Source organism: Pedococcus cremeus (assembly GCF_900111375.1).
Lineage (GTDB): Bacteria > Actinomycetota > Actinomycetes > Actinomycetales > Dermatophilaceae > Pedococcus_A > Pedococcus_A cremeus.
Genome location: NZ_FOHB01000008.1, coordinates 225,180 through 271,695, shown reverse-complemented (window position 1 = coordinate 271,695; position 46,516 = coordinate 225,180). Strand labels below are relative to the sequence as shown.

49 protein-coding genes, 1 tRNA gene and 1 riboswitch (1 of these 51 running past the window's edge) are annotated in these 46,516 nt (G+C 70.1%); of the genes, 23 read left to right on the top strand and 27 right to left on the bottom strand.

All coding sequences use genetic code 11. The features are described from left to right. Nucleotides 1–190, top strand: a 190-nt coding sequence (locus tag BMW78_RS20900; protein WP_177180445.1) for a hypothetical protein, incomplete at its 5' end; no start/stop codon positions are given. Between the two features lie 70 nt (nucleotides 191–260). Here BMW78_RS20900 and BMW78_RS16455 read toward each other — a convergent pair. Further along, nucleotides 261–1,499 carry an MFS transporter gene (locus BMW78_RS16455; RefSeq protein WP_245735915.1) on the bottom strand — a complete coding sequence of 413 codons (1,239 nt, stop codon included), beginning with the start codon at nucleotides 1,497–1,499 and terminating at the stop codon, nucleotides 261–263. Nucleotides 1,500–1,581: 82 nt separating this feature from the next. On the opposite strand from BMW78_RS16455, the gene BMW78_RS16450 reads away from it, so the two are divergent. Beyond that, nucleotides 1,582–2,460 (top strand): LysR family transcriptional regulator, encoded by an 879-nt coding sequence (locus BMW78_RS16450; RefSeq protein ID WP_091761993.1) that lies wholly within the window; start codon nucleotides 1,582–1,584, stop codon nucleotides 2,458–2,460. 23 nt (nucleotides 2,461–2,483) lie between these two features. On the opposite strand, the gene BMW78_RS16445 is transcribed toward BMW78_RS16450, so the two are convergent. The 3 genes from BMW78_RS16445 to BMW78_RS16435 form a co-directional block, all read right to left on the bottom strand. Further along, complete coding sequence (locus BMW78_RS16445; RefSeq protein WP_091761923.1) at nucleotides 2,484–2,678, bottom strand: hypothetical protein; 195 nt, start codon at nucleotides 2,676–2,678, stop codon at nucleotides 2,484–2,486. A 37-nt stretch (nucleotides 2,679–2,715) separates the two neighbouring features. Beyond that, nucleotides 2,716–2,910, bottom strand: a complete 195-nt coding sequence (locus BMW78_RS16440) for a hypothetical protein (protein ID WP_091761921.1) — start codon at nucleotides 2,908–2,910, stop codon at nucleotides 2,716–2,718. A 131-nt stretch (nucleotides 2,911–3,041) separates the two neighbouring features. Next, complete coding sequence (locus tag BMW78_RS16435; protein ID WP_143056308.1) at nucleotides 3,042–3,422, bottom strand: hypothetical protein; 381 nt, start codon at nucleotides 3,420–3,422, stop codon at nucleotides 3,042–3,044. A gap of 283 nt (nucleotides 3,423–3,705) precedes the next feature. On the opposite strand from BMW78_RS16435, the gene BMW78_RS16430 reads away from it, so the two are divergent. Continuing rightward, nucleotides 3,706–4,908 carry a globin domain-containing protein gene (locus BMW78_RS16430; protein WP_091761917.1) on the top strand — a complete coding sequence of 401 codons (1,203 nt, stop codon included), beginning with the start codon at nucleotides 3,706–3,708 and terminating at the stop codon, nucleotides 4,906–4,908. Between the two features lie 23 nt (nucleotides 4,909–4,931). Here the strand turns inward: BMW78_RS16430 and BMW78_RS16425 are convergent, their stop codons facing one another. The 3 genes from BMW78_RS16425 to BMW78_RS16415 all read right to left on the bottom strand — a co-directional run bounded on the left by BMW78_RS16425 (nucleotide 4,932) and on the right by BMW78_RS16415 (nucleotide 7,082). Further along, nucleotides 4,932–5,693, bottom strand: a complete 762-nt coding sequence (locus BMW78_RS16425) for a hypothetical protein (RefSeq protein ID WP_091761915.1) — start codon at nucleotides 5,691–5,693, stop codon at nucleotides 4,932–4,934. Nucleotides 5,694–5,767: 74 nt separating this feature from the next. After that, entirely contained in the window at nucleotides 5,768–6,340 is a 573-nt protein-coding gene (locus BMW78_RS16420; protein ID WP_245735914.1) for a M23 family metallopeptidase, read from the bottom strand. Nucleotides 6,341–6,533: 193 nt separating this feature from the next. Then, nucleotides 6,534–7,082, bottom strand: coding sequence for a DUF1990 domain-containing protein (locus BMW78_RS16415; protein WP_091761911.1), 549 nt, complete (start codon nucleotides 7,080–7,082; stop codon nucleotides 6,534–6,536). A 125-nt stretch (nucleotides 7,083–7,207) separates the two neighbouring features. On the opposite strand from BMW78_RS16415, the gene BMW78_RS16410 reads away from it, so the two are divergent. Beyond that, entirely contained in the window at nucleotides 7,208–8,278 is a 1,071-nt protein-coding gene (locus tag BMW78_RS16410; RefSeq protein WP_091761909.1) for a sodium:calcium antiporter, read from the top strand. 327 nt (nucleotides 8,279–8,605) lie between these two features. On the opposite strand, the gene BMW78_RS16405 is transcribed toward BMW78_RS16410, so the two are convergent. After that, nucleotides 8,606–9,175 (bottom strand): dienelactone hydrolase family protein, encoded by a 570-nt coding sequence (locus tag BMW78_RS16405; protein ID WP_091761907.1) that lies wholly within the window; start codon nucleotides 9,173–9,175, stop codon nucleotides 8,606–8,608. 65 nt (nucleotides 9,176–9,240) lie between these two features. Between BMW78_RS16405 and BMW78_RS16400 the strand changes: the two genes are divergently transcribed. The 5 genes from BMW78_RS16400 to BMW78_RS16380 all read left to right on the top strand — a co-directional run bounded on the left by BMW78_RS16400 (nucleotide 9,241) and on the right by BMW78_RS16380 (nucleotide 14,242). After that, a complete protein-coding gene (locus tag BMW78_RS16400) occupies nucleotides 9,241–9,804 on the top strand; it encodes an ArsR/SmtB family transcription factor (RefSeq protein ID WP_091761905.1) in 564 nt (187 codons plus the stop codon). Between the two features lie 439 nt (nucleotides 9,805–10,243). Further along, a complete protein-coding gene (locus BMW78_RS16395) occupies nucleotides 10,244–11,008 on the top strand; it encodes a CHRD domain-containing protein (RefSeq protein WP_091761903.1) in 765 nt (254 codons plus the stop codon). Beyond that, the gene (locus tag BMW78_RS20895; protein WP_091761901.1) at nucleotides 11,008–11,709 is read left to right on the top strand and encodes a class F sortase; all 702 of its coding nucleotides are present in this window, start codon (nucleotides 11,008–11,010) and stop codon (nucleotides 11,707–11,709) included. Before BMW78_RS16395 ends, BMW78_RS20895 begins: the two co-directional genes overlap by 1 nt. An 801-nt stretch (nucleotides 11,710–12,510) precedes the next feature. Further along, complete coding sequence (locus BMW78_RS16385) at nucleotides 12,511–13,482, top strand: plastocyanin/azurin family copper-binding protein (RefSeq protein ID WP_218144389.1); 972 nt, start codon at nucleotides 12,511–12,513, stop codon at nucleotides 13,480–13,482. Between the two features lie 454 nt (nucleotides 13,483–13,936). Continuing rightward, complete coding sequence (locus tag BMW78_RS16380; protein WP_091761897.1) at nucleotides 13,937–14,242, top strand: hypothetical protein; 306 nt, start codon at nucleotides 13,937–13,939, stop codon at nucleotides 14,240–14,242. A 158-nt stretch (nucleotides 14,243–14,400) separates the two neighbouring features. On the opposite strand, the gene BMW78_RS16375 is transcribed toward BMW78_RS16380, so the two are convergent. From BMW78_RS16375 to BMW78_RS16360, 3 genes are all read right to left on the bottom strand, one after another. Then, nucleotides 14,401–15,198 carry a class I SAM-dependent methyltransferase gene (locus BMW78_RS16375; protein WP_218144388.1) on the bottom strand — a complete coding sequence of 266 codons (798 nt, stop codon included), beginning with the start codon at nucleotides 15,196–15,198 and terminating at the stop codon, nucleotides 14,401–14,403. Nucleotides 15,199–15,376: 178 nt separating this feature from the next. Next, nucleotides 15,377–16,066: a hypothetical protein gene (locus BMW78_RS16370; RefSeq protein ID WP_091761895.1), complete on the bottom strand. Its 690-nt coding sequence runs from the start codon at nucleotides 16,064–16,066 to the stop codon at nucleotides 15,377–15,379. A gap of 404 nt (nucleotides 16,067–16,470) precedes the next feature. Further along, a tRNA-Gln gene (locus BMW78_RS16360) sits at nucleotides 16,471–16,549 on the bottom strand. Between the two features lie 139 nt (nucleotides 16,550–16,688). On the opposite strand from BMW78_RS16360, the gene BMW78_RS16355 reads away from it, so the two are divergent. Next, complete coding sequence (locus BMW78_RS16355; RefSeq protein WP_177180447.1) at nucleotides 16,689–17,291, top strand: TetR/AcrR family transcriptional regulator; 603 nt, start codon at nucleotides 16,689–16,691, stop codon at nucleotides 17,289–17,291. Nucleotides 17,292–17,453: 162 nt separating this feature from the next. On the opposite strand, the gene BMW78_RS16350 is transcribed toward BMW78_RS16355, so the two are convergent. Together BMW78_RS16350 and BMW78_RS16345 are read right to left on the bottom strand one after the other, a co-directional pair. Then, on the bottom strand, nucleotides 17,454–18,050 hold the full coding sequence (locus BMW78_RS16350) for a hypothetical protein (RefSeq protein ID WP_091761891.1): 597 nt from the start codon (nucleotides 18,048–18,050) through the stop codon (nucleotides 17,454–17,456). 204 nt (nucleotides 18,051–18,254) lie between these two features. After that, entirely contained in the window at nucleotides 18,255–19,064 is an 810-nt protein-coding gene (locus tag BMW78_RS16345) for a methyltransferase domain-containing protein (protein WP_091761889.1), read from the bottom strand. 60 nt (nucleotides 19,065–19,124) lie between these two features. On the opposite strand from BMW78_RS16345, the gene BMW78_RS16340 reads away from it, so the two are divergent. Beyond that, a complete protein-coding gene (locus BMW78_RS16340; RefSeq protein ID WP_177180442.1) occupies nucleotides 19,125–19,622 on the top strand; it encodes a MarR family winged helix-turn-helix transcriptional regulator in 498 nt (165 codons plus the stop codon). 124 nt (nucleotides 19,623–19,746) lie between these two features. Here BMW78_RS16340 and BMW78_RS16335 read toward each other — a convergent pair whose 3' ends face one another. Together BMW78_RS16335 and BMW78_RS16330 are read right to left on the bottom strand one after the other, a co-directional pair. Continuing rightward, on the bottom strand, nucleotides 19,747–20,793 hold the full coding sequence (locus BMW78_RS16335) for a cell wall-binding repeat-containing protein (RefSeq protein ID WP_177180441.1): 1,047 nt from the start codon (nucleotides 20,791–20,793) through the stop codon (nucleotides 19,747–19,749). Nucleotides 20,794–21,168: 375 nt separating this feature from the next. Next, on the bottom strand, nucleotides 21,169–22,284 hold the full coding sequence (locus tag BMW78_RS16330; RefSeq protein ID WP_177180440.1) for a cell wall-binding repeat-containing protein: 1,116 nt from the start codon (nucleotides 22,282–22,284) through the stop codon (nucleotides 21,169–21,171). 337 nt (nucleotides 22,285–22,621) lie between these two features. Here BMW78_RS16330 and BMW78_RS16325 point away from each other — a divergent pair, with 337 nt between their 5' ends. Beyond that, nucleotides 22,622–23,053 (top strand): pyridoxamine 5'-phosphate oxidase family protein, encoded by a 432-nt coding sequence (locus BMW78_RS16325; protein WP_091761881.1) that lies wholly within the window; start codon nucleotides 22,622–22,624, stop codon nucleotides 23,051–23,053. 33 nt (nucleotides 23,054–23,086) lie between these two features. Here the strand turns inward: BMW78_RS16325 and BMW78_RS16320 are convergent, their stop codons facing one another. The 6 genes from BMW78_RS16320 to metG all read right to left on the bottom strand — a co-directional run bounded on the left by BMW78_RS16320 (nucleotide 23,087) and on the right by metG (nucleotide 30,991). After that, nucleotides 23,087–24,919 carry an ABC-F family ATP-binding cassette domain-containing protein gene (locus BMW78_RS16320; protein WP_143056306.1) on the bottom strand — a complete coding sequence of 611 codons (1,833 nt, stop codon included), beginning with the start codon at nucleotides 24,917–24,919 and terminating at the stop codon, nucleotides 23,087–23,089. Between the two features lie 13 nt (nucleotides 24,920–24,932). Then, entirely contained in the window at nucleotides 24,933–25,868 is a 936-nt protein-coding gene (locus BMW78_RS16315) for a 4-(cytidine 5'-diphospho)-2-C-methyl-D-erythritol kinase (RefSeq protein ID WP_091761878.1), read from the bottom strand. Nucleotides 25,869–25,877: 9 nt separating this feature from the next. Beyond that, nucleotides 25,878–26,738 (bottom strand): 16S rRNA (adenine(1518)-N(6)/adenine(1519)-N(6))-dimethyltransferase RsmA, encoded by an 861-nt coding sequence (gene rsmA / locus BMW78_RS16310; RefSeq protein WP_091761876.1) that lies wholly within the window; start codon nucleotides 26,736–26,738, stop codon nucleotides 25,878–25,880. 126 nt (nucleotides 26,739–26,864) lie between these two features. After that, nucleotides 26,865–27,956 carry a resuscitation-promoting factor gene (locus BMW78_RS16305; protein ID WP_425439065.1) on the bottom strand — a complete coding sequence of 364 codons (1,092 nt, stop codon included), beginning with the start codon at nucleotides 27,954–27,956 and terminating at the stop codon, nucleotides 26,865–26,867. A gap of 352 nt (nucleotides 27,957–28,308) precedes the next feature. Further along, nucleotides 28,309–29,184 (bottom strand): TatD family hydrolase, encoded by an 876-nt coding sequence (locus BMW78_RS16300; RefSeq protein ID WP_091761872.1) that lies wholly within the window; start codon nucleotides 29,182–29,184, stop codon nucleotides 28,309–28,311. Further along, nucleotides 29,171–30,991 (bottom strand): methionine--tRNA ligase, encoded by a 1,821-nt coding sequence (metG, locus tag BMW78_RS16295; protein ID WP_091761870.1) that lies wholly within the window; start codon nucleotides 30,989–30,991, stop codon nucleotides 29,171–29,173. Before metG ends, BMW78_RS16300 begins: the two co-directional genes overlap by 14 nt. 100 nt (nucleotides 30,992–31,091) lie before the next feature. Here metG and BMW78_RS16290 point away from each other — a divergent pair, with 100 nt between their 5' ends. From BMW78_RS16290 to BMW78_RS16275, 4 genes are all read left to right on the top strand, one after another. Further along, nucleotides 31,092–32,261: an RtcB family protein gene (locus BMW78_RS16290; RefSeq protein ID WP_091761988.1), complete on the top strand. Its 1,170-nt coding sequence runs from the start codon at nucleotides 31,092–31,094 to the stop codon at nucleotides 32,259–32,261. Nucleotides 32,262–32,401: 140 nt separating this feature from the next. Continuing rightward, nucleotides 32,402–33,421, top strand: coding sequence for a cell wall-binding repeat-containing protein (locus tag BMW78_RS16285; protein WP_091761869.1), 1,020 nt, complete (start codon nucleotides 32,402–32,404; stop codon nucleotides 33,419–33,421). A 46-nt stretch (nucleotides 33,422–33,467) separates the two neighbouring features. Continuing rightward, nucleotides 33,468–34,061, top strand: a complete 594-nt coding sequence (locus tag BMW78_RS16280) for a DUF4126 domain-containing protein (protein ID WP_091761867.1) — start codon at nucleotides 33,468–33,470, stop codon at nucleotides 34,059–34,061. A 19-nt stretch (nucleotides 34,062–34,080) separates the two neighbouring features. Continuing rightward, the gene (locus BMW78_RS16275) at nucleotides 34,081–34,893 is read left to right on the top strand and encodes a CPBP family intramembrane glutamic endopeptidase (RefSeq protein WP_091761865.1); all 813 of its coding nucleotides are present in this window, start codon (nucleotides 34,081–34,083) and stop codon (nucleotides 34,891–34,893) included. On the opposite strand, the gene rsmI is transcribed toward BMW78_RS16275, so the two are convergent. Next, nucleotides 34,890–35,732 carry a 16S rRNA (cytidine(1402)-2'-O)-methyltransferase gene (gene rsmI / locus BMW78_RS16270; RefSeq protein ID WP_091761863.1) on the bottom strand — a complete coding sequence of 281 codons (843 nt, stop codon included), beginning with the start codon at nucleotides 35,730–35,732 and terminating at the stop codon, nucleotides 34,890–34,892. The genes BMW78_RS16275 and rsmI overlap by 4 nt on opposite strands. 44 nt (nucleotides 35,733–35,776) lie before the next feature. On the opposite strand from rsmI, the gene BMW78_RS16265 reads away from it, so the two are divergent. Further along, nucleotides 35,777–37,339 carry a dolichyl-phosphate-mannose--protein mannosyltransferase gene (locus BMW78_RS16265; RefSeq protein WP_091761986.1) on the top strand — a complete coding sequence of 521 codons (1,563 nt, stop codon included), beginning with the start codon at nucleotides 35,777–35,779 and terminating at the stop codon, nucleotides 37,337–37,339. Nucleotides 37,340–37,392: 53 nt separating this feature from the next. After that, complete coding sequence (locus BMW78_RS16260) at nucleotides 37,393–38,064, top strand: UdgX family uracil-DNA binding protein (RefSeq protein WP_091761862.1); 672 nt, start codon at nucleotides 37,393–37,395, stop codon at nucleotides 38,062–38,064. Between the two features lie 520 nt (nucleotides 38,065–38,584). On the opposite strand, the gene BMW78_RS20890 is transcribed toward BMW78_RS16260, so the two are convergent. After that, entirely contained in the window at nucleotides 38,585–39,241 is a 657-nt protein-coding gene (locus tag BMW78_RS20890) for a hypothetical protein (protein WP_218144387.1), read from the bottom strand. Nucleotides 39,242–39,299: 58 nt separating this feature from the next. Here BMW78_RS20890 and BMW78_RS16250 point away from each other — a divergent pair, with 58 nt between their 5' ends. From BMW78_RS16250 to BMW78_RS16230, 5 genes are all read left to right on the top strand, one after another. Further along, entirely contained in the window at nucleotides 39,300–39,503 is a 204-nt protein-coding gene (locus BMW78_RS16250; RefSeq protein ID WP_091761858.1) for an LPXTG cell wall anchor domain-containing protein, read from the top strand. A 173-nt stretch (nucleotides 39,504–39,676) separates the two neighbouring features. Beyond that, nucleotides 39,677–40,993, top strand: coding sequence for an APC family permease (locus BMW78_RS16245; protein WP_091761856.1), 1,317 nt, complete (start codon nucleotides 39,677–39,679; stop codon nucleotides 40,991–40,993). Nucleotides 40,994–41,112: 119 nt separating this feature from the next. Continuing rightward, a complete protein-coding gene (locus tag BMW78_RS20885; protein WP_091761854.1) occupies nucleotides 41,113–41,286 on the top strand; it encodes a hypothetical protein in 174 nt (57 codons plus the stop codon). Between the two features lie 69 nt (nucleotides 41,287–41,355). Beyond that, nucleotides 41,356–42,696, top strand: a complete 1,341-nt coding sequence (locus tag BMW78_RS16235) for an MFS transporter (RefSeq protein ID WP_091761852.1) — start codon at nucleotides 41,356–41,358, stop codon at nucleotides 42,694–42,696. Between the two features lie 23 nt (nucleotides 42,697–42,719). After that, nucleotides 42,720–42,971: a hypothetical protein gene (locus BMW78_RS16230; RefSeq protein WP_091761850.1), complete on the top strand. Its 252-nt coding sequence runs from the start codon at nucleotides 42,720–42,722 to the stop codon at nucleotides 42,969–42,971. Between the two features lie 24 nt (nucleotides 42,972–42,995). On the opposite strand, the gene BMW78_RS16225 is transcribed toward BMW78_RS16230, so the two are convergent. From BMW78_RS16225 to BMW78_RS16210, 4 genes are all read right to left on the bottom strand, one after another. Then, entirely contained in the window at nucleotides 42,996–43,373 is a 378-nt protein-coding gene (locus BMW78_RS16225) for a VOC family protein (protein WP_091761848.1), read from the bottom strand. Nucleotides 43,374–43,434: 61 nt separating this feature from the next. Beyond that, nucleotides 43,435–43,929: a hypothetical protein gene (locus tag BMW78_RS16220; protein WP_143056305.1), complete on the bottom strand. Its 495-nt coding sequence runs from the start codon at nucleotides 43,927–43,929 to the stop codon at nucleotides 43,435–43,437. 135 nt (nucleotides 43,930–44,064) lie between these two features. Continuing rightward, entirely contained in the window at nucleotides 44,065–45,186 is a 1,122-nt protein-coding gene (locus tag BMW78_RS16215; protein ID WP_177180438.1) for an alkaline phosphatase family protein, read from the bottom strand. Nucleotides 45,187–45,353: 167 nt separating this feature from the next. Next, nucleotides 45,354–45,431, bottom strand: a riboswitch (Fluoride riboswitch). A gap of 355 nt (nucleotides 45,432–45,786) precedes the next feature. Continuing rightward, nucleotides 45,787–46,516 carry the 3' portion of a DUF4118 domain-containing protein gene (locus BMW78_RS16210; RefSeq protein WP_091761842.1) on the bottom strand. The gene runs 65 nt beyond the window's last position, so the window shows 730 of its 795 coding nt (coding positions 66–795); its start codon lies beyond the right edge, outside the window — the gene reads right to left on this strand; the stop codon is at nucleotides 45,787–45,789.

Here is a 46,516-nt window from a genome sequence, read left to right as displayed (position 1 = left end):
CGTCTTCGGCACCAAGAGCGGCAGCCCGGTGCGGGTCGAGGTCAGCAAGGACCTCAAGACCATCGAGGTCCGCACCGGCGGCCCGGGCGGCATGCACGGCGGCGACCAGGGCACGCAGCAGCAGGCCCCGTCGACGGGGTCCTCGAGCGACTCCACCGCGTCCACCACGTCTGACACGTCCACCATCTGACGCCCGTCTCCCGGACGGCATACCTCGGCGGGGCCCGCACCAGGAGGTGCGGGCCCCGCGGGCACGCTGGTCACCCCACCAGCGCGGGAGTCCGGCGCAGCAGCAGGGTGAGGCCGCCGGCGACCCCGAGCAGCGCCGCCGACAGGGCCACGACCCCATCCCAGCCCGACCACGACCACGCCTGTCCCGCAACGCTGCCGAACACCGACGAGCCGACGTAGTAGGCGAAGAGGTAGAAGGAGGCGGCCTGCGCGGTGGCGACACCGCCCGCGTGCGCGCGGGCCGGCACCCAGCCGCTCGCGACCCCATGGACGACGAAGAAGCCCGCCGTCAGCAGCCCGATTCCGGCCACCATCCAGGGCAGCGACGAGGGAAGGGTCAGCGCCACCCCGGCGACCGCGAGGAGGCAGCCGAGCGGCGCGACCGCACGCCGGCCGATGCGGTCGGCGACCCGGCCGCCCACCGTCGAACCGATGGAGCCCAGGGGGTAGACGAGGAACACCAGGCTCGCGGCACCCAGGCCGAGGTGGAACGGAGCAGCGGCCAGCCGAAACCCCAGGCCGTTGAACACCGCGATGAAAGCGCCCATGGCACAGGCGCCGATGGCGTACAGCGCGAGCAGTGCGGGGTCACCGAGCGCGCGACGGGCCATGGGCACCAGGGCTCGCGGGCCGACCGCCGTCGGTTGGAAGTGGCGGGACTCGGGAAGCGCGACCCGCACGACGAGGGCGCACAGGAGGCCGAGCAGCGCGGCAGCCCCGAGGGCCCACCGCCAGCCGGCCACCTCCCCCACGGCGCCGGTGGCGAGCCGTCCGGTCATGCCGCCCAGCGCGGTGCCGCCGACGTAGAGACCGGCGGCGCGCGCGTGCGTCGACGGGTGCAGCTCCTCCCGCAGGTATGCCGTGGCGACGGCCGGGAGCCCGGCCAGGACCACGCCCTGCAACAGCCGCAGGAGCAACAGGACGTGCCACGTGGGCGCGAGGGCGCACGCGGCGGCCACCACGGTGGCGGCGCCCAGCGACAGGTGGATCAGGCGGGTGCGACCGACCCGCTCGGACAGCGGGCCGGCCACCAGCAGCGCGATCCCGAGCCCGACCGTGGTGACCGAGAGCGACAAGGTGCTCGTCGCGGACGAGACACCGAACTGGTCCGCCAGCTCCGGGAGCAGCGCCTGAGTGCTGTAGAGCAGCGCGAACGTGGCGACCCCGGCGGCGAACAACGAGGCCACGACACGACGGAAGTCGGCGGTGCCGGCGCGGTACCCCAGTGCGGTGTCGTCGACGGACGTGGTTGCAGGGCTGGCGGTCACAGAGCCACTGTCCGCTGGACGTTGCCATACGTCCAATGACGCCAATGCGTTTTCTTCATACGCAATGCGTATGCTGCTGGGTGTGTTGATCAGGGACCTCGAGTGGGTTCTCGCCCTGGCTGCGCAACTGCATGTGACGGACACCGCGGCCGCGCTCGGCATCAGCCAACCGACGCTGTCCCGCGCGCTGGCGCGCGTGGAGGACGAGCTGGGCACCCGGCTGTTCGAACGGGTGCCGACCGGAGTCGAGCTGAACCCGAACGGCGAGCTGGTCGTCGAGGCGGCCCGGGACGTGACCGAGCGGTGGGAGCGGATGCGCGCCGAGCTGGCCGGACGGCTCGACCCGGACACCGGTGTCGTCCGGCTCGCCTTCCTGGACTCCATGGCCACGTCACTGGTGCCGCGACTGCTGCGCGCCTTCCACGAGCACGCGCCGGCAGTGCGGGTCGTGCTCCGGCAGGAGCCCGCGCACGAGATCCGGCGCGACCTGGTGTCCGGCGCAGCCGAGCTGGCCATCACCTCGCCGCTCGGCGACTCCGACCACGGCTGGGTGCCGCTGCAGCAGGAGCGTCTCGTCCTCGCCGTACCGCCGACTCACCGGCTGCGAAGCCGCAAGCGGATCGCGCTGAGGGAGCTGGCCGACGAGGAGCTCATCACCACCCCGGTCGGGTTCGGCTACCGCTCCCTGGTCGAGGGCCTGCTCACCGACGCCGGGGTCTCCCCGACCATCTCGTTCGAGAGCGCCGACCTGGCCACCATCGAGGGCCTGGTCGCGGCAGGGCTGGGCGTGGCGCTGGTGCCGGAGCAGTTCGCCGGGCAGACCGGCAGCATCGGCATCCCGCTCACCTCGGCCGCGGCACGGCGCACCATCGGCCTGACGTGGCGCAGCGACCGGCCGCTCGCCCCGGCAGCGGCCCGCTTCGTCGACTTCGTCCGGGCCACGCCGGACCTGCCGTCCTGACCGGGTTCAGTCCCTGACGGGTCTCAGTGCCAGGACCCGCCGTTGCCCCACCCGGCCCCGGGGCGCATCTTCACCTTGCCGGGCTCGACGTCCTCGGACCAGTCCTCGTCCTCACGGCCATGGCGCCGCCGTCGCAAGACCGATCGCACGACCAGCGCCAACACGCCTACTGCGGCCACCCCCACGACAGCCACCTCGGTGGCGAAGACCGGATCCATCAACACTCCCTCTGACGATGCCTGACTGACGGGTTGTTCAGTGGGACGAGCCGCGCCCCAGCCCACCGCCGGCACGAAGCCTCAGGTGGTCGCGGGGCGGGTGCGCGTCCCAGTTGCCGTTGCGGCCGCGCCGCCCCATGAGGAGCACGACCAGCAACCCGACCAGGCTGCCCACGATGGCCAGGAGGAGGCCCGCCACCATCAGCACCCCCATGACGGTGTAGCCACTCATCTGTGCACCTCCGTCCCCCCGACGACGCAGTGCCGCCGTCCCCAGTTTCGCAGACGGGGAGCACCTCTGGCAGACAACCGCAGACATGACTTCCCGGACGTTCGGGGCACCATCTGCCGGGAGGTCCTCGGTCATCCGTTGTGGGCCGGGTTCTCCTCCTCGCTGCCCTGGCGCGACGCAGAGAGCCGACGCTCCACGCCCCACAGCAGGAGAACAGCACCGCTGGCCAACAGCGTCCACAGGATGGCCAGACCGGTGTACGCGCCACGATGATCGGGTCCACCACTGACGGCCAGCACCCACAGCGCCACTGCGGCGACCACCAGCGCAGCCGCGAACCCGAACGAGTACACCCGGAGCCCACTTCCGCCGCCGGTCCCCGTCCGCCGGACGTGCTCTGCATAGGCGTGCCCACCCAGCGCCAGCAATGCCAGTGCGACAGCCGCCCAGCCTTCCGGCCGACCGCTGAAGCCTGCGACGACGCCGCCCAGCGCCACCAGGGACAGCACCACTCTCGTCACCGTACGCACCCTGCCCCCCGAGGTTCGCGACCCTCAACGCCTGCAAGCCGTCAGATTGCCGACGGATGCGGTGGCCATGGTGCCGCCCACCGCCGGCCGGCGCGACAGGGAGGGCGACGCCCTGCCGTGGGGAGCACCGAGATCGGGTGGGGGAGCCCGGCGACGATCCGTGAACGCTGGGTCGGTCGCGCGGCATACCCAATTATTTTTCACGGATATACCCGTGCTAATTTGCGGACGCCCGTCACCCAGTCGATGTGGAAAGAGCCGTCGCATGCTGTCCCCACAGTCAGAAACCATCGTCCGCGCCACCGCCCCCGTCGTGGCCGAGCACGCCGTGCAGATCACGTCCCGTTTCTACCCCTCCATGTTCGAGGCGCACCCCGAGCTCCTCAGCCTGTTCAACATGGGCAACCAGGCGAACGGCGACCAGCGCCGGGCCCTGGCCTCGGCGGTCGTCGCCTACGCAACGCACCTGATCGATCCGCAGGGCCGTGACTTCCGGCCGGTGATGGAGCGGATCGCCCACAAGCACGTGTCGCTGGGGATCCATCGCGGCCAGTACCCGATCGTGGGTCACCACCTGATGGGCGCCGTCGCCGAGGTGGTGGGCGAGGCGGTCACGCCCGAGGTGGCTGCGGCGTGGGAGGAGGTCTACTGGCTGTTCGCCACCGAGCTCATCGCCGAGGAGGCAAGGCTCTACAAGCAGGCGGGCGTCGACCCGCTGCTGGCCTGGCGCGACTACGAGGTCGTCGACCGCGTCGACGAGGCGCTCGACACGGTCACCCTCCTCCTCGCGCCGACCGACGAGCGCCCGGTGCCGTCCCACCAGCCGGGGCAGTACGTCTCCGTGGCCGTCACTCTTCCCGACGGGACCCGCCAGCCCCGTCAGTACACCGTCTCGACCGGCTACCGCCCCAACACCCTCCAGATCACCGTGCGGCGGGTGCGCGGCGTCGGCGGAGCTCCCGATGGCGCGGTGTCGTCCCACCTCCACGACCGGGTCGCGGTCGGGGACCTGCTCGAGGTGGGTCCGCCCGCAGGCGACATGGTCCTGGAGGAGCGCGCTGCGCCTCTGCTCCTCATCAGCGCCGGTGTCGGCATCACCCCCGTGGCGGCGATCCTCGACGACCTCGCCGCGCGCGGCACCTCCCGTCCGGTGACGGTGGTGCACGCCGACCGCTCGGCAGCCAGCCACCCGCTCTTCGAGTCCACCAGCACCTCGCTGCAGTCCCTCGGCGACGCGGTCGTGCACACCTGGTACGAGGACGTCGACGCCATCGGCCGCCTGCGTGGAGCGCGCAGCGGGTTCATGGACCTCGACGAGGTGCCCCTCACCACCGACGCCGACGTGTTCATGTGCGGCCCCCTGCCCTTCATGCGCAAGGTTCGTGCTGGACTCGTGCGTCGTGGCGTGCCCGCGAGCCAGATCCGCTACGAGGTCTTCGGACCCGACCTGCTGGCTGCGGCCGGCTGAGCCACCCGCCCGGCCCGGCCTCGTCAGCCGGTGGTCGCCAGCAGGGCGCGAACCGCGTCGACGATGGCCGGGTCGGTGTCGTAGTGCTGCGTGAGCCAGCCGAGGGTCGCCTGGGCGGCCGCGCGGTTGTGGTCGTAGCCCGCCACCAGGGCATCGATGGGCACGTCGCCGAATGAGGCCTCGACGCGACGGGTGGCCTCGAAGGGGTCCGGCTGCACCCACCGCCGGTTGGTGTCCAGGCGCAGCAGGGCCAGCACGCGGTCGACCGCGTAGACCTGGATGAACCGGAAGGCCGTCAGGCGCTCGCCGCGCAGCTCGCGGTGCAGTCCGACGAACAGGTTCGTCAGGGCCTCGTTCACGTGGAAGTCGACCGTGTCGATCGCCGTGGACCCCGACGGTGCCGGATGCTCTTCGAGCCCGAGCGGTATGCCGCGGCGTTGCCACACCACGCGGGCGCCGGTGAAGGCCAAGCGGCCGAGCTCCTGCGGGGTGAAGACGGCGTACTCGAGGAACAGCCCGTCGGCGAGGAGCGCCTTGCGACCGTTGGGGTCGTTGACGAAGCTGTAGGCGATGCTTCCACCGAGACCGGAGAGCCAGCGCAGGTCGTCGAGGTAGCGCTGCTTGGCCGAGCGGTCGGAGACCACCAGCCAGAAGTCGATGTCGGAGTGGTCGTCGAAGCGGTTGTGCTCCACGCCGGCCGAGCCGAGGCCGAGCACGGCCAGAACGGCGTCGTCGTCAGCAAGGGCTCGGGCCAGGTCGTCGAGTCGGGTCAGGGTCGGATGCATGCGGGTCACCTCGTCGGGTCTGGTCGACGTTTCAGCCCGCACAGCGTCTCTGCCGAGGTCGCGACAGCGGCATGCTAGCCAGCGGCCGCGCCGGCGTCGACGATCTCCGACTCGTCCGGCATCCAGGTCTGCTCATCGGATGCTCGGGGAGGCCCGGACCGCGGGCGCCGGAACACCATCGGGAGGCCCCGTGCCCGCGGCCAGTCCGTGGAATCGGTGACCTGGACGTGCACGTGCGGCTGGGTGCTGTTCCCGGAGTTGCCGCACTCGCCGAGCCGTTCGCCGACCACGACCGTGTCGCCCGGTGCCACACGGACCGTTCCCCGGCGCAGGTGCGCGAGCAGCACGAACGGTCCGCGGCCATGCTGCGCGATCACGACGTGGTTGCCGGCGATCGCTGCGGCACCAGCGCGGGCCCGCTTCGCCTGGCCGAGCATGTAGGGCACGAGGGCGAGCTGAGATCTGCGCGCCTCATGGTCGGGCTCGCCGTCATGGGTCTCCACCACCGTCCCCGAGACTGGCGCGAGGATCGGTGCGCCGAAGCTCCGGAAGCCCTCGGGGGGCTCGACCGAGAAGGCGGTCCGCCACGTCCGCGGAGCCGGGAGTCCGTCGCGGTCGACCGCGACGAAGTCGATCGCGTAGGTCACCCCGAACGCGTGTGTCCCGTGGCTCGGGACCCGACGGGCAGGGCTCCGACGTGCCAACCACAAGCCGTGGAACGGCAGGTCGAGCACCACGGGCTGCTGGGCCGCCACACCCCTCCCCCGGGCCGATCGACAGCGACAGCAAGCACCGTACCTCGCCACACCTCCCGCCGGCTCCGCAGCGGACGGGGTCGGCTCACCTCGCGAGCTGGTCGGCGGCTGCGAGGTACCGCTTGGTCATTGCCATCTGAACCCACCGCGCGAATGGGCCGCCCGCTCGAGCCAACAGGGTCGCCGGGCGGGAGAAGGCCGTGATGGTGAGCTCGACGTGGCCGTCGGAATGCCGGTGCAGGAGAAAGACTTCCTCGCCCGTCTCCGGGTGGCCCGGGAGCGTGCCGTACGCGAAGCCCCGGCGGTCGGGCTCGTCGACGACGTAGACCACCCGACAGGGAATGCGAACCGCCAGTGCCCCGAGACCGAGGCGCATGTCCACGACGGTGTCCGGCTGAGCGGAGCCGGAGGCTGCCACCCCCAAACCCGCTCGCCGGTGGACCCGCCACGTCATGAGGTCCTCCACAGCGGACTCGAAGTCGCGCCGTCGCAAGATCCGGGAGAGGTGCACGCAGGCGTAGCCGGGAGGTGACGCGGACGCTGTGGCGCCCACAGCGGCATACGTCAGAGGCGCAGCCTGCAACTCTTCGAGTCGCGACGCTGACAGCGGCTGGACATCCGTGCGGTGCTTCATGGCTGGCAGACCACGATGCCACGACTCGCCGACTGCGGGTCGCATCCGACGCGCCATTTACTTGCATGAGTGCAACTATTTCTGGGTAGCACAAAGCCTCTCGACCTCTTCGCTACGGAGCCGCCTTGTCTTCCTGGTCCTTCCCCATCCTGCTGCTCGTCTTCGCGGCCGCTGCCGGTGCCATCTGGGTGGCCGGCATCCAGCTCTCGAACCACACCGACGTGCTCTCCACGCGGTTGCACCTCGGCTCCGCCCTCGGGGGGCTCATCCTGCTGGCTCTCGCGACGAACCTGCCCGAGATCGCCATCGTCACCAGCGCCTCGCTGGCGGGGAACGTCGGTGTGGCGGTGGGCAACATCCTGGGCGGCATCGCCATCCAGACCGTGGTCCTGGTCGTGCTCGACGTCTTCGGGATTCGAGGCCGGCGTCCGCTGACCTACCAGGCTGCGTCGCTGGTCCTCGTCCTGGAGGCCGTTCTCGTGGTCGCCGTGCTCGCGGTGGTCATTGCCGGCTCTCAGCTGCCCTCGAACCTGGTCAGGTTCAGGCTCGCCCCCGCCGCAGTGCTCATCACGATCGTTTGGGTCGTCGGGCTGCTGCTCCTGCAGCGGGCCTCCAGGTCGCTGCCGTGGACCGACTCGGGCGAGGCGCCGGACAACCAGCCGAAGCCCCGAGGACACTCCCAGCAGAAGGCGGAGCAGGACGCCTCCGCCAAGGGCACCAGCACCGCCAGGTCGGCAGCCATCTTTGGAGCCGCCGCGGTCGTCACCCTTGCGGCGGGCGTCGTGCTCGAGCGCAGCGGCGACGCCATGGCAGGGCACATCGGCCTCTCCGGGGTCTTGTTCGGGGCCACCTTCCTCGCCGCGGCCACGTCCCTGCCCGAGGTCTCCACAGGACTCACCTCGGTCAAGAACGAGGACTACCAGCTCGCGGTCAGCGACATCTTCGGCGGCAACGCCTTCCTCCCCGTCCTGTTCCTGCTCGCCACCCTGCTGTCCGGCAAGGCGGTCCTGCCTCAGGCGCAGGCCACCGACATCTACCTCACCGCCCTCGGCATGCTGCTCACTCTCGTCTACGCCACCGGCCTGGTGTTCCGTCCCCGTCGGCGAATCGCAGGCATGGGAGTGGACTCCCTCGTCGTGCTCGTCCTCTATCTCCTCGGACTTGCCGGGCTCTTCGCGGTCGCCACCAGCACCTGACCTCAGGAACTCCGGGACCTCGCGCAAGCCGAGGTTCGGCCGTGCCGGTGCGCGCCTCGCCAGGCCGCTCCCCTCAGACACTGAGTGCCCAGCCCTTCCCGTCAGAGGCGCTGGGCTAGAGCCTCACGCCCACGTCCAGCGCACCCTGACGCGCCGGTCGGCGTTGACGTCACGAATGTGTTGTGCAGCGCGCCACAGGGTGCGGTAGGACTCGCGCCTCTCCTCGGGCTTCATCACGCGAGCGCTGGGCCGCCATGGCAAGACCGTCACGTCGAGAAAAGCGGTCTCACTCACCTGCGGCCGCCCTTTCCCTGAGGTTTGTGGCGGTCAGACGGAGGCGAGGAACGCCCGCACCCGTTCCATGAGCAGTGCGGACGCCTCCGGGTCATAGGCGTCGAGCGAGGAGTCGGCGAAGAGGTGCTGGTCGCCGGGATAGACGAACAGCTCGGCCGCCGCCGTGGAACTGGCGAGCTCGCGTGCGGCCGGCAGGTCCTCGTCGAAGAACTCGTCGCCCTCCTTGCCGTGGATCTGCACCGGCACCCCCTCCGGCCACGCCTCACCGAACTCCGCGACCGGGATGCAGGAGTACATGAGCAGTGCCCCGCGGGCGCCGGGCCGGGTCTGCGCGAGCCGCTGGGCGATCGTCACGCCGAAGGAGAACCCGGCGTAGACCAGCCCTGGGCCGAGCTCATCGGCCGCGGCGACGCCGCGCTCCCGGATGGCCTCGAGCCCCGTGTCACGCGCGAACCCGAAACCCTCCTCGATGCTGCCGAATGTGCGGCCGTCGAACAGGTCCGGTGTGTGCACGGTGTGCCCGGCCTGCCGCAGGTCGTCGGCGAAGGCCCGTACCCCGTCGGTCAGGCCCTGGATGTGGTGATACAGCAGCACCTCGGCCATGTCAGCGACTTCCCTCTCATTGATCCATCTTCTTCGAATGATCGACGATGCTAGTCTGTTCTGCCATGGGCGACAACCCCCCGGACTACGAGCTGGCCGATCGGATGGCGCTCACCCGGCCGGACCAGGTGAAGGCCATCGGCCACCCACTCCGCACAACGATCCTGCAGCTCCTCCACGAGCGGGCCGCCACCGTCACCGAGCTCGCTGCTGCGCTCGAGCGGCCCAAGAGCACCGTCGCGCACCACGTGGACGTGCTCACCCGGAACGGCCTGCTCCAGGTGGTGCGCACCCGGAAGGTGCGGGCGATCGAGGAACGCTTCTACGGCCGCACCGCACGCATGTTCTACGTGGCAGCGGAACCGTCACCCGCTGGCGAACAGATGCCCCGGGACTTCAACGACTTCGAGGTCGCTGCACGCGAGTCCGCGACGGCGTTCGAGCAGGGACAGCTCTGGGGCTTCATCCGGCATGCGCGCATCTCGGAAGACCAGGCTGCTCAGTTCTGGGACCGGATGGCCGAACTGGTTGACGAGTTCGACCGGATGCCGAGGTCCGGCGACACCGTGTACGGGTTCGCGATCGGCATCTACCCCACCGACCACCCCACCCTGCCGACAGCCGAGTGACACACCCACTCGCTCATCGTTGCAGCCGTCGACACGCATCCACACCTGCGGGTTTGGCTCCCCGGGTAGGAACCGAACCTACGTCGCTTGTCCTGGTTCAAAGCTCGTTCCGGGGTAGTTCGGCTCACACGGTTGGGCAGGTTTCGTGCTCAGGAGTCGGTTCCGTCTTCCGTCGAAGTCCACGCTGTCAGACCCCCTGGTTGGCATCTGTCAGCAACCCACCCGATTGGGCCGCACGAACGGCACGCGTGTCCCGCTCATGAAGTGCGCCTGCGGCTATCAGCACAGCTTCTTGACGTCATGGTTCCTGCTTGGTGCTCGAAAGCCGCAAATGTTGGCGGTTGACCCAATCCGGACGCCGGGTGGAAACGAATCCCGTTGCGTTAGTGGCACATCCGAACGGCGGCCGCGAAGGGCCGCTCACACCAAGGAGTCACGCATGCGCACCACCTCCAAGATGGCCGGCATCGCCCTCGGCGCAGCAGCACTTGTCCCGTTCATGGGAGCGGGCATCGCTCAGGCCGCGGACGGCGGCACCATGGCCACCCTGCGACCGGTCGCGCTCAACGGCGTGCAGGCCAACGGCACTGCCATGGTCACCGTGCACGGCAACCGAGTCGACGTCACGATGGCCGCCGCCGGCCTGCTACCGGACAACCCGCACGCCGCACACATCCACTTCGGCGCCGAGGCGCGACACGAGTGCCCCCGCGCCGGTGACGACGCCAACGGTGACAACCACCTCAACACCAGTGAGGGCGGCCCGGCGTACGGTGACATCGTCGTCTCCCTGACCAAGACCGGTGACACCTCGCCGAAGAGCGGGCTGGCGATCGACCGCTTCGACACCGCCCCCGGCGGGAAGATCAACTACGAACGAGGCTCGATCAACGTCTCGGACGCGGTTGCCCAGGCCATTGTCGACGGCAAGTCCGTCGTGGTCGTCCACGGCGTGGACTACAACAAGAACGGCAAGTACGACGGCAGCACCAAGAGCGATCTCGACCCCAAGCTGCCCACCGAGGCCACCGACCCGGCCCTCTGCGGAGTGCTCGCAGCCGCTCCCGCCGGTGGCATGGACACCGGCGCCGGTGGGACGTCCGGCTCGCAGGACAACCAGCTGATGTTGCTCGGGGGCGGCCTGCTGCTCGCGGCCGTCGGCACCGGCACGGTTGCTGCTCGCAAGGTTCGTAACCGCGCCTAATGCGCTCCCTTCCCAGCAGTGGTGACCACCGTGGCCGTCTGGTCATGGTGGTCACTGCGCTGCTGACCCTCGCCGGCTGCGCCCTGATCCTGAGAGCATTCACAACGCCGGGAGCGCCTCCGCAGCCAAACGCCGCCGCCGCGACCTCCGCGCCTCCCCGCGCGTCGGATACCGCGCCCGCTCCTTCAACGCCCACCAGGCCCAAGCCCATGGCCCCGAAACGGGAGGGCTCGTTCGGCCCGATCCTGCAACCGAGCCCGCCCGTGACCCTGGTCATCCCCTCAATAGGGGTGCGAACCAGCGGCATCGTGGACCTGCACCTCGACCCCCACGGCAAGCTCGAGGCACCGACTGACTTCGATCGTGCCGGGTGGTACGCGGACGGTCCTACGCCCGGGGAGTTCGGGCCCGCCGTCATCGGGGCCCACGTGGACAGCAAATCTGGACCGGCTGTCTTCTACCGGCTCGGCTCCCTGCAGAAGGGAGCAGCAGTGGACGTGACCCGCAAGGACGGCAACACAGCCCGTTTCGTGGTCGACCGAGTGGCCCGCTACTCCAAACAGGACTTCCCGACGGCCACGGTCTACGGCGACACCAAAGGTCGCGCCGAACTTCGACTCATAACCTGCGGCGGGGCATTCGACACCGCTTCAGGCCATTACGTCGACAACATCGTGGCGTACGCCCACCTCACTAGCTGAGACCGCGTCAACAACACGGAGGGACGCCAGGCTGCACTTGGGCCCGACGCGAGCTGAGGGCTTGACCGACTCGCGGGGCTGCCGGATGCTGCCGTGTCGGGTCGGTGGCTCGATGGTGACCCTCTTTGGAACTCTGGCGGGCGGCGTCGAAGGCCGGCGGTGGCGATGTCACCGGAGCTGAAACGCACGGATCTGCCGACGAGCGGACGCGTTCCATCCACTCAGCGGTAGCCGCCCATGGGGGTCGTCCCCCGCAAGCTCGGCGCGGCGGTGGGCTCGGGCGGTTCCCCTGACGCCGGGGCCCGCTCCAGATCGCCGTCTGCTGGCCGCTGGTGATGCCCAAGCCGTCAGGGACGGTCCCCATGGGGAGTCCTCTAGGAGGCCCTCGACGACCTGTCGACTCCACAGCTCGTCCCACGGCGCCTGGCGACGACGATTCCTGCTACCCCAGTCGCGGTGAGCGGAACGGTGCCAACCGCGCAGACAGCAGCGTGCCCGCACGACCCGCCCGCCTCGTGGGTGTGCGGGCCCGCGGCTGGACCCCGTCTCGGCCTGTTCGCTGTCCGTGGCCGAGGACCAGACGATGCGCCACGCCACCGCAGGGGGGCGCCATCCCCCGATCAGGGGCTTGACCCGTGCATTCGCAGGGCGACGGCTCGAACGGGTACTGCGCCATCGGTAGGAGGCACACCTTGGGTGGGCCGCTCACGCTTGATGTTGGACTGCGCGCGCTGCGGGGCTCCACGAGCATTCCAAGGCGGCCGCGACCGCGACCGTCAGTCCCCATTTCTAGGAGCACTTATGCCTGGGAAGTCACTTCTGCGGCGGCTGATCCTGGCCGTCATCTCGGTCACTGCCCTCATCCTCCCGGTCGCCGTCGGTTCAAGTGCCTCGGCGAGCACATCCGAGCACGCCACCTGGCACAGACACCACACCTGGCACGTGCGCGTCGGTGCTGAGACGCCCGACATGGCCGTCACGGCGATGGCGTTCCTGCCCAAGAACATCTGGGTCGACGTCGGCGACACCGTCCATTGGACGTCCAACAGCGCCGAGCCGCACACCGTCACCTTCCTGAAGCCAGGAACGTCCCTGCCTGCGTTCGACCCCTCCAACACGACGCAGACACAGCGCCAGGGTCCCTCGAGCTACAACGGCACCGCCTACACCAACTCGGGGATCATGGCCACACAGCCGATCTTCACGTTCACCAACCCCGCAACCTCGTACCGCCTCAGGTTCACGGCCGCGGGCGACTTCACGTACTACTGCCTGGTGCACGGCGTCATGATGAAGGGCCGGGTGCACGTCCGCCCGGCCGGCACCCCATACCCGTACACCCAGCGGGACTACGACCGGGTGGGCAACCACCATGCCCAGGCCCTGCTCCACAACGGACTGATCGCCTGGCGCCAGGCCCTGCACGCCCAAGCCACCGGCCACTCCGTCCGAGTCGGGATCGAGGGCGAGGGGTTCGCAGTGATGCGGTTCATCCGTTCCCACGTCGTGGTTCACCGCGGCCACACGGTGCGGTTCTTCGTGGCTGGACCCGGTGCACCCCACACCGTGACCTTCGGCCAGGAGCCTCCCATCCCCGCTGTCCTCGGGCCATCAGGCGACCCCACCCACTACGCCGGTGGGAATCTGAACAGCGGTGTCCTGCAGCCGGGCAAGCCGTTCGACGTCACCTTCACCAAGACCGGCAGGTTCCACTACATCTGCGCCATCCATGACGGCATGGGCATGGTGGGCGACGTCACCGTCGTCCGCTAACAGCTGCGCTGTCCTGACGCACCAAACGACGAAGGCCCGGACCTGGCGGTTCGGGCCTTCGTCCTAACAGGGCTTCTGCAGCTGGGGTCACGAGCCCGGATCTCAAACGTCCGGATCTGCCGCCGTCCGGTCGTGCCGTGACAGCGCGGAGTCCGGCGATGGCGCATCAAGTCCCCTGCCCTCACTTAGCCTTCCGGGGTGTCCACCCGTGCCGCAGATGGTCGCGTTGTCGTGAGTGCCGATCGCCGGTACTGGTGGGCTCCCACCCCGCGTTCGTTGGCGCTGGGAGCCGTCATTGGCGTCATCGTCGGCATTCTGGGCGCCTTCGACACTAGGGACTGGTCTCTCCTCTTCGCGCCACTGGCAGTGTCGGCCGTTGTGGGCCTGCCTATTGGGCTTCTCCACTCCGCCTCGTGGCTGGTCTGGCCGTGTCGCGTGCAGTTCGCTGTCGAGGATGGTCAGTTCGTTGCCCGACGGGGGTCGTGTCGTCAAGCGGTTCGATATCGAACAGGTCACCCGCATCCAGATAGGCGAGGCCGACGTCGGTCTGACTTGGGCGTCCGTCCTGTTCCAGGGCTGGTTTGGCTACGACGCGGTGCTGCCCCGCTCGGACATCACGATCAGGGCTCGAACCCCATGGGACGCTCAAGCGGGCGACCACAGCCTCCCCACCATTCTGGTCTGGGGAGAGAACAACTGGCGCACGGCGAACGATGCACTTGGCGCAGCCATCCCACACGCTGCCCAGCACAATCCCTGAGCCCAAGGCCGTGCCAGCACGCCGAGAGCGCGGCTCAAAGGGTGCGGAAGATCGACTGCTGAACGCACCGTCATGCCGCGATGCGCGCGGTCTTGCTGACGAGCGCGCGACGGTGGTGGTGACACCGCCCCCCTGTGCGTCAGGAACGCATCCGGTGCCTACTCCTTCGTCGCCACCACCACGTACCCCTCAGCCTCCGGGTCGAACGTGCTCTTCTCGACCCGTAGTCCCACGCTGTGCAACTCAGATTCGAGTTCGCCGTATTGATACGGCCAGCACGACAACAGTTCAGAGCGGACCAAGACCGACCCATCCCCCTCGACTTGCACGACAGCGATCTCAATGCGGTGTTCCTGCTCCCACTGCGGCGCGATTTCCCAGCGATAGATGACGAGGCCATCGCGGCCATTCCGGCGGACCATTCGGTCACTGATGTCCAGCCGGGAGCCTCTGGACCTCACGAGTTCCCAATTGCGGGAGGTGAGTACCAACCGCCCTCCACGGCGCAGAAGTCGTGACATCGACTCCAGCGCAGCAACCCTGCCTCTCGCCCCCTCGGCATGGTGCAGCGAGTTGCCGACGCAGAACACCATGTCGAAGGAGGCGTCCCCGAAATGGTCGGTCAACTCCTCCCAGTCGGCTCGCACCGTCAAGAACGATGCACCGGTTTCCTCAGCCAACCTCTCAGTCCGACGAACCATCGCTGCACTGGCGTCGGTCGCAACAACCTGCATGCCGAGACCGGCGAGGCCAACCGCCAGTTGCCCTGTACCGCATGAGCAATCGAGCACTTGAGCGTTCGACGGAAGGAGACAGGTGACGTCAGCGAACGCCGCGGCGAACTCGGCGGGCGTCAACTTCGCGTCCGAGATAAGCCACTCATACACCTCGGCAAGCACGTCATAGCCCGTCACGACGACTACCTCCGTCAACTCGGCAAACCTCAGGTGGCGCACCAGTACATCAGTGGGGCAGGTCAGTCACCACAGGATTCCCGTGGAGTAACCGCTCGCTCATGCCGCGACCCGCGCGGTCCTGCCGATGAGCGCGCAACTCGTTCGACACACGTTCAGTCTCATTCCGACCCGAACTCTGTGGCCAACGGGGCGACGGCGAACCCGATGATGGCGACGGCTACCCGACTCCGCGACCGTCTGGCCCGCCAGGAGTCGACCGGCGGAACTCAGTCGCAAGTAGGCGCAACGCCATTCGACGGATGAGCAAGCTGAAGGGGCCGATGACCAGCCAGTAGCGCCTGAACCGGCGGCGGCTGGTGTCGTCGGTGATGGCGACTCGTGTTTCCATCGTCAGGATCGAGGAGCCGTTCCCGTAGGGATCGACCCTGAGGCTGGTGGCGATCTTGGCGAATCCAGGCTCATCGAAGCTCCTGAACTGCTCTGGCGTGGTCGGTACGTGGGTGGAGACCGCGACCCCCTTCCATGGGCGGCCCACCTGGCCAAGAACCAGCTCCACACCCGGGGTCTCGCCGAGCGAGATCCATCCCAGATCAACCATGTCTCTGAACCGGAACGTACGCCGGGATGCTTCGACCGTGGTAGGCGGGCCGCTCCCCCTTATGGTGCGTGCCACACGCTGAGGCAGTCCCCGGATCCCGATCAGGGTCCGTATCAACGGGGTCTGAAAGAGATCCAGCTCACTGGCGACCAGGTAGCACTGGGCAGGCGCCGCCCGGAAGACGTCGGCGTGCACGACCCCGACGTCGTAGGTTGGCAGAAACTGCTCGATGAGCAGTTGAGAGTCAGCCGCCTTGCCGGCTGCACCGGAGGAGTCCTCTTCAGGTGGTTGGGCCGGTGGCGCACTCATCAGGGGTCCTCCTCGACGTCCACTCCGGTCCCCATTCTCGCCTCGACTCAGGGAGGAGGCGAGAGGCGTTAGGTATTCCCGCGGGGGAGCCACGTCACCAGCCACTCCCGCAAAGCTCGCTTCTGCCGCGATCAGCGCGGCCGTGCCGCGAGGAGTGCGGCCCTCGAGCGCACCGGTGAGAGAAGCTGGGCCTCGTCAGGTGTCCGCGCGAAGGCAACTCGCGCTCACCCTGCGGGTCTACGCCCACGTGCTCCGCGACCAGGCGGTCGAGGTGGCCCAGATCTTCGCCGCCGTGGTCGACCAGCCCTTCGACTCCGACCAGCTGGTATTGGCAAACCCGTTGGAAAACCGGCCGGACGAGAAACCGAGTCCAGACGGCCCAAGCCCCTGACCTGCGGGTTTTGCTCCCCGGGTAGGAATCGAACCTACGTCGCTTGTCCTGATTCAAAGTCAGGCGGGCCCTGCCAGCAGACCAACCGGGGAACGTCCTGCGACCAGGACTGCCGCAAGGGTAGCCAACCGCCGCCCCAGCCATGGAATGCCGGTCCTGGGCGAGCGCCGGGGCATGATGGGCCGCGTGACTGAGCGCGAGAGGGAGGCCAAGGCGGCCGTGCGGGCCCGCATGACGGGCAAGCAGAGGCGTGAACAGCTGATCGAGGTCGGCCGCAGGCTGTTCGCGGACAAGGGCTTCGAGGGCACCACCGTCGAGGAGATCGCCTCGACGGCGAACGTCTCCAAGCCTGTGGTCTACGAGCACTTCGGCGGCAAGGAGGGCCTGTATGCCGTCGTGGTGGACCGCGAGATCGCGGCCCTCCTCGAGGGGATCACCGGCGCCCTCGCGGCCGACCAGAGCAGTCGCACCACCCTGGAGCGAGCAGCCCTGGCCCTGCTCGACTACATCGAGAGCTCCAAGGACGGGTTCCGCATCCTGGTGCGTGACAGCCCCACCGGCCAGTCGACCGGCTCGTTCGCGAGCCTCATCTCGGACGTGGCCAGCCAGGTCGAGCACATCCTCGCCGCGGAGTTCAAGAGCCGGAAGCTCGACCCCAAGGCCGCTCCGCTGTATGCGCAGATGCTGGTCGGCATGGTGGCGCTCACCGGCCAGTGGTGGCTCGACTCGCCCAAGATGAAGAAGGCCGACGTGGCCGCCCACCTCGTCAACCTCGCGTGGAACGGCTTGGCCAACCTGGAGAAGAAGCCCACGCTGCGCTCCGGTCGCGCCTGACCCGAGGCGCCAGCGAGATCTGAATCACCGCCCGCCCCGCCCGCACCCGCCGCCCGCCGCGCCCGCAACGGGACGCGGCCACACGGCATACGGATCGGGCACCGGCACGTGAAGCGGCCCCGGGAGGATCTCCCGGGGCCGCTTCCGTGGCGGTTGGTGTTGTCAGGCGGTTGCGGGGTTGGCCTGCACCCGAGGCTGGCTGGCCGGCGACTCCTCGCGGACCCGAGCGGCGTGCCGCAGGCCCATGATGCTGAGGGCGAAGAGCAGGCCCGCTCCGACGAAGGCACCGATGGCGGCGAAGCCGGCGATGCGGCCGATGGTGTCGAACGCGTAGCCGTAGAGAAGGAGGCCGCGCAGGGTGTTGCCCATGAAGAGGGTCTGGCGCAGTTCGCCCATCTTGGCAACCTCAGCCTTGTCGGCGGCCGGGTCCTTGGCCATCTGCATGAACTCGCCACTGACCTGGGAGTAGGTCTTGCCACCGCTCTGGGCGTTCATGTGAGCCAGGATGTAGTGGTCGGCGTAAGCCTTGGCCTGCTGGCCGTTCTCGAGGGGCTGGCCGGCGTAGGGCGCGAGGTACTTCTCCTGGCCCTTGGGGAAGGCTGCCGCCACCGGCATCGTGATGTTCTGGGCTGAGAACTGCTGCTTGACGTTGTCGGCGACGAAGTTGCTGGCCCAGGTCAGCAGGCCGCCGGCGACGAGGAGGACGACCGCCACGATGAGGCCGGTCCAGGAAACGAGCTTGTCCATGGTCTTGCGCATTGCTCTGTCCTTCGCTCCGCCGGGATCCCCGGCTGTGGTTGAAACTGCGATCTCTTGATGCATATGCAGTTTCTCGGTCAGCGCGATGCCGGATTCAGGGCCGAACGTCCCGGCTGGGGCGGACCACGGTCCTCAGTTCCATGGGACGTTCAGCGAAGGGAGGATTCCTTCGGACGATCTCAGGGAGGCGAACGCCGTTGCTGCTCAGTCGTCTTCACGCTTGTGCGCCACCGCGAAGACGCGGCGGAAGGGCAGCAGGACCCCGAAGGGCCTGCGGGGGTATGCCGCGCGGAGACGGGCGTCGTACTCCGCGAGGAACGCCTCGCGCTCAGCGTCGTCGGTGAGGGCGTCGAGCACCGGCCGCAGGCCCGTGCCACGGACCCACTCCAGCACCGGGCTCTCCTGCAGCCCCTCCGGGTCGAGGATGTGCTGGTAGGTGGTCTCCCATGCGTCGACGTCGCAGCCGAGGGCACTGAGGTCCTCCACGTAGTCGGCCGGCTCCGCCACGCCCACCCGGGCGAGGCCGGGCCGGAGCCGGTCCGCCGCGGCGTGCTGCTCGGCCACGTCTCGCATGAGCTGGTGCGAGGGCGCGGCGAAGTTCGACGGCACCTGCATCGCGAACCAGCCGCCGGGCTCCAGCGCGGAGACCCAGGCAGGGAGGAGCTCGCGGTGACCGGGCACCCACTGCAGCGTCGCGTTGGTCACGACCACCGAAGGCCGGTCCCCCAGGGTGGCGATGTCCCAGGTGGCGAGGTCGGCCTGCACCCACTCCACCTGCCCGTCCGGGTCACCGGCACGGGCCGACTCCAACATCTGCGGCGAGGAGTCGACGCCGACGACCCGAGCCCCGGGCCAGCGCTCGACCAGCGTCATCGTCAGCGGACCGTTGCCACAGCCGAGGTCGACGACGAGGGCGGGATCCCCCGCCCCCACGCGCGACAGGAGGTCGCGGAACGGGCGACCACGATGGTCGGCGAAGCGGGCGTACTGCTCGGGGTCCCACCTGGTGCTCACAGCAGCTCCTCTCGCACTATCTTGACATCAAGATACTTGACGGCGAGTACGATGCCAACCATGAGCACGCCTCCCGACGACGTCGACCGGATCGTCGAGGCCTGGAAGCGCGAGCGCCCCGACCTCGACGTCGCGCCCCTGCACGTGCTCTCGCGCATCTCGCGCCTGGCCCGCCGGCTGGACCTCGACCGCGCCCAGGCGTTCGCCCGTCACTCCCTGGAGAGCTGGGAGTTCGACGTGCTGTCCGCGCTGCGGCGCGCCGGTGACCCGTACCGGCTCTCGCCGGGACAGCTCGTGCAGGAGACCCTGGTCACCAGCGGCACGATGACCAACCGGGTCGACCGCCTCGAGCGACGCGGCCTCGTCGAGCGCAGCCCCGACCCCCACGACCGGCGCGGGGTGATCGTCGAGCTCACCGAGAGCGGCAAACGGACGGTGGACGCCGCGATGGCGGACCTGCTCGAGCGGGAGCGCCAGCTGCTCGCCGAGCTGCCCGCGCGCCAGCGCACCGAGCTGGCCAACCTCCTGCGCAGGCTGCTCTCCCCCTTCGAGAGCTGACCACCGGCGCACCGAACAGCTTTGCCGCACAGACGAACACCGTCGCCCCCGGGCGAACCCGGAGGCGACGGGCCGTGCTGGGCACTCACTCCCTCTCAGGGGCGGGGCCGTGCGGCATCAGCGATCAGAGCAGGAACAAGTTCGCGATCTGAGCGCTGACGTTGCGGGACACGGAGCCCGGTCCACCGACGACCACGACGTCGGTGCCGCCGTCAGCGAACTTGAACAGGTAGTTCGCCACAACCTTCGGCAGTGACGCGTTGGCCGTCAGCAGGAGTGGACCGTCGTGGTTGGCGATCCAGGCACCAGCGGTGACACCGTCGGCGTAGGTCTCGCCGCTGGCGACGGCGATCTTCTCCACCGGGTGCTTGAACTTGTTGGCCAGCATGACAGCGGTGGCGTAGCGGTCGGCACCGGTGTTGGTGTCGGCGATGTCCTCGATCGACGACTTCGCAGCCTTCTCGGCAGCGCCACCCACGGTGTGGATCTCGATGCCGTTGGCGAACCACGGGATCGTCTTCCACTCCTTCTTGAGGAACTTGTAGGTGGAGGCGTTCATCTTCGTGCCGGCGGTCAGCAGGACGACACCGTCGTTGTCGGCGGCGGCCGCTCCCGCACCCATGGCGTCCGGGAACGCGAGGCCGGTGGCCAGGTAGACGTTGACGGTCTTCTTGAACGTCCAGCCCTCGGCGCGGTACCGCATGGCCAGGTCGTTGGCGACTCGCTTGGCGATGCCGACCGCGGTCTCGTAGCGGTCGATGCCACGCTGGCGGTCAACCGTGAGGCCCATGCCCTCGAGCTGCGCCCGAGCGGCTTCGGTGAAGACACCCGTGCCACCCAGCAGGATCACGTGGTGGAAGTGACGCTGGGCAATCGCGTCGAGAACTCGGCTGTCGATCGAGCTGCCCGGCTTCGACACCAGCAGCGGCGCGTCCTTGACGTCGGCCAGCGGAGCGGAGGCCAGGGCGTCGGCGAAGTTGTCGCTGCGGGCGATGATGACGGTGTCGCTCCAGTGCTTGGTGGTGGCGTTCATCAGCTTGATCGCCGTGGCAATGCGGTCCGTGCCGGCGACCCGGTACAGGTGCTTGTTGCCGTCGTTGGACGCAACGTGCGTCCAAGCGGAGTCGGCGTCGTCCTGGTAGGGCGTGGAGGGTGCTGCGAAGGCACTCATACCGACTGTGAGGCTTCCAGCGAGCGCCACCGCTGTAGCCAGAGTGGTGCGACGCACGGATGTACTCATGACTGAACTCCTGTCCTGACTTTCCCCAGCCCCCTGAGAACCCCGCGAGATCGCTGACGCCCCCTGCGTCATCCCCCTCTCGGCAACGGGGGCCGACTCCACGTAACCACCGCAGCCGTGTAGCACCATGGGCCCAAAGTCCCTTCTACAGAACGGGTTCCACACCCTTCGGACACTTGACACGGCAACGATCTCCGGCCCGGAGGAGACATGCGAACTGCCCCCGAGCCGAGGCCCGGGGGCAGTTCGCCGTGGTGATTCAGGACCAGTCTCCCCCCGAAGGGCGGGTCGGACCTGCCGCCGGCGTCAGAGCAGGAACAGGTTCGCGATCTGAGCGCTGACGTTGCGGGACACGGAGCCCGTGCCACCGACGACCACGACGTCGGTGTTCCCATCCGCGAACTTGAACAGGTAGTTGCTCACGACAGTGGGCAGCGACGCGTTCGCGGTCAGCAGGAGCGGACCGTCGTGGTTGGCGATCCAGGCACCCGCCACAACACCGTCAGCGTGGTTCTCACCGCTGGCGACTGCGATCTTCTTGATGGGGTGCGTGTACTTGCCGGCCAGGAGGACGGCGGTGGAGTAGCGGTCGGCACCGGTGTTGGTGTCGGCGATGTCCTCGATCGAGGACTTCGCAGCCTTCTCGGCCGCGCCACCCACGGTGTGGATCTCGATGCCGTTGGCCCACTCCGGAAGGGTCTTCCACTCCCTCTTGAGGAAGTTGTAGGTCGAGGCGTTCATCTTGGTGCCCGCGGTGAGGAGGACGACGCCGTCGTTGTCCGCAGCAGCCGGACCGGCGGCCAGCGCGTCGGGGAAGTCCAGACCGGTGGCCAGGTAGACGTTCACCGTCTTCTTCCAGGTGAAGCCCTCTGCCTGAGCGCGCATGGCGAGCTCATGGGCGGTCCGCTTGGCGATGCCCACTGCCGTCTCGTAGCGGTCGATGCCGCGCTGGCGCTCGACGCTGAGCCCCATGCCCTCGAGCTGGGCCCGAGCCGCCTCCGTGAACACGCCCGTGCCACCGAGGAGGATCACGTTGTCGAAGTGACGACGCGAGATGGCGTCAAGGACCCGGCTGTCGATCGAGCTGCCGGGCTTCGACACCAGCACCGGCGCGTCGAGCACGTCCGCGAGGGGCGCAGCCGCGAGGGCGTCGGGGAAGATGTCGCTGCGGGCGATGATGACCGAGTGGCCCCAACGCTTGGAGGTGGCGTTCATCAGCTTGATGGCCGTGACGACACGGTCCGTGCCGGCGACCCGGAAGAGGTTCTTGTTGCCGTCGTTCGTGGCGACCCAGGTCATCGGGTCCGGGTCGTCCTGGTTCGGGGACGACGGTGCCGCCGTCGCAGCAGCCGCACCGAATGCGAGGCCGACTGCGAGGGTTGCAGCGGCTGCCATTGAGCCGCGGCGGGTGTGCTTACCCATGGTTCCTGCTCCTGTCGTGGTCAGATTGCCTTTCAGTACCCCCCCTGGGCCCCCTGGTACTGGCGGAGGAGTGGGCAGGACGAGTGAAGCGCCGCGCCAGAAGCCGGAACACCGGCAGAAGGACGATCCCTTTTGCGTCGTTGCTCCTGTTTCCCGCCCAGAGCGTCCTACGACGTAGGTGTTAGTCACGGCGGGCCTAGCGGAGGCCCTCCGAGCCGTCAAGACGCAGATCTGCGCACAGCCAGGACCGGGAACGTCCTGAGTCCTTGGACCCATCCGGCATCGACCTCTCCCGTCCTACGTTTGGCGCACCAGGAAGAGCGGCCGAGGAGGGCTCATGGACAACAACCACGACGTCGTGACGGAGCTGCCCGAGCTCGACTGCTGGGAGCTCCTGCGCCAGGAGGAGTTCGGCCGCTTGGCTTTTCACCTCGTGAACGAGGTGCACATCGTGCCGATCAACTACGTCGTCCACCGAGGCCGGCTCGTCTTCCGCACCGCGGAGGGCAGCAAGCTGCTGGGAATCACGATGAACCAGGACGTCGCGTTCGAGATCGACCGCTACGACGACGAACGGGCAATGAGCGTAGTCGTGAGGGGCACGGCGCGTGAGCTGCAGGGTGAGGAGGCGGACGACGCCGAACATCTGCAGCTCCGTCCCTGGGTACCCACGGCCAAGTTCAGCATCGTCGAGATCAAGCCCGTCGAGGTGACCGGCCGGCTCTTCCGGTTGGACCTCCCGTGGAAGCACATGCGGCCCACCGGCTGACGACACCCGCCGTCGGCGTCGTGGCGGGTTGGGTCAGCCCACGACGTCGGCGGCGGCCAGCCACTGCATCTCGAGCGCCTCGCGCTCGTCGACGACCTCGCGCAGCTGGCCGTTCAGCTCCAGCACCTTGGCGTGGTCAGTGGCCGCCTCCACCATCGCGGAGTGCAGCCGCTCCTCGCGCTCGGCGAGCCGGGCGAGCTGCTTCTCCACGCGGGCCATCTCCTTGCGGGCATCCCTGAGCTCGGCAGGCGAGGGCCCTGCCGACGCCGAGGCGCTGGTCCCGACGGACCCGCCCGACGCCGCGGCCACCGCTGCTCGGCCGGTCTCCGCCGCCGTCGCCTCCTGGGCGTGCCGCAGCTCGAGGTACTGCTCGACGCCGCCTGGCAGGTCGCTCACCCTGCCATCACCCATGAGGGCGACCTGGCGGTCGCAGATCCGCTCGAGCAGGTAGCGGTCGTGCGACACGACGAGCAACGTGCCGGCCCAGCCGTCGAGCACGTCCTCGAGCGAGGTCAGGGTCTCGATGTCGAGGTCGTTGGTCGGCTCGTCGAGGAGCAGGACGTTCGGTTCCGACATCAGCAGCCGTGTCAGCTGGAGCCGCCGACGCTCGCCACCGGAGAGGTCGCTCACCCGCGTCTGCTGGCGGCCACCGGTGAAGCCGAGCCGCTGCGCGAGCTGGGAGGCGCTGATCTCCTTCTTGCCCAACCGGATGTACTTGCGCACGTCCTCGACCGCCTCGATGACGCGCCACGCGGCATACCGGTCTAGCTCGCGCACCTCCTGCGAGAGGTAGGCGAGCTGCACGGTCGCCCCGACCTTCCGCTTGCCGGAGCTGAGTGGCACCTCGCCGGCGATGGCGCGCAGCAGGGTCGACTTCCCGGAACCGTTGACGCCGACGATGCCGACCCGCTCCCCCGGCGCCAGGCGCCACGTGATCCGGTCGAGCAGGGTGCGCCCGCCGAGCTCGACGCTCGCGTCGAGCAGGTCGACGACGTCCTTGCCGAGCCGGGTGCTCGCGAACCGCAGCAGCTCGACGTCGTCGCGCGCCGGCGGCTCGTCGGCGATGAGCGAGTTGGCAGCATCGATGCGGAACTTCGGCTTGCTGGTGCGGGCCGGCGCGCCACGGCGCAGCCAGGCGAGCTCCTTGCGGAGCAGGTTGTCGCGGCGCTCCGCGGTCACCGCGGCCATCCGCTCGCGCTCCGCCTTGGCCAACACGTATGCCGCGTAGCCGCCCTCGTAGTCGTGGACCCCGCCGCCCGTGACCTCCCACGTCATGGTCGCCACCGCGTCGAGGAACCAGCGGTCGTGGGTGATCGCGACGAGCGCGTTGTCCGGACGGGCACGGTGGGTGACGAGGTGTTCGGCGAGCCACGCGACGCCCTCGACGTCGAGGTGGTTCGTGGGCTCGTCGAGCAGGAGGACGTCGGGACCCGCGACGAGCAGCCGGGCCAGCGCCAGCCGGCGTCGCTCACCGCCGGACATCGGCCCGACCACGGCCTCCAGCCCTCCGACCGCCTGGGCCTCCACCCCGCCGAGCAGGCCGGTCATGACGTCCCGAACCCGGGCGTCGCCGGCCCAGACGTGCTCGGGCAGGTCGCCCAGCACCGCCTGGCGCACCGTCGCCGACGGGTCGAGGTCGTCGGTCTGGGCGAGCATGCCGAGCTTCGCGTCACCCGCCCGCGTCACCCGGCCCGAGTCGATGGCCTGGAGGCCGGCGAGCACACGCATCAAGGTGGACTTGCCGCCACCGTTGCGCCCGACCACGCCGATGCGGGCCCCGCCGTTGACGCCGAGGGAGACGTCGTCGAGGACCTGGTTGGTGCCGAGGGCGAGCGAGGCACGCTCGACCGAGATGAGGTTCGCCATCAGGAGGGGCCCATCAGGAAGGTCGTGGTCCAGCGACGAGGTGCGCGCCGTGGGCGGGACCGGTCGCGCGCCGAACGTCCTGCACGGCTCCCGACGCGGTCAGCGAGACGGCGAGGTCGAGGGCGGCCTCGGTGTCCTCCACGAGGAAGGCGACCGTGGGACCGGAGCCGGAGACCACGCCGCCGAGCGCGCCGTACTCCATGCCGGCGTCGAGGATGTCGCCGAGCTCGGGCATGAGCCGGATGGAGGCGGGCTGCAGGTCGTTGGTCAGCGCACGCCCCAGTGCACGTGCGTCACCGGAGCGCAGGGCGGTCATCATCGCCGGGGTCGGCGTCGGCTCCGGCACCTCGCGTCCCTCTCGCAGCCGGTCGCACTCGGCGTAGACCGCCGGGGTCGACAGCCCGCCGTCGCTGAGGGCGAAGACCCAGTGGTAGGTGCCGCGGGCGAGCACCGGCGCGAGCACCTCACCGCGACCGGACCCCATCGCGGTGCCCCCGGCCAGCAGGAACGGGACGTCGCTGCCGAGGTCGGCCGCGATCTCCTCCAGCTCCTCGCGGGTCATGGCCAGGCCCCACAGGTGGTCACAGGCCACGAGGGCGGCTGCGGCGTCGGCGGATCCGCCGGCCATGCCACCCGAGACCGGGATGTCCTTGCGGATGCGGATGTGCACCGGCTCGTCGACGCCACCGGCCCGCGCCAGCAGCTGCGCGGCCCGGGCCGCGAGGTTGCTGCCGTCGGTGGGCACTCCCTCCGCGCGCGGTCCGCACACCTCCAGGCCCCACTCGTCGGCGAACGACACGGTGACCTCGTCGAAGAGGCTGACGGCGTGGTACACGGTCGAGAGGTTGTGGTAGCCGTCCTCCCGCACGGGGCCGACCAGCAGCTCGAGGTTGACCTTCGCCGGCACGCGTACCGTCGCCGACGAGGACGGCACGGTCGCAGACGTCATGCGCACACCCTAGGCCAGCCGGGCCGCCGCTATCGAAGCGAAGGCGTCGATGCCGAGCTGCTCACCCCGCGTCCGGGGATCGACACCCGCTGCGCGCAGCACCTCCTCGGCCCGGACGGCGGAGCCGGCCCAGCCGGCCAGCGCGGCCCGAAGAGTCTTGCGGCGCTGGGCGAACGCCGCGTCGATGCACGCGAACACGTCCGCGCGCGGCGCCGTCGTGGCCGGCGGCTCGCGGCGCGTCATCGCGACGAGCCCGGAGTCGACGTTGGGCACGGGCCAGAACACGCTGCGGGAGACGGTGCCCGCCAGCCGCACGTCGGCATACCAGGCGGCCTTGACGCTCGGGACGCCGTAGGCCTTCGAACCGGGCCCCGCCGCGAGCCGCTCGGCCACCTCGAGCTGCACCATGACCATCACCCGCTCGAGCGTCGGAAACGCCTCGAGGAAGCTCAGCACGACCGGCACGGAGACGTTGTAGGGCAGGTTGGCCACCAGCGCCGTCGGCTGCGGGCCGGGCAGCGAGCGCACCGTCAGGGCGTCGGCGTGCACGAGGGTGAGCCGATCGGCGTACTCCGGTGCCAGGCGCTCGACCGTGCCCGGCAGCGCCTGCGCCAGAGCGGGATCCACCTCGACCGCGGTCACGTGTCCCGCCTCCGGCAGCAGGGCGAGGGTCAGCGAGCCCAGGCCCGGTCCGATCTCGACCACGCTGTCGGCCTGGCTGACGCCGGCCAGGCGCACGATCCGCTTGACGGTGTTGGCGTCGACGACGAAGTTCTGGCCCCACTGCTTGGTGGGCCGCAGGCCGAGTCCGGCGGCGAGCTCACGGATCTGGGCCGCCCCCAGGTAGCCGCTGCTCTGCTGCTCGGTCATGGAGGCGAGCCTAGGGGACGCGCGCAGCGCACCCGACCGGGGCAGCGCCGCGGATGGCGAGGACGCCAGGACACAGCAGCGCCCCGGACCACGAGGGTCCGGGGCGCTGCTGTCGGTGAGAGCGCGTCAGGCGGCGTGCGCACAGCCCCAGGGGCTGAGGCCACGCTCGGCGTAGACGCGGTTGGCAACCGTGATCTGCTCGGCGCGCGAGGCGAGGTCCGGGCGGGAGGCGAAGTCGCCACCACCGGCACCGAGCCAGGTGCGCAGGTCGAACTGCAGGCCGCCGTAGTAGCCGTTGCCGGTGTTGATCGACCAATTGCCGGTCGACTCGCACTGGGCGATGCGGTCCCACATGTCGGCGCGGGCCAGGTTGATGGCGCCGCCGGAGCCGCTGCTCGAACCGCCGCTGGTGGGCGCCGGGGCCGGCTTGGCCTTGGTGCCGATGGCGATGACGCGGGCGACCGGCTGCTCGGTCACGACCGACTTCAGGGCCTTCTTGGTCTCGGTCTTGCCGTCGACCGTCACGAGGCGGTAGGTCACCACGCGGGTGCCCTCCTGGCCTGCCTTGAGGGTCTTGGTCTGGCCCTTGTAGAGCGTGGAGGCGCTCTTGCGGACGGTGCCGAAGCCGATGGCCTGGGTGGCGTTGACGTTCTTGGTGCTCACGCGCTGCACGGCGATCTTCAGGCCGTCGCGGATGGGCGCGGCCAGGCCCGGGCTGACCCGGTCGTCGCCGTCGACCTTGACGCGCAGCTCGTTCAGCGCGTCCTTGACGGTCGTGCCGGTGGAGGCGGTCGCCAGGTTCTTGCCGTCGACCCGCACCGACACCGACTTCGGCGTCGACACGGTGAGTGCCAGGCCCTGACGACCGAGGGTCTGCGAGCGGGACGCGGACAGCTTGGCCGAGTCGGCGCGGATGCCGAGCTCCTGCAGGGCCGAGGCCACCGTGGTGGCGGTGGTCCAGTACTCGCGGGTCTTGCCATCGACGGTCACGGTCAGCTTGCGGCCGTAGCGGACGACGATCTTCTGGCCGTCCTGGACGGGGCTGTTCAGCGACGGCACGACGACGTCGTGCTCACCGACGCGGATGTCCTGCTTGGCGAGGACGTCCTTGACGGTGCCGCCGAAGGCGTGCACCGAGGAGGTGTTGCCGTCGACGGAGAGGTTGACGGACTTGTCGAAGTGGGAGACGCCCACGGCGCCGACGGCGAGGGTCGTCACCACGGCGCCTTGTGCGACGCGCCTGATAGAACGAGAGATCACGATGCTCCAGTGGTCGAACTTCCCGGGCATCGGTACAGGGCGGTCACGCGGGGGGACAGCGCACGCCCTGCGAGTGATACAGGGGCACCGTCAAACGTCTGGAAGGGGATGCCGCCCGGCCGTCCTTGGCCGTTCCAGCACCCCTGGTGCGTGCCGCCGGGGGACATACGAACCCGGCCAACAGTCACCCACCATGAACGGGATTCGGCCAGAGGTCAAATTTTGGTAACGGCAGAGTCAATAGCCTGCGGGAACTACAGGCGTGCCATTAATGGACCGGGACGCCGTGGCCCGGGCCGGTCCCGATGGGTCACCAGGGTCCGTAGACCCGCTCCGAGTTGGCACTCAGGGCCTCGCACAGGATGGGCACCGCGACGCCCATGACGCCGGCCATGACCCTCACCGTCAGGGGCACCAGGTAGGGCGCGTTCGTCGCACCGCGCCAGGGCGCCGGCGTGAGGTACGGCGCGTCCGTCTCGACCAGCACCTGCTCGAGCGGGGTGACCGCCAGCGCGTCGCGCAGCGACCGTGCGTTCTTGAACGTCACGGTGCCCGCGAAGGACAGGAAGTAGCCGCGCTCGACGCACTGGCGGGCGATGCCGACGTCACCGCTGAAGCAGTGCATCACCGTGCGCTCAGGGGCCCCTTCCTCGGCCAGGATGCGCAGCACGTCGTCGTGCGCGTCGCGGTCGTGGATCTGCAGCGCCTTGCCCAGCCGCTTGGCGACGTCGATGTGCCAGCGGAACGAGTCCTGTTGCACCCCAACGCCATCCGGACCCGTGCGGAAGTAGTCGAGGCCCGTCTCGCCGATGACGCGGATGCGCGGGTGGGCGGCCAGCTCCTCGATCTCCCGGTATGCCGCGTCGAGGCTCCCGGCCTCGGCGAGACGAGGTGCCTCGTTGGGGTGCAGGGCCACCCCGCCGAGAACCTCCGGGTGCTTGTCGACGACCTCGGCCGTGAAGCGCGCGCCCGGCAGGTCGCAGCCGATCTGCACGAGCCGGTCGACCCCGACCGCCGCCGCCTTCGCGACGGTGTCGGCGACGTCGGCCGGCTCCTCGCCGTCGCGAGCGATGTCGAGGTGGGTGTGGTTGTCGACCACGGGGATGGGCAGGGGGTCGGGCGCCGTCGGCACCCGTCCGTGGCCCGACCGGCCACCCGGCCGGGGACCCGCCTCAGGCGTCGCCATCGGCCTCGTCTTCGGCGTCGCCCTGCAGGCGCTTCAGCTCCTCCTCGACGACGGACTCGTCGAGCTTCTGGAACACCGGTGTGGGCTTGCTCACAGGGGCCCCCACGCGCACGGGACGGGACTCCCACGCCGGGGTCGCGGAGTACTCCCCGGTGATGACGGGGTAGGGGTGGCCGTCGTCGAGGTCGGTGACCTCGTCGACCCGCGGCATGGGCATGAACTCACCCTCCCCACCGAACGTCGCGTGCACCGCGTTGGAGGAGTGCGGCAGGAACGGGCTGAGGATCGTGTTGAGGTCGACCACGGCCTGCGCCGTGACGTGCAGGATGGTGCCGAGCCGCTCGCGCTCGTCCTCGCCCTTGAGCTTGAACGGCGCCTGGTCGGTGACGTACTTGTTGACCTCACCCACGACGCGCATCGCCTCGCTGATCGCCTGGCGCAGGCGGTGCCGCTCGATGAGACCGCCAACGGTCTCGAAGCCCTCACGCACCTTCGCGAGCAGCGCCTCGTCGTCGGCGGTCAGCTCCGCCGCCGGGGGGATCTCACCGAAGCTCTTGGCGATCATCGAGGCGGTGCGGTTGACCAGGTTGCCCCAGCCGGCGACCAGCTCGCTGTTGGTGCGCGTGACGAACTCGCGCCACGAGAAGTCGGCGTCCTGGTTCTCCGGGCCGGCCGCGCACAGGAAGTAGCGGAGTGCGTCCGGCTGGTAGCGGCTGAGCACGTCACGCACGTAGATGACGTGGCCCCGGGAGGAGGAGAACTGCTTGCTCTCCATGGTGAGGTACTCGCTCGAGACGACCTCGGTCGGCAGGTTCAGCACCCCGTACCCACCGGGCTCTCCCCCGTGAGCCCCCTTACCGGCATACCCGAGCAGCTCGGCCGGCCAGATCTGGGAGTGGAAGGTGATGTTGTCCTTGCCCATGAAGTAGTGCGACACGGCCTCGGGGTCGTTCCACCACTCGCGCCAGCGCTCGGCGTCGCCGACCCGGCGCGCCCACTCGATGGACGCCGAGAGGTAGCCGACGACGGCGTCGAACCACACGTAGAGACGCTTGGTCGGCTGGTCGCGCCAGCCGTCGAGCGGCACCGGGATGCCCCAGTCGATGTCACGGGTCATGGCCCGCGGCTTGATGTCGTCGAGGATGTTGAGCGAGAACTTGATGACGTTGGGCCGCCACGTGCCGGACGCCTCGCGCTCCTCGAGCCACTCGCGCAGCGAGTCGGCGAGCGCCGGCAGGTCGAGGAAGAAGTGCTGGGTCTCGATGAACTCCGGCGTCTCGCCGTTGATCTTCGAGCGCGGGTCGATGAGCTCGGTGGGGTCGAGCTGGTTGCCGCAGTTGTCGCACTGGTCGCCGCGGGCCTCGGGGTAGCCGCAGATCGGGCAGGTGCCCTCGATGTAGCGGTCGGGCAGCGTGCGGCCGGTCGACGGCGAGACCGCACCCTTGGTGGTGCGCTCGATCATGTAGCCGTTCTTCCAGACCTGGGTGAACAGCTCCTGGGCCACGGCGTAGTGGTTCGCCGTCGTGGTGCGGGTGAACAGGTCGTAGGAGCAGCCGAGGTCGGCGAGCTCCTGGGCGATCACCCGGTTGTTCTTGTCGGCCAGGTCTCGGGCGGTGGTCCCCTCCTTGTCGGCCTGCACCAGGATCGGGGTGCCGTGCTCGTCGGTGCCGCTGACCATGAGCACGTCGTGGCCCGCCATGCGCATGTACCGGCTGAACACGTCGGAGGGGACGGCGAACCCGGCCACGTGGCCGAGGTGCCGCGGCCCGTTGGCGTACGGCCAGGCGACAGCGGAGAGGACCTTCATGGGACGCAATCCTAGGGGTGACCGGCAAACCGTCTCCGGGCGCGTGGCGCCGGTCCGGTGGGGTGGCCCAGCAGCCCGCGGGGAGGCCACGATGGAGGCCATGGAGCGGATCAGCCCCCGGCTCGTCAGCTGGGCGTCCGTCGTCGACGCCCAGGCGCTGGAGCAGGCGCGTCGCACCGCCGAGCTGCCGTTCGTCCACCCCCACGTCGCGCTCATGGCCGATGCCCATCCCGGGCTCGGTGCCACCGTGGGGTCGGTCATCCCGACCGAGAGGGCGATCATTCCGGCAGCCGTCGGCGTCGACATCGGCTGCGGCATGATCGCCGTGCTGACCCAGTTCCACGCCGACGACCTCGTGGGCAGGCCGCTCCCACGGCTGCGGGGCGCGATCGAGCGGGCCATCCCGCTCTCCGCCGGTGTGGCCAACCGGCGGGTGGTGGAGACGGCGCAGCCGCGGGTCGCGCTGCTGGAGAAGGAGGCCGAGGCGATCGGGCTCGACCCGCACCGCTACTCCGACCGCTGGCGCGAGCAGCTCGGCTCGCTCGGCTCGGGCAACCACTTCATCGAGGTCAGCCTCGACGAGCAGGACCGGGTCTGGGCCTTCCTGCACTCCGGCTCGCGCGGGGTCGGCAACAAGATCGCCCAGCACCACATCGACATCGCCCGGCGCGTCATGAAGCGCGACCACGTCGACCTGCCCGACCGCGACCTCGCCTACCTGACCGAGGGCACCGCCGAGTTCGACGCCTACCTGCAGGACCTGCACTGGGCCCAGCACTACGCCCTGCTCAACCGCGAGGAGATGATGGACCGCGTCATCCGCCAGCTCGGCGAGTTCCTGCGGGAGCCGGTGGTGGAGGCCGAGCGGGTCAACTGCCACCACAACTTCACCCAGCGCGAGACCCACGGCGGCCGGTCGGTCTGGGTCTCCCGCAAGGGCGCCATCGAGGCGCGTGCGGGACAGCTCGGGCTCATCCCCGGCTCGATGGGCACGCGCTCCTACGTCGTCGAAGGGCTCGGCAACGAGCTCTCGCTGAACTCGGCGCCGCACGGCGCCGGCCGCAGGTTCTCCCGGCACGCGGCCCGGCGGCGGTTCACCCGGCAGCAGCTGCGCGAGGCGATGGAGGGCATCGAGTACCGCGACACCGACGCGTTCCTCGACGAGCACCCGCAGGCCTACAAGGACATCGACGAGGTGATGGCCGACTCGGCCGACCTGGTGCGGGTCCGGCACACGCTGCGCCAGGTGGTCAACGTGAAGGGCGACTGAGGTCGCCCCGACCCGAGCAAGGCACTCACGGCCGTCGTCCGAACGGCTGTTTTACGCCGGTTGCTCCCGGTTCACCGCGTCGGGCCGGGTACCGTCCGACCGATGCGCGGCGGAGGGCTGCGCCTGCTCGGAGGACCGCCATGCGCCGACCCGCCCTGACCGCCCTTGCGCTCGTCGCCCTGCTGGCGCCCGCAGCCGTGGCCGACGCAGCGACGTGGTCGCCCGGCTACAGCCGGTTCGCGGGAGCCGACCGCTACGCGACGGCCGTGGAGGCCTCCAAGCTCCCGAACTACGACGGGGTGGTCTTCGTGGCCTCCGGGACGAACTTCCCCGACGCCCTCGCCGCCGGACCGGCCGCCGCTGCGACGCACGGCCCTGTCCTGCTGGTGCCCCACACCGGGACCCTGCCCACCGTGGTGTCTCAACGGCTCAAGGAGCTCGCCCCTGACGTGATCGTGGTCATGGGCGGCACGGGGGCCATCGACTCCGGGGTGGAGCGGCAGCTCCGGGCGTATGCGCCACTGGTCGACCGTGTCGACGGCGCCAACCGCTACGACACCGCGGCCCAGGCGGCGGACTTCACCGTCGAGGTGAACGACGCAGGTGAGCCGACGTACCCGTTCACCGTCGCGCTCGCCAGCGGCAGCACCTTCGCCGACGCCCTCGCGGGTGGGGCGGGCGCCGCCTGGCAGAAGGCGCCGCTGCTCCTCACCTCCCCCACGAGGCTGCCCGCCGAGACGGCTTCGGTCCTGACGGAGTTCCAGCCCCGCTACCTGAAGATCCTCGGCGGCACCGCGGCGGTCTCCGCGGAGGTCGAGCAGCAGGTCCGCGCGTTGCTGCCGAACACCGAGGTGAAGCGGCTGGCCGGCAAGGACCGGTACACCACGGCGGTGGCGATCTCCAGGGAGATGGTGCTCAACGGAACGCCGGGCAACGCCGTCGGCATCGTGCTGGTCAACGGCAGCAACTTCCCCGACGCACTCGCGGCCGCGCCCCTCGCGGCCCAGCACGGCGCGCCAATCCTGCTCTCCCAGCGCGAGTGCGCACCGAAGGCGACCGTCGCGGAGGTGCAGCTGCAACGGCCGGACACCCTCTGGGCGGTCGGCGGCACCGGCGTGCTCTCCGACGCCGCCCTGCACCTCAAGGCCTGCGCGTCCTGAGCCCTCCTGCGATCATCGGGGCAGCACTGGCCAGAGGAGGTCGTCGATGATCGCTGCACTGACCGGGATGGGGCTGTCCGCCGCGGCGGGCCTCAACGCCTACATCCCGTTTCTCATCGTGGCCCTCGTGGCGAGGTTCACCGACGTGCTCACCCTGCCGGCGACCTACGCGTGGGTCGAGAGCTGGTGGGCCATCGGCATCGGTGCTGTGCTCCTGCTCAGCGAGGTGGTGCTCGACAAGATCCCCGCCGTCGACTCGGTCAACGACGCGGTGCAGACGTTCATCCGCCCGGCGATGGGTGGCCTCGTCTTCGCGGCCACCTCGGCCGCCGAGCAGGTCGACAGCTCGGCGTGGATGGCGGACCACCCGTGGGTCGGCATCGCGCTCGGCGTGCTGGTGTCCGGGCTGGTGCACACCGGGAAGGTCGCCGCCCGGCCGGTGGTCAACCTGGGCACGGCCGGCCTCGGCGCCCCCGTGGTGTCGACGGCGGAGGACGGCGCGTCGGTCGGGCTCAGCCTCGCCGCCCTGTTCGCCCCCGTCCTGTGCCTGGTCGCGCTGGTGCTGCTCGCGTGGGTGCTCATCGCGGGCGCCCTGAAGGTGCGGCGCTGGCGCCGGCGCCGCGGCCGCCTCCCGGCGTGAGCGGCATACGCTGGCACCCATGAGCTCGAGGGAGGCCGCCACCGCCGACGAGGCGGGGGCCGTGGGCACCGTCGGCACGGAGCGGCTGACCCGCCGGCAGCTGCTGACCGAGACGTGGCTCGTGCTCGGGGTCAGCCTGGGGGCCTCGGCGATCTGGTCGGCGCTCAGCCTCGTGCGCAAGCTCACCGCCCGGGTCGCCCTCAACCAGCAGACCACCGCCATGAACTCGTCGGTGACCCCCGACCGGCCCTGGCTCGACCTCACCTACCAGCTCGTCGGCATCGTGCTGGCCCTCGTGCCGGTGTTCCTCGCCCTGCACCTGCTCCGCCGCTCACGGCCGGAAGCCCACCACGAGATCGGCGCCGACCTGCGTCGCCCCGGGCAGGACCTCCTGCGCGGGGTGCTGCTGGCCGCCGCGGTCGGCATCCCGGGGCTGGCGCTCTACGCGGGCGCCCGGGCGCTGGGCCTCAACACCAACGTCGCCGCCGCCAACCTCGCCGCCCAGTGGTGGACCGTGCCGGTGCTCGTGCTCGCCGCCGCCCAGAACGCGGTGCTCGAGGAGGTCGTCATGGTCGGCTACCTCTTCACGCGCTGGCGGCAGGCCGGCTGGTCGGTGCCGCTGGTCATCGGGCTGTCGGCGCTCATCCGCGGCAGCTACCACCTCTACCAGGGCTTCGGCGGCTTCGTCGGCAACATCGCCATGGGCCTGCTGTTCGGCTGGGTCTACACGCGCACCAGACGCGTCGGGCCGCTGGTCGTCGCGCACACCCTGCTCGACGTGGTCGCCTTCGTCGGCTACGCGCTGCTGCGCGACCACCTCTCCTGGCTCTAGGCCTGTCGCGCCGCCAAAGCCGCGTCGTAGAGCGCCTTCTTCGACAGGCCGGTCTGCGCGGCCACGTCGGCACACACGTCCTTGAGGCGCTCGCCTGCGGCGACCCTCTCCTGTATGCCGGGCAGCACCTCCTCCACGGACGTCGCCCGGGCGGTGGCCCCGCCGACCACGACGGTGATCTCGCCCCTGACGCCCTCGGCCGCCCAGTCCGCGAGCTCGGCGAGGCCGCCGCGGCGCACCTCCTCGTAGGTCTTGGTCAGCTCACGGCACACCGCGGCCGGGCGCTGCGGGCCGAAGGCGTCGGCCATGGCGCGGAGTGCCGCCTCGATGCGGTGCGGCGCCTCGAAGAAGACCATCGTGCGGCGCTCGTCGGCCAGCGTCGCCAGCGTGCGCGACCGCTCACCGCCCTTGCGCGGCAGGAACCCCTCGAAGCAGAACCGGTCGACCGGGAGCCCCGACACCGCGAGCGCCATGAGCACCGCGCTCGGGCCCGGCACACAGGTGACGACGACGTCGGCCTCGACCGCGGCGGTGACCAGGCGGTAGCCCGGGTCCGACACCGACGGCATACCCGCGTCGGTCACCACGACGACGCGCTCCCCCGCCCGAAGGCGGTCGACCAGCTCGGGGGTGCGGCTCGCCTCGTTGTGCTCGTGGTAGCTCAGCACGGCCCCGCGGGGCGTGACGCCGAGGTCGGCGCACAGCCGCTTGAGGCGGCGGGTGTCCTCGGCGGCCACGACGTCGGCGGTCGCGAGCTCCTGCCCCAGACGGGGCGCCGCGTCGCGGGGGTCGCCGATCGGAGTTGCGGCGAGAACGAGGACACCGGTGCTGGCGGTCACCGGCTGATCCTCTCAGGCCACCCGGCCCCTCTACGATGGCGGCCATGACGCGCACCGAGCAGCTGCGATCCCGCCTGCTCGGCTTCCGGCCCACCGACCGGTTCTGGGGCTGGTTCGGCCCACTGGTCGTCGCGCTGGTCGGTGGGGTGATGCGGTTCTGGGCGCTGGACCGTCCGCATCAGCTGGTCTTCGACGAGACCTACTACGTCAAGCAGGGCGTCTCGCTGCTGCGCTACGGCGTGGAGATGCGGGTGCCCGACAGCCTCAAGAAGCCCGACGAGCTGTTCACGCACGGCACCCCTGACGTCTTCGGCAGCGAGGGCGACCTGGTGGTCCACCCACCGGTGGGCAAGTGGGTCATCGGCGTGGGCGAGTGGCTCTTCGGGCAGACGTCGTCGTGGGGCTGGCGCTTCTCGGTGGCACTGCTCGGCACGCTGTCGATCCTCATGATCGGCCGCGCCGCGCGACGCATGTTCGGCTCCACGCTGCTGGGCACCGTCGCAGCCTTCCTGCTCGCGTTCGAGGGCCACCATTTCGTGCACTCGCGCACCGGGCTGCTCGACATCATCGTCATGTTCTTCGCGCTGGCAGGGTTCTGCGCGCTGCTCATCGACCGCGACCGCTCGCGCGCGATGCTCGCCGAGCGGGTCGCGGCCCGGGCCCCCACCGGTGACTCCTCACGGCTCGGCTGGGGCCCCTGGCTCGGCCTGCGCCCCTGGCGCTGGGTAGCGGGGCTCAGCCTCGGCCTGGCGGCCGGCACGAAGTGGTCGGGCCTGTTCTTCCTCATCGCCTTCGGGGTGATGACGGTGTGGTGGGACATCGGCGCCCGACGGGCCGTCGGGGTGCGCCACTGGTTCCGGGCTGCCGTTGTCAAGGACGGGCTGTTCGCGGCGCTGGCGATGGTGGGCACCGCCGTCGCCACCTACCTCGTGTCATGGGCGGGGTGGTTCCGTTCCACGGCCGGCTACGACCGGCAGTGGGCGACGCAGCACCCCGACTGGGGCTGGAGCTGGGTGCCGGCACCGCTGCGGTCGCTGTGGAAGTACCACCAGGAGGTCTACGCCTTCCACGTCGGGCTGACCTCGGACCACCCGTACAAGACCAACCCGTGGTCGTGGCTGGTGCAGGGGCGGCCGACCTCGTTCTTCTACGAGGGGCCCAAGCGCGGGCAGGACGGCTGCACGGTCGAGCAGTGCTCCAAGGCGATCACCTCGATCGGCACCGTCTCGATCTGGTGGCTGGGCACCATCGCGGTGTTCGTCCTCCTCTACTACTGGCTGGTGCGGCGCGACTGGCGCGCCGGCGCGGTGGTCGCCGGCCTCATCGGCGGCTACCTGCCCTGGTTCAACTACCAGCACCGCACCATCTACTCGTTCTACGAGATCGCCTTCGAGCCGTGGGTGGTGCTGGGGGTGGTGTTCGTGCTGGGGCTGTGGCTCGGGCCGCGGACCGCGTCGCTGCGACGACGGCAGTGGGGACTGGCTGCCGTTGGCGGCTTCTGCCTGCTGACCCTGGCCCTGTTCGCCTTCTTCTGGCCCATCTACACCGCCCAGGTCATCCCCCAGCCCGACTGGTCGAACCGGATGTGGTTCCCCAGCTGGATCTGAGCTGGACCGGCGTCTGACTGGCCGCTCGGGGCGCACCGGTCCAGAGTGAGGACATGCCCAGCGCGGGTTCGACGAAGGACCGGGCGGACTACCCGGGCGGGGGCCCCTGGGTGCCCGAACGCCTCTCGCTGTCGGCCATCCGCACCAGCGCCCAGGCGTGCGAGGGCTGCGACCTCTTCCGCGACGCGACCCAGGCCGTGGTCGGGGACGGCCCGCGGGACGCCCGGCTCATGGTCATCGGCGAGCAGCCCGGCGACAAGGAGGACCTCGCCGGCGAGCCGTTCGTCGGACCCGCTGGGCGGCTGCTCGACCGGGCGCTCGAGGACGCCGGCATCGCGGCCACCACGGTCTTTCGCACCAACGCGGTCAAGCACTTCCGGTTCTCGGGCACGCGCGGCAAGCAGCGCATCCACCAGTCCCCGAGCCGGTGGCAGGTCACCGCCTGTGGGCCGTGGCTGCTCGCCGAGCTCGAGGTCGTGAGGCCGCAGGTGGTCGTGGTGCTGGGGGCGACCGCAGGGCAGGCGGTGTTCGGCCCCTCGTTCCGCGTCGGCGCCGCGCGGGGCAGGTCGATGGGCTGGGAGGAGACGAAGCTCGAGCTCGCGCACCCGCCGAAGACGGTCGTCGCCACCACGCACCCATCGGCGGTGCTGCGGTCCCGGCAGCGCGACGAGGACTACGCCGCTTTCGTGGCCGACCTGAAGGTGGCCTCGGCAGCCGTCGGCTGAGTCAGTGGGCCTGGCCCCCCTCGACACGACTGCACACCGTCCGCGGGCAGCTCGACCGTCAGACCTCGTGCTGGCTAGTACTTTTGGTTGAGTTTTGGGTGCGCCCTCATGCCGGCCCCGGAGCCGACGAAGGGGGTGAAACCGGCACACATGCGCCCACATCGACAGGCACCTCTGACCCCTTTTGTGCCCGGATGCCTCCCCTTGCCTCGCTTTACAGTTTCCAGAACCGCCATACCTTCCACTGACGGTCTCTTTACCTTCTCTTGACCTTTCCAGTGGCGCTGGGCACTGTTCGACGCCAGAGGTACGAAATCCGTCGACTAGCAGGGGTTCCCATGACCAAGCACGTTTCTGCCGTTCCCCACCCGAGCGGCCTGTGGGCCGAGGCCGGCCTGGCGAAGACCCGTGCGGCCATCGCGGCGGGCGCGCTGGGACTCGCCATGATGGTCTTCCCCACCGTCTCGGCCTTTGCCGGCCCTGCAGGAAAGGACCTGGTCTGCCACTACGGGGGCGGCGTCTACCAGGTGCAGAAGGTGGGTGACCCGGCGACAGACGGCGGACACGGCAACCACCCCCGCGACTTCTTCCCCAACGACGGGGAGAGCGACGCGGACTTCACTGCTCGTTGCCAGGCCGAGAACCCGAGCCCGAGCACCACCACGACGACCACCTCCACGACGACGACCACTGCTCCGTCGGAGACCACCACCACGACCGCGCCGTCCGAGACCTCGACGACCACCGCGCCGTCCGAGACCTCGACGACCACCGCTCCGTCGGAGACCAGCACCACGACCGCACCGTCCGAGACCTCGACCACCACCGCACCGTCGGAGACCACCACCACGACCGCGCCGTCGGAGACCACCACCACGACCGCGCCGTCCGAGACCACCACCACGACCGCGCCGTCCGAGACCACCACCACGACCGCGCCGTCCGAGACCTCGACGACCAGCGCGCCGGGCGAGACCACCACGACGACCTCGGCTCCCGTGGAGACGACCACCACGACGACCTCGGCTCCCGTGGAGACGACCACCACGACGACCTCAGCCCCTGTCGAGACGACCACCACCTCGGCCCCGGTGGAGACGACCACCACCAGCGCACCGGTCGAGACCACCACCACGTCGGCTCCCGTCGAGACCACGACGACCAGCGCACCCGTCAAGACCACGACCTCGGCTCCGGTCAAGACCACGACCACGGCGGGCCCTGACACCGGGGCCGTGGACACCTCGACCGCAACCACCCGCACGTCGACGGTCGCGGCGAGCACCGCAGCCAGCGCCGAGACCACGGCACCCGCCAAGAAGCTCGCCTACACGGGTTCCACCGTCTGGCACCCGCTCACGCTCGGCGGCGCCCTGCTCTTCATGGGTGCCCTCCTGCTCCTGGCCCGGCGCCACCTGGTGGTCGAGCGTCGCCACTGAGCTCGTACCGCACGACGGGTGTGCCCCTGCCGAACGGCGGGGGCACACCCGTTTTCGGGGTTTCGCCCTGTCCGGATGAGCCGCCCCCGCACCCCCTTGGGGAGGCTGGGCTCGAGGGCTGTGACCGGTGCGGGCGTGCCGCCCGCGGCGGCCACCCCCACGAGGAGGCCGGGATGTCTCGAACGGGGACCGAGAAGAAGCAGTTCACCACCATGCAGGCCGCGTTCATCGGCGTGGGATCCATGGTGGGCGCCGGGATCTTCGCGCTTCTCGGGGCCGCCGGCGCCGTGGCGGGCGCGGCGGTGTGGCTTTCGTTCCTCCTCGCCGGTGCCATCGCGGCCCTGCAGGGGTACTCGTTCGCCAAGCTCGGCACCAAGTTCCCGTCGGCCGGCGGGATGCTCGAGTACCTGTCGCGCGGGTTCGGCCGCGGTCACGTCCCGGGCATCACGAGCTGGCTGCTCTTCGCCGCCAACGGCATCGTGTGCGCGATGGTCGCGGTGTCGTTCGGCAACTACGCCAGCGCGGTCTTCACCGACAAGAACGCCACGTGGGCCAGGGTCTTCGGCTGCGTGGTGATCCTGGCCATGACGGCCCTGAACGCGGTCGGCTCCAAGGCCGTCGCGCGAGTGCAGGCCGTGATCGTCAACGTGGTGGTGGCGATCCTCGCCGTCTTCGCCGTCGTCACGATCGCCAACATGCAGCCCTCGCTGCTCGCGCCGTCCGGCTACCCCAGCGTGCAGGACATCGTCTCGAGCATCGCGCTGACGTTCTTCGCCTTCCTCGGCTTCGGCGTGGTGACCTTCACCGCCAAGGACCTTCCCGATCCGGGCCGGCAGCTGCCGCGGGCGATGTTCCTCTCGCTCGCGATCGCCACGACCGTCTACGTGGCAGTGGCGCTCGGCGTCTTCGGCACCCTGACCGTCGACGAGGTCATCGCCTCCGGAGGCACGGCGCTGGCCGAGGCGGCCAAGCCGACGCTCGGCGAGGCCGGCTACGCGCTCATGGTCATCACCGCGCTGTTCTCGACGACGGGGGCGGTCAACTCCGCGCTCTACCCCTCGATCGGTCTCTCGCAGCACCTCGCGGGCACGGGCCAGTTCCCGCCGGTGTTCGGACGGTCGCTGGGCCACGGCCGGCGCCAGCTGCCCAACGGCCTGATGGCGATGGCCGCCTTCTCGCTGGTGCTCGTGCTCTTCTTCGGGCTGGGCCGCATCGCCTCGCTCGGCAGCGCCGTCGCGCTCGTCGTCTTCTCCCTGGTGACGCTCGCGCACTTCCGCCTGCACCGGGAGACCGGCGCTCACGTGTGGGTGCTCGTCATCGCCCTGCTGTCGACGGTCGTGACCCTGGTGGTCTTCTGCTTCACCACGCTCGTCGACGAGCCGGTCACCGCCCTGGCGCTCGTGGCCATCCTGGCGGTGTCTGCACTCATCGACGTGGGATGGACCTACCGTCGCGACCACCACCACGGCGCCACGCCGCGCGTCGCCTGAGCAGCCCGGCCGGAGGCCGCGGACGCGCGGAGACTTGCGGCCCTCGCGCCTCTCCCCGTACAGTCGCCACAGATACCCCATGGGGTATCACCGCACCAACAGCGACCAAGGAGAGCACCATGTGCCGTCCCGCCACCTGCCGCACCTGCGGCAAGACCACCTGGGCCGGCTGCGGCCAGCACGTCGACCAGGTCATGGCCGGCGTCCCCCGCGCCGACCGCTGCCCCGGCCACGACGACGAGCCCAGCCAGGCCGGCGGCTCGTTCCTCGGCCGTCTCTTCGGCCGCAGCTGAGCACACGCGACGCCGCCGCCAGCTGCTGGCGGCGGCGTCGCGGCATACCGTGAGGGCAGGGAGGACACCGTGAACAGCCCGCGTCCGGCCACCGCTGCACCTGGCGCACGCACCTCTCCCCAGCTGCGGCTCGGCCTGCGGCAGAACGCCGCCCAGTTCACGCTGCTCGTCGTCGTGAACGCGCTCGTCGGCGGCATGCTCGGGCAGGAGCGCACCGTGGTGCCCCTGCTCGGCGAACGGGAGTTCGGCCTGCGCGCCTACACCGCCGGGCTCACCTTCATCGTGGCCTTCGGCCTCTCCAAGGCCGTCGCCAACTACGTCGCCGGCACCCTCTCCGACCGCTACGGCCGCAAGCCGGTGCTCGTCGCGGGGTGGCTGGTGGCGGTTCCCGTGCCGTTGCTGCTCATCTGGGCACCGTCGTGGGCCTGGGTGGTCGCCGCCAACATCCTCCTCGGCGTGAGCCAGGGTCTGACGTGGTCGACGACCGTCGTGATGAAGATCGACCTCGTGGGCGCCCAGCGGCGTGGCCTCGCCATGGGGCTCAACGAGGCTGCCGGGTATGCCGCGGTGGCCGCGACCGCGATGGTCACCGGCCTGCTCGCGCAGACCTACGGGCTCCGCCCCGCCCCCTTCCTGCTCGGCCTCGCCTTCGCGGCCCTCGGCCTGGCGCTCTCGAGCGTGGCGGTGCGGGAGACCCGAGAGCACGCACGACTCGAGGCGAAGGGGCACGTGGCTCGCGCCGACGGCCGGCACGACCACCTGCACGAGGAGCTCACCAGCGGGCAGGTGTTCGCGCAGACCAGCTTCCGCGAACCCGCCCTCTCCTCGGCCAGCCAGGCGGGCCTGGTCAACAACCTCAACGACGGCCTGGCGTGGGGCCTCTTCCCCGTGCTCTTCGCGGCGACCGGTATGTCCGTCGCCCGCATCGGCGTCCTCGCGGCGCTCTACCCCGCGGTCTGGGGGCTCGGGCAGCTGGTCACCGGTGCGCTCTCCGACCGGTGGGGCCGCAAGTGGCTGATCGTCGCCGGCATGCTGGTCCAGGCCGTGGCGCTCGGGCTCGTCGCGGCCGGTGACACGTTCGGCGCCTGGGCGGTCGCAGCCGCCCTGCTCGGTGCCGGTACGGCGATGGTCTACCCCACCCTGCTGGCCTCGATCGGTGACGTGGCGCACCCCGCTTGGCGCGCGCGTTCGGTAGGGGTCTACCGGCTGTGGCGCGACGGAGGGTTCGCCGTCGGGGCGCTGCTGTCGGGCGTCCTCGCCGACCTCTACGGCGTGCGCACCGCCATCTGGGCCGTCGCGGCACTGACCGCCGCCTCCGGGCTAGTGGTGGCCGTTCGCATGTACGAGACCCTCCGCGGTCCGTCGCACGACCAGTCCCAACGGGTGGCGGCCGCGAACACCGTTCGTTGACAGCAACCGCCTGAGGAGAAGCCATGCCGAACGCTCCGCTCTTCCGCGGTCACGCGAGCGCCTCGCTGCACGACGCGGCCGTGGGCACGGGCGTGGGGAGCCTCAGCGGTTGGGGTGCCGCCCTGCTCGTCATCGCGCTGCTGGGCGTCTTCGCGTGGTGGGCCACCCGCTCATCCCCACGTCGGCGGCGCCGCGAGGCCATGGGGCGCCAGCGTCGCCGCTCTGGCCTCGACCTCAGGGACCGCAACCGCTGGACTGCGCGACGCCGTGACTGAGGTCGCGATCCGCTGGGTCGGGAGTCAGTGGCTGGGTTCGAGGAACTCCAGCCGGTTCCCGAACGGGTCGGCGGCGTAGAAGCGCCGGTGTCCGGGGAACTCCCCGTCCCAGGTGACCGCCGTGCCCGCGCCGTCGAGGGCTGCGCCCAGGCTGTCGAGGTCCTCGACGAGGATGCCGGGGTGTGCCTTCCTGGCCGGAACGAAGGGTTCCTCCACGCCGAGGTGGACCTCGAGTCCCCCGCCGCGGAACCAGCACCCGCCTCGGGCGGCGAGCACGGGTGGCTTCTCCAGCTCGGTCATGCCCAGCACCCCACCCCAGAAGGCTCGGCAGGCGTCTTCACCGCCGGCGGGGATGGCGAGCTGGACGTGGTGCAGGCGGCCGAAGGTGAAGCGCGTGGTCATGGGGTCATCCTGTCCGTCGTGCTGCCGGTCGGAAAGGCCACATCCGTCAGCTGCGGCGGCGTTACTCCGCGGGCAGCCAGCCGGCAAGCATGGCGTCGGAGAACGACGGCCCTGCGGCGACATGGGCATCCACCCCGAGCGGTGTGAGCTCCTCCACGACGATCCGGACCATCGTGCTCATCATCGACGGACCTGCACCCGCCCCGTCGGTGTCGAGGCAGATGACCAGGGCTCCATCGCCGACGACCGGCCCGAAGACCCCCTCCACGGGCCCGTCTTCGGCAGGATCCTCTCGTCCGTCGGACAGGACATGGGGCAACCGCTGCGCCGCCCTGCGCAGGGCCAGACCGACGTCATTGGGGACGTCTTCATCTGCGCCCACCGCTTGCGCGAGATGGATGGCGAACGACGGCTCCCCCAGCTTCGCCAGAATCGAATCCGTCGGATCGGGCACCAGCCCCGGCCCGAGGTGTCTCACCTGGCCCTCGGCAGTCGCCACCACCTTGGTGCACTGCTGCTCAAACAGCTGCTCGGCCACCGTGACGCGACCCATCATCGCTGCCCCCTGCTGTCGGTTGCCCTCCATGGTCCACGGCACGCGCCAGCGCCGCGACCTGAGGGCGAGGTCCGCGTCCGCCCACGGCGACGTGACGCCGGGAGACCCGACGTCACGTCGCCACCGAGATGCTGGTCAGCGGCGGCCGAACGCCGACCACATGGACACCACACCGCCGGCACGGTCCCCGGAGTGCCCGAGGTAGGGCAGCTTCCAGTTCTCCTGCACGGTGGCCAGCAGGGAGTAGTGGTTGTACGGCGTGTGGTCCACCCGCTTGGTCGGACCCGAGCCGCTCACGATGATGGCGGGGATCAGCCCGCCTCCGTAGGTACCTCCCGGCCAGTCCTTGGAGACCCGGGGGTCGCCCTTGGCGACGTACGGCGAGTCGCAGCAACCGTCTGCGCTCTCCCAGCCACCGGTCTCCGCGTTGCCGGTGTAGTCGTTCTCGTCGGTGACGATGACGATCGCGGACTTCTTGGTCCACGCCTTCGACGTCATGATGGTGTGCACCGCCTGGCGCGTGAAGTCGTCGGCCTTCTTCTTCAGGGCGGCGTCGTTGGCGTCGTCCTTGGTGCTGCCGTACGGGCACGGCGTCTCCGGGTGGCCGGCGATCGTCTGGCTCACCCCTCCGTGCATGTCGTTGCACTGGTTGGGCGAGATCCACACGAACTCAGGCGCCTTCGGCGAGTTCAGGTCGGCGGCCATCGCGGAGTAGTCCTTGACCTTGGCCATGCGCTCGGGCGAGTTCTTCACGCTGTCGAACAGCACGAACGGGTTGTGCTTCTTCGCGTACAGCTTGGCGACGCTGCCGTCGGGCAGCGTCGGGCCGAACCTGGCCTGCTTGTCCTGCGGGAGGGTGTCCATGTACGCCGCCCACCGGACGTGCTTCTTCTCGAGCTCGTCGACCAGGTTGGGGCGGTCGAGGTTCACGACGTTCTCGTCCTCGTCGTCCTGGATGCCGAAGTTGTCGCCGGCGATCGCGGCGATGTAGTTGGGCATCGAGGGGTGGGTCACGCCGTAGTAGTGGTCGGCCACGGTGTTCCGGCTGGCCAGCTGGCTGAGGAAGGGCGCGTTCGGGTTGCCGATGACGCTCGACTTCGAGTGGTTCTCGAGCATCAGCACGTAGAGGTGGTCGATGCGGGGAGACGCCTTCGAGGACGACCGGCCATGGGCATCGGCCCCTCCCATGGTGGCCGTGAGGAGACCGACGGCGGTGGCGGCGGCCAAGGCGCCGAGGGCGAGCGGACGTGAGGTCACAACAGATCCTTTCCGAGGTGCACGGCCGCGCATTGGGTGCGCGGCTGCGCGAGGGTGGCGAGTGCGACTGTGCGGTGGCTCGAGTGCGCACGGCTGGCGGGACAACAGCGGCAACTGGGCCGGTAACGGCGTCGACCACCCCCTGAGCACCATGGCGAACGGGTCGCCCGTGGCCAGGAACCATCAGCCCATGTGACGGGCGGTTCGGACATGTCGTCCTGGCGGGATCCATCGCCGCCGTGGAGTCAACCACTGGCTCAGGGGCGTGGCAATCCCTGAACGGGTGCGTTGTGCAACCTTTTTCTCGGGGGCAGCGAAGGGCGACCTAGAAGGGTGACCCAGGGGGCCGGTCTTGTCGACGACGGGAGGCCGAGGCACCGAGGCACCTGGCTGCCACCGAGTGGAGGACCGTGGCCAGGCCGGGGTCGACGTGGAGCACCACCTTCGGCCTCATCAGCGTTGAGACGACGAATCGTCGAGCTGGCGGGCCGAAGGCGGCGCACCACCATGGTGCGACCCGGCCGACCGGGTCAGGTAGGGCGAAGGTCCCTGCTGCCGACCCTTCCCGAGCGGCCTGTGGCGGGAGCTCGACTCAGGCCGTCACTGTGGCGAGCCGTGGACGCTGCGTCCTGTCACGTGCTGGCCTGAACCGGCGAGCCAGCCAGCCACCTGGTCGGCGAGCAGCGCAGCCACGCGTCGCTGTTCCAGGCTGGGCCGTGCGATGTGGGTGGCGGCCGTGACGACGAAGTGCCCTCGCACCTGGCTTCCTGAGCGCACCAGCAGGTACATCGCCGCGTCGACGGGCAGCCCGTCACGTTCGATGTTGAGCTGGTAGCCGTCACGGACGAGCGCCCCGTCGTGGTGGAAGGTCGGGGCGCCCGGGTTCGGCGGGGGACCTGGCACGAAGCGGCACGAGTCCAGGTCCAGCAGCTCGGTGATGCGCCGGCCGACGCTCTCTGTGACGTCCTCGGCCGACTCGTGGTGTCGAGCAAGCGTGTCCGCGGTGGCCAGGACACCGCCGAGGTAGCCGCTCTGACGCGCCAGCGCAGCCTCCTGCCTCAGACCCCACAGAGCCGTCTCGGTGACGATGCCCCCGATGATGAGCAACAGCACGGCCGCCTCGAGGTCCTCCGCGTCGTGGATGGCGAACGAGCCGTACGGCTGGGTGAGGAAGAAGTCGAAGGATGCCGCCGCTGAGACGGCGGCCGCGAGCCCGGCACTTCGCAGGCCGGTCGCCCCGGCGACGACGACGCACGCCACGAGGACCAGCACGACGGTAGGCGTGCCGACGGTGTCCCGCACAAGCGACAACAGTGCCGCCGCCGCCAGG

What these genes read in the sequence shown, in the direction of transcription:
- BMW78_RS16230 (WP_091761850.1), top strand. Translation starts at nt 42,720, where the DNA reads ATGCCGAACGCTCCGCTCTTCCGCGGTCACGCGAGCGCCTCGCTGCAC.
- BMW78_RS16405 (WP_091761907.1), bottom strand. Translation starts at nt 9,175, where the DNA reads ATGGCCGAGGTGCTGCTGTATCACCACATCCAGGGCCTGACCGACGGG.
- BMW78_RS16355 (WP_177180447.1), top strand. Translation starts at nt 16,689, where the DNA reads ATGACGGGCAAGCAGAGGCGTGAACAGCTGATCGAGGTCGGCCGCAGG.
- BMW78_RS16380 (WP_091761897.1), top strand. Translation starts at nt 13,937, where the DNA reads ATGGTCAGTTCGTTGCCCGACGGGGGTCGTGTCGTCAAGCGGTTCGAT.
- BMW78_RS16260 (WP_091761862.1), top strand. Translation starts at nt 37,393, where the DNA reads ATGCCCAGCGCGGGTTCGACGAAGGACCGGGCGGACTACCCGGGCGGG.
- BMW78_RS16285 (WP_091761869.1), top strand. Translation starts at nt 32,402, where the DNA reads ATGCGCCGACCCGCCCTGACCGCCCTTGCGCTCGTCGCCCTGCTGGCG.
- BMW78_RS16330 (WP_177180440.1), bottom strand. Translation starts at nt 22,284, where the DNA reads ATGGGTAAGCACACCCGCCGCGGCTCAATGGCAGCCGCTGCAACCCTC.
- BMW78_RS20895 (WP_091761901.1), top strand. Translation starts at nt 11,008, where the DNA reads ATGCGCTCCCTTCCCAGCAGTGGTGACCACCGTGGCCGTCTGGTCATG.
- BMW78_RS16325 (WP_091761881.1), top strand. Translation starts at nt 22,622, where the DNA reads ATGGACAACAACCACGACGTCGTGACGGAGCTGCCCGAGCTCGACTGC.
- BMW78_RS16300 (WP_091761872.1), bottom strand. Translation starts at nt 29,184, where the DNA reads ATGGCGACGCCTGAGGCGGGTCCCCGGCCGGGTGGCCGGTCGGGCCAC.
- BMW78_RS16320 (WP_143056306.1), bottom strand. Translation starts at nt 24,919, where the DNA reads ATGGCGAACCTCATCTCGGTCGAGCGTGCCTCGCTCGCCCTCGGCACC.
- BMW78_RS16350 (WP_091761891.1), bottom strand. Translation starts at nt 18,050, where the DNA reads ATGCGCAAGACCATGGACAAGCTCGTTTCCTGGACCGGCCTCATCGTG.
- BMW78_RS20885 (WP_091761854.1), top strand. Translation starts at nt 41,113, where the DNA reads ATGTGCCGTCCCGCCACCTGCCGCACCTGCGGCAAGACCACCTGGGCC.
- BMW78_RS16340 (WP_177180442.1), top strand. Translation starts at nt 19,125, where the DNA reads ATGAGCACGCCTCCCGACGACGTCGACCGGATCGTCGAGGCCTGGAAG.
- BMW78_RS16395 (WP_091761903.1), top strand. Translation starts at nt 10,244, where the DNA reads ATGCGCACCACCTCCAAGATGGCCGGCATCGCCCTCGGCGCAGCAGCA.
- BMW78_RS16290 (WP_091761988.1), top strand. Translation starts at nt 31,092, where the DNA reads ATGGAGCGGATCAGCCCCCGGCTCGTCAGCTGGGCGTCCGTCGTCGAC.
- BMW78_RS16335 (WP_177180441.1), bottom strand. Translation starts at nt 20,793, where the DNA reads ATGAGTGCCTTCGCAGCACCCTCCACGCCCTACCAGGACGACGCCGAC.
- BMW78_RS16245 (WP_091761856.1), top strand. Translation starts at nt 39,677, where the DNA reads ATGTCTCGAACGGGGACCGAGAAGAAGCAGTTCACCACCATGCAGGCC.
- BMW78_RS16425 (WP_091761915.1), bottom strand. Translation starts at nt 5,693, where the DNA reads ATGCATCCGACCCTGACCCGACTCGACGACCTGGCCCGAGCCCTTGCT.
- BMW78_RS16315 (WP_091761878.1), bottom strand. Translation starts at nt 25,868, where the DNA reads ATGACGTCTGCGACCGTGCCGTCCTCGTCGGCGACGGTACGCGTGCCG.
- BMW78_RS16370 (WP_091761895.1), bottom strand. Translation starts at nt 16,066, where the DNA reads ATGAGTGCGCCACCGGCCCAACCACCTGAAGAGGACTCCTCCGGTGCA.
- BMW78_RS16220 (WP_143056305.1), bottom strand. Translation starts at nt 43,929, where the DNA reads ATGATGGGTCGCGTCACGGTGGCCGAGCAGCTGTTTGAGCAGCAGTGC.
- BMW78_RS16275 (WP_091761865.1), top strand. Translation starts at nt 34,081, where the DNA reads ATGAGCTCGAGGGAGGCCGCCACCGCCGACGAGGCGGGGGCCGTGGGC.
- BMW78_RS16280 (WP_091761867.1), top strand. Translation starts at nt 33,468, where the DNA reads ATGATCGCTGCACTGACCGGGATGGGGCTGTCCGCCGCGGCGGGCCTC.
- BMW78_RS16430 (WP_091761917.1), top strand. Translation starts at nt 3,706, where the DNA reads ATGCTGTCCCCACAGTCAGAAACCATCGTCCGCGCCACCGCCCCCGTC.
- BMW78_RS16440 (WP_091761921.1), bottom strand. Translation starts at nt 2,910, where the DNA reads ATGAGTGGCTACACCGTCATGGGGGTGCTGATGGTGGCGGGCCTCCTC.
- rsmA (WP_091761876.1), bottom strand. Translation starts at nt 26,738, where the DNA reads ATGACCGAGCAGCAGAGCAGCGGCTACCTGGGGGCGGCCCAGATCCGT.
- BMW78_RS16265 (WP_091761986.1), top strand. Translation starts at nt 35,777, where the DNA reads ATGACGCGCACCGAGCAGCTGCGATCCCGCCTGCTCGGCTTCCGGCCC.
- BMW78_RS16385 (WP_218144389.1), top strand. Translation starts at nt 12,511, where the DNA reads ATGCCTGGGAAGTCACTTCTGCGGCGGCTGATCCTGGCCGTCATCTCG.
- BMW78_RS16225 (WP_091761848.1), bottom strand. Translation starts at nt 43,373, where the DNA reads ATGACCACGCGCTTCACCTTCGGCCGCCTGCACCACGTCCAGCTCGCC.
- BMW78_RS16415 (WP_091761911.1), bottom strand. Translation starts at nt 7,082, where the DNA reads ATGAAGCACCGCACGGATGTCCAGCCGCTGTCAGCGTCGCGACTCGAA.
- BMW78_RS16400 (WP_091761905.1), top strand. Translation starts at nt 9,241, where the DNA reads ATGGGCGACAACCCCCCGGACTACGAGCTGGCCGATCGGATGGCGCTC.
- BMW78_RS16445 (WP_091761923.1), bottom strand. Translation starts at nt 2,678, where the DNA reads ATGGATCCGGTCTTCGCCACCGAGGTGGCTGTCGTGGGGGTGGCCGCA.
- metG (WP_091761870.1), bottom strand. Translation starts at nt 30,991, where the DNA reads ATGAAGGTCCTCTCCGCTGTCGCCTGGCCGTACGCCAACGGGCCGCGG.